This window comes from Tardiphaga sp. 709, assembly GCF_032401055.1.
Classification (GTDB): Bacteria; Pseudomonadota; Alphaproteobacteria; order Rhizobiales; family Xanthobacteraceae; genus Tardiphaga.
Genome location: NZ_CP135529.1, coordinates 6,054,023 through 6,111,143, shown reverse-complemented (window position 1 = coordinate 6,111,143; position 57,121 = coordinate 6,054,023). Strand labels below are relative to the sequence as shown.

51 protein-coding genes, 1 tRNA gene and 2 pseudogenes (1 of these 54 only partly in view) are annotated in these 57,121 nt (G+C 61.0%); 22 read left to right on the top strand and 32 right to left on the bottom strand.

Annotated features, from left to right (window positions below; translation table 11 throughout):
* Positions 1-7 precede the first annotated feature (7 nt).
* From eda to RSO67_RS29150, 9 genes are all read right to left on the bottom strand, one after another.
* Entirely contained in the window at positions 8-670 is a 663-nt protein-coding gene (gene eda / locus RSO67_RS29190) for a bifunctional 4-hydroxy-2-oxoglutarate aldolase/2-dehydro-3-deoxy-phosphogluconate aldolase (RefSeq protein ID WP_315841705.1), read from the bottom strand.
* A 13-nt stretch (positions 671-683) separates the two neighbouring features.
* A complete protein-coding gene (locus RSO67_RS29185; protein WP_315841704.1) occupies positions 684-1,607 on the bottom strand; it encodes a sugar kinase in 924 nt (307 codons plus the stop codon).
* Between the two features lie 17 nt (positions 1,608-1,624).
* Positions 1,625-2,848 carry a CaiB/BaiF CoA-transferase family protein gene (locus RSO67_RS29180; protein WP_315841703.1) on the bottom strand — a complete coding sequence of 408 codons (1,224 nt, stop codon included), beginning with the start codon at positions 2,846-2,848 and terminating at the stop codon, positions 1,625-1,627.
* Positions 2,849-3,065: 217 nt separating this feature from the next.
* Positions 3,066-4,052 (bottom strand): D-erythronate dehydrogenase, encoded by a 987-nt coding sequence (gene denD, locus RSO67_RS29175; protein WP_315841702.1) that lies wholly within the window; start codon positions 4,050-4,052, stop codon positions 3,066-3,068.
* A 176-nt stretch (positions 4,053-4,228) separates the two neighbouring features.
* The gene (locus RSO67_RS29170) at positions 4,229-5,146 is read right to left on the bottom strand and encodes a carbohydrate ABC transporter permease (RefSeq protein WP_315841701.1); all 918 of its coding nucleotides are present in this window, start codon (positions 5,144-5,146) and stop codon (positions 4,229-4,231) included.
* Positions 5,139-6,098, bottom strand: coding sequence for a sugar ABC transporter permease (locus RSO67_RS29165; RefSeq protein WP_315841700.1), 960 nt, complete (start codon positions 6,096-6,098; stop codon positions 5,139-5,141). Before RSO67_RS29165 ends, RSO67_RS29170 begins: the two co-directional genes overlap by 8 nt.
* A gap of 70 nt (positions 6,099-6,168) precedes the next feature.
* Positions 6,169-6,582, bottom strand: a complete 414-nt coding sequence (locus RSO67_RS29160; RefSeq protein WP_315841699.1) for a RidA family protein — start codon at positions 6,580-6,582, stop codon at positions 6,169-6,171.
* A gap of 98 nt (positions 6,583-6,680) precedes the next feature.
* Entirely contained in the window at positions 6,681-8,006 is a 1,326-nt protein-coding gene (locus RSO67_RS29155; protein ID WP_315841698.1) for an ABC transporter substrate-binding protein, read from the bottom strand.
* A 73-nt stretch (positions 8,007-8,079) separates the two neighbouring features.
* Complete coding sequence (locus RSO67_RS29150; RefSeq protein ID WP_089267200.1) at positions 8,080-9,147, bottom strand: ABC transporter ATP-binding protein; 1,068 nt, start codon at positions 9,145-9,147, stop codon at positions 8,080-8,082.
* A 247-nt stretch (positions 9,148-9,394) separates the two neighbouring features.
* Here RSO67_RS29150 and RSO67_RS29145 point away from each other — a divergent pair, with 247 nt between their 5' ends.
* The 3 genes from RSO67_RS29145 (at position 9,395) to RSO67_RS29135 (ending at position 12,885) form a co-directional block, all read left to right on the top strand.
* Positions 9,395-11,233 (top strand): IlvD/Edd family dehydratase, encoded by a 1,839-nt coding sequence (locus tag RSO67_RS29145; RefSeq protein WP_315841697.1) that lies wholly within the window; start codon positions 9,395-9,397, stop codon positions 11,231-11,233.
* A 154-nt stretch (positions 11,234-11,387) separates the two neighbouring features.
* Positions 11,388-12,122 (top strand): SDR family oxidoreductase, encoded by a 735-nt coding sequence (locus tag RSO67_RS29140; protein ID WP_068730627.1) that lies wholly within the window; start codon positions 11,388-11,390, stop codon positions 12,120-12,122.
* Between the two features lie 16 nt (positions 12,123-12,138).
* Complete coding sequence (locus tag RSO67_RS29135) at positions 12,139-12,885, top strand: SDR family NAD(P)-dependent oxidoreductase (RefSeq protein ID WP_315841696.1); 747 nt, start codon at positions 12,139-12,141, stop codon at positions 12,883-12,885.
* A 10-nt stretch (positions 12,886-12,895) separates the two neighbouring features.
* On the opposite strand, the gene RSO67_RS29130 is transcribed toward RSO67_RS29135, so the two are convergent.
* From RSO67_RS29130 to RSO67_RS29105, 6 genes are all read right to left on the bottom strand, one after another.
* Complete coding sequence (locus RSO67_RS29130; RefSeq protein WP_315841695.1) at positions 12,896-13,684, bottom strand: TonB family protein; 789 nt, start codon at positions 13,682-13,684, stop codon at positions 12,896-12,898.
* 15 nt (positions 13,685-13,699) lie between these two features.
* Positions 13,700-14,182, bottom strand: a complete 483-nt coding sequence (exbD, locus tag RSO67_RS29125; RefSeq protein WP_315841694.1) for a TonB system transport protein ExbD — start codon at positions 14,180-14,182, stop codon at positions 13,700-13,702.
* 2 nt (positions 14,183-14,184) lie between these two features.
* Complete coding sequence (gene exbB, locus RSO67_RS29120) at positions 14,185-15,114, bottom strand: tonB-system energizer ExbB (RefSeq protein WP_315841693.1); 930 nt, start codon at positions 15,112-15,114, stop codon at positions 14,185-14,187.
* Positions 15,115-15,116: 2 nt separating this feature from the next.
* Positions 15,117-15,806, bottom strand: a complete 690-nt coding sequence (locus RSO67_RS29115) for a Fe2+-dependent dioxygenase (RefSeq protein WP_315841692.1) — start codon at positions 15,804-15,806, stop codon at positions 15,117-15,119.
* A 12-nt stretch (positions 15,807-15,818) separates the two neighbouring features.
* Entirely contained in the window at positions 15,819-18,197 is a 2,379-nt protein-coding gene (locus tag RSO67_RS29110; RefSeq protein WP_315841691.1) for a TonB-dependent receptor, read from the bottom strand.
* Positions 18,198-18,430: 233 nt separating this feature from the next.
* Positions 18,431-18,670: a hypothetical protein gene (locus RSO67_RS29105; RefSeq protein ID WP_092151341.1), complete on the bottom strand. Its 240-nt coding sequence runs from the start codon at positions 18,668-18,670 to the stop codon at positions 18,431-18,433.
* Positions 18,671-19,008: 338 nt separating this feature from the next.
* Here RSO67_RS29105 and RSO67_RS29100 point away from each other — a divergent pair, with 338 nt between their 5' ends.
* Positions 19,009-20,175, top strand: coding sequence for an efflux RND transporter periplasmic adaptor subunit (locus RSO67_RS29100; protein WP_315841690.1), 1,167 nt, complete (start codon positions 19,009-19,011; stop codon positions 20,173-20,175).
* Between the two features lie 2 nt (positions 20,176-20,177).
* Positions 20,178-23,321, top strand: a complete 3,144-nt coding sequence (locus RSO67_RS29095) for a multidrug efflux RND transporter permease subunit (RefSeq protein ID WP_315841689.1) — start codon at positions 20,178-20,180, stop codon at positions 23,319-23,321.
* Between the two features lie 12 nt (positions 23,322-23,333).
* Here the strand turns inward: RSO67_RS29095 and RSO67_RS29090 are convergent, their stop codons facing one another.
* On the bottom strand, positions 23,334-24,059 hold the full coding sequence (locus RSO67_RS29090) for a spermidine synthase (RefSeq protein WP_315841688.1): 726 nt from the start codon (positions 24,057-24,059) through the stop codon (positions 23,334-23,336).
* A 188-nt stretch (positions 24,060-24,247) separates the two neighbouring features.
* On the opposite strand from RSO67_RS29090, the pseudogene RSO67_RS29085 reads away from it, so the two are divergent.
* Positions 24,248-24,645, top strand: a pseudogene (locus RSO67_RS29085) (response regulator).
* A gap of 10 nt (positions 24,646-24,655) precedes the next feature.
* Here the strand turns inward: RSO67_RS29085 and RSO67_RS29080 are convergent.
* From RSO67_RS29080 to RSO67_RS29070, 3 genes are all read right to left on the bottom strand, one after another.
* On the bottom strand, positions 24,656-24,982 hold the full coding sequence (locus RSO67_RS29080; protein ID WP_315841687.1) for a PilZ domain-containing protein: 327 nt from the start codon (positions 24,980-24,982) through the stop codon (positions 24,656-24,658).
* Positions 24,983-24,990: 8 nt separating this feature from the next.
* A complete protein-coding gene (locus RSO67_RS29075) occupies positions 24,991-25,872 on the bottom strand; it encodes a protein-glutamate O-methyltransferase CheR (protein ID WP_315841686.1) in 882 nt (293 codons plus the stop codon).
* A 311-nt stretch (positions 25,873-26,183) separates the two neighbouring features.
* The gene (locus tag RSO67_RS29070) at positions 26,184-27,875 is read right to left on the bottom strand and encodes a methyl-accepting chemotaxis protein (protein ID WP_315841685.1); all 1,692 of its coding nucleotides are present in this window, start codon (positions 27,873-27,875) and stop codon (positions 26,184-26,186) included.
* Between the two features lie 1,138 nt (positions 27,876-29,013).
* Between RSO67_RS29070 and RSO67_RS29065 the strand changes: the two genes are divergently transcribed.
* Genes RSO67_RS29065 through RSO67_RS29045 form a run of 5 tightly spaced genes read left to right on the top strand, consistent with a single transcriptional unit; the run spans position 29,014 to position 35,066 of the window.
* Positions 29,014-30,153, top strand: coding sequence for a thioesterase domain-containing protein (locus RSO67_RS29065; protein ID WP_315841684.1), 1,140 nt, complete (start codon positions 29,014-29,016; stop codon positions 30,151-30,153).
* Positions 30,150-31,157, top strand: coding sequence for an NAD(+) synthase (nadE, locus tag RSO67_RS29060; RefSeq protein WP_315841683.1), 1,008 nt, complete (start codon positions 30,150-30,152; stop codon positions 31,155-31,157). Before RSO67_RS29065 ends, nadE begins: the two co-directional genes overlap by 4 nt.
* Before the next feature lie 5 nt (positions 31,158-31,162).
* A complete protein-coding gene (gene asnB / locus RSO67_RS29055) occupies positions 31,163-33,193 on the top strand; it encodes an asparagine synthase (glutamine-hydrolyzing) (RefSeq protein WP_315841682.1) in 2,031 nt (676 codons plus the stop codon).
* Positions 33,193-34,761, top strand: a complete 1,569-nt coding sequence (locus tag RSO67_RS29050) for a class I adenylate-forming enzyme family protein (protein WP_315841681.1) — start codon at positions 33,193-33,195, stop codon at positions 34,759-34,761. The genes asnB and RSO67_RS29050 overlap by 1 nt, the downstream gene beginning before the upstream one ends.
* 38 nt (positions 34,762-34,799) lie before the next feature.
* On the top strand, positions 34,800-35,066 hold the full coding sequence (locus RSO67_RS29045; RefSeq protein WP_231080922.1) for an acyl carrier protein: 267 nt from the start codon (positions 34,800-34,802) through the stop codon (positions 35,064-35,066).
* Positions 35,067-35,114: 48 nt separating this feature from the next.
* Here RSO67_RS29045 and RSO67_RS29040 read toward each other — a convergent pair whose 3' ends face one another.
* Positions 35,115-35,810, bottom strand: a complete 696-nt coding sequence (locus tag RSO67_RS29040) for a class I SAM-dependent methyltransferase (protein WP_315841680.1) — start codon at positions 35,808-35,810, stop codon at positions 35,115-35,117.
* 392 nt (positions 35,811-36,202) lie between these two features.
* On the opposite strand from RSO67_RS29040, the gene RSO67_RS29035 reads away from it, so the two are divergent.
* The gene (locus RSO67_RS29035) at positions 36,203-37,003 is read left to right on the top strand and encodes a YdcF family protein (RefSeq protein ID WP_315841679.1); all 801 of its coding nucleotides are present in this window, start codon (positions 36,203-36,205) and stop codon (positions 37,001-37,003) included.
* A 194-nt stretch (positions 37,004-37,197) separates the two neighbouring features.
* Here the strand turns inward: RSO67_RS29035 and RSO67_RS29030 are convergent.
* From RSO67_RS29030 to RSO67_RS28990, 9 genes are all read right to left on the bottom strand, one after another.
* A tRNA-Gln gene (locus RSO67_RS29030) sits at positions 37,198-37,271 on the bottom strand.
* A gap of 186 nt (positions 37,272-37,457) precedes the next feature.
* The gene (locus RSO67_RS29025) at positions 37,458-38,879 is read right to left on the bottom strand and encodes a cytosine permease (RefSeq protein ID WP_315841678.1); all 1,422 of its coding nucleotides are present in this window, start codon (positions 38,877-38,879) and stop codon (positions 37,458-37,460) included.
* Positions 38,880-38,951: 72 nt separating this feature from the next.
* Entirely contained in the window at positions 38,952-39,911 is a 960-nt protein-coding gene (locus tag RSO67_RS29020; RefSeq protein ID WP_315841677.1) for a catechol 2,3-dioxygenase, read from the bottom strand.
* A gap of 143 nt (positions 39,912-40,054) precedes the next feature.
* Positions 40,055-40,903, bottom strand: a complete 849-nt coding sequence (locus tag RSO67_RS29015; RefSeq protein ID WP_315841676.1) for a hypothetical protein — start codon at positions 40,901-40,903, stop codon at positions 40,055-40,057.
* A gap of 17 nt (positions 40,904-40,920) precedes the next feature.
* Positions 40,921-41,613 (bottom strand): 4-carboxy-4-hydroxy-2-oxoadipate aldolase/oxaloacetate decarboxylase, encoded by a 693-nt coding sequence (locus tag RSO67_RS29010; RefSeq protein ID WP_315841675.1) that lies wholly within the window; start codon positions 41,611-41,613, stop codon positions 40,921-40,923.
* On the bottom strand, positions 41,610-42,332 hold the full coding sequence (locus RSO67_RS29005; protein WP_315841674.1) for a PIG-L deacetylase family protein: 723 nt from the start codon (positions 42,330-42,332) through the stop codon (positions 41,610-41,612). Before RSO67_RS29005 ends, RSO67_RS29010 begins: the two co-directional genes overlap by 4 nt.
* A gap of 28 nt (positions 42,333-42,360) precedes the next feature.
* Positions 42,361-43,230, bottom strand: a complete 870-nt coding sequence (locus RSO67_RS29000; protein ID WP_315841673.1) for an amidohydrolase family protein — start codon at positions 43,228-43,230, stop codon at positions 42,361-42,363.
* Positions 43,227-44,231, bottom strand: a complete 1,005-nt coding sequence (locus tag RSO67_RS28995; protein WP_315841672.1) for a tripartite tricarboxylate transporter substrate binding protein — start codon at positions 44,229-44,231, stop codon at positions 43,227-43,229. Before RSO67_RS28995 ends, RSO67_RS29000 begins: the two co-directional genes overlap by 4 nt.
* A gap of 182 nt (positions 44,232-44,413) precedes the next feature.
* The gene (locus tag RSO67_RS28990; protein ID WP_068730595.1) at positions 44,414-45,310 is read right to left on the bottom strand and encodes a LysR family transcriptional regulator; all 897 of its coding nucleotides are present in this window, start codon (positions 45,308-45,310) and stop codon (positions 44,414-44,416) included.
* A 305-nt stretch (positions 45,311-45,615) separates the two neighbouring features.
* Here RSO67_RS28990 and RSO67_RS28985 point away from each other — a divergent pair, with 305 nt between their 5' ends.
* From RSO67_RS28985 to RSO67_RS28975, 3 genes are all read left to right on the top strand, one after another.
* The gene (locus RSO67_RS28985) at positions 45,616-47,376 is read left to right on the top strand and encodes an ATP-binding protein (protein WP_089267173.1); all 1,761 of its coding nucleotides are present in this window, start codon (positions 45,616-45,618) and stop codon (positions 47,374-47,376) included.
* A gap of 88 nt (positions 47,377-47,464) precedes the next feature.
* Entirely contained in the window at positions 47,465-48,043 is a 579-nt protein-coding gene (locus RSO67_RS28980; RefSeq protein ID WP_315841671.1) for a peroxidase-related enzyme, read from the top strand.
* A gap of 26 nt (positions 48,044-48,069) precedes the next feature.
* Complete coding sequence (locus tag RSO67_RS28975) at positions 48,070-48,579, top strand: MgtC/SapB family protein (RefSeq protein WP_315841670.1); 510 nt, start codon at positions 48,070-48,072, stop codon at positions 48,577-48,579.
* Here RSO67_RS28975 and RSO67_RS28970 read toward each other — a convergent pair.
* Complete coding sequence (locus RSO67_RS28970) at positions 48,540-49,166, bottom strand: ParB-like protein (protein WP_315841669.1); 627 nt, start codon at positions 49,164-49,166, stop codon at positions 48,540-48,542. The two genes, RSO67_RS28975 and RSO67_RS28970, sit on opposite strands and share 40 nt — an antisense overlap.
* A 175-nt stretch (positions 49,167-49,341) precedes the next feature.
* On the opposite strand from RSO67_RS28970, the gene RSO67_RS28965 reads away from it, so the two are divergent.
* The 7 genes and pseudogenes from RSO67_RS28965 (at position 49,342) to RSO67_RS28935 (ending at position 55,295) form a co-directional block, all read left to right on the top strand.
* Positions 49,342-49,689, top strand: coding sequence for a hypothetical protein (locus RSO67_RS28965; protein ID WP_315841668.1), 348 nt, complete (start codon positions 49,342-49,344; stop codon positions 49,687-49,689).
* Between the two features lie 189 nt (positions 49,690-49,878).
* Positions 49,879-50,160 (top strand): acyl carrier protein, encoded by a 282-nt coding sequence (locus tag RSO67_RS28960; RefSeq protein WP_002711294.1) that lies wholly within the window; start codon positions 49,879-49,881, stop codon positions 50,158-50,160.
* A 9-nt stretch (positions 50,161-50,169) separates the two neighbouring features.
* Positions 50,170-50,643 carry a 3-hydroxyacyl-ACP dehydratase FabZ family protein gene (locus RSO67_RS28955; protein WP_068730591.1) on the top strand — a complete coding sequence of 158 codons (474 nt, stop codon included), beginning with the start codon at positions 50,170-50,172 and terminating at the stop codon, positions 50,641-50,643.
* Positions 50,636-51,838, top strand: coding sequence for a beta-ketoacyl-ACP synthase (locus RSO67_RS28950; RefSeq protein ID WP_315841667.1), 1,203 nt, complete (start codon positions 50,636-50,638; stop codon positions 51,836-51,838). Before RSO67_RS28955 ends, RSO67_RS28950 begins: the two co-directional genes overlap by 8 nt.
* A gap of 115 nt (positions 51,839-51,953) precedes the next feature.
* Positions 51,954-53,233, top strand: a pseudogene (locus tag RSO67_RS28945) (beta-ketoacyl-ACP synthase).
* A 104-nt stretch (positions 53,234-53,337) separates the two neighbouring features.
* A complete protein-coding gene (locus RSO67_RS28940; protein ID WP_089267166.1) occupies positions 53,338-54,360 on the top strand; it encodes a zinc-binding dehydrogenase in 1,023 nt (340 codons plus the stop codon).
* The gene (locus RSO67_RS28935) at positions 54,360-55,295 is read left to right on the top strand and encodes a lipid A biosynthesis lauroyl acyltransferase (protein WP_315841666.1); all 936 of its coding nucleotides are present in this window, start codon (positions 54,360-54,362) and stop codon (positions 55,293-55,295) included. The genes RSO67_RS28940 and RSO67_RS28935 overlap by 1 nt, the downstream gene beginning before the upstream one ends.
* Before the next feature lie 3 nt (positions 55,296-55,298).
* On the opposite strand, the gene RSO67_RS28930 is transcribed toward RSO67_RS28935, so the two are convergent.
* Positions 55,299-56,411 carry a polyamine ABC transporter substrate-binding protein gene (locus RSO67_RS28930; RefSeq protein ID WP_315841665.1) on the bottom strand — a complete coding sequence of 371 codons (1,113 nt, stop codon included), beginning with the start codon at positions 56,409-56,411 and terminating at the stop codon, positions 55,299-55,301.
* A gap of 9 nt (positions 56,412-56,420) precedes the next feature.
* Positions 56,421-57,121, bottom strand: partial view of an aminotransferase gene (locus RSO67_RS28925; RefSeq protein ID WP_315841664.1) — the 3' portion only. The gene runs 454 nt beyond the window's last position; only the last 701 of its 1,155 coding nucleotides appear in the window; the start codon falls outside the window, past its right edge; its stop codon occupies positions 56,421-56,423.

The window sequence follows — 57,121 nt, the reverse complement described above, 5'->3', positions numbered from 1 at the left end:
CCCGGCTTCATGGCGCTTGCAGGGTTTTCATGGTCCGCGCGCACATGGCGGTTATGCCTGCCCAATCGCCGGAACGTACCATCGACGACGGGCAGATCCAGGACCCGCCGACCGCCAGAACCATCGGCTCGTCGAGCCAGCTCGCCGCATTGGCCTCGCCGATTCCGCCCGTGGGGCAAAACCTGACATCCGGAAACGGTCCCGCCCAGGCGCGCAGCATCGCGATTCCACCGGCCTGTTCCGCGGGGAAGAACTTCAGCACATCAAAACCGCGCTCGCGCGCCTGCATCAGTTCCGAGGCCGTGGCGACGCCCGGCAGGAACGGCAGATCGCTGGACGCTGCGATGTCCAGCAATTCGCGCGTCGCGCCGGGACTGACCGTGAAGCGTGCCCCGATGGCATAGGCCTTCTGGAAATCCGCCGGCGTCAGCACCGTGCCGATGCCAACAATGGCCTCCGACACCTCGGCAATGACGGCCTTCGCCGCCTCCACTGCGGCCTCGGTGCGCAAGGTGATCTCCAGCGTGCGGATACCGCCTGCGACTAACGCACGCGCAAGCGGTATCGCGTCCGCGACGCGCTCGATGGTCAGCACGGGAACGACGAATGCTGCCTTGAGCAGCTTTCGCAGATGATCCTGACGCTGACCGGCATCGAGAGGCTTGTTCATGCGGATGGTCCTCTCATGAGGGGGTGTCGAACGCGATCATATCGGGCATCGCCTCGCGCGGGATGATCGCGCCGGGATGGCAGACGACCGTGCCGGCAAGATAGTGACCAGCCTTAGCGGCGGCGACGGGCTGAGTACCGCTCAGACGTGCGTGCAGATAGGCAGCGGCAAAACTGTCGCCGGCGGCAGTGGTATCGATCACCGCACCACTAACCGGCTCGGCCTCGATACGCCGCGACTGGCCGTTATGCCGTATGATGCTCGCGGGCGAATCGAGCTTGAGCACGACTTCATCTGCTTCAACGCGCGACAGCAGCTTCTCCTCAGCCTCGCCAGGATAGAGCGGCAGCAGGTCCTCGACCGACGCCAGCACGATATCGGAGACTGCAAAAGCCCCCTGAAACGCAGCGCGCGCCTGATCGAGATCGGGCCAGCCGCGGGCGCGGAAATTGGTATCGAAGGCGACACGGACGCCTGCAGCGCGCGCACGCTGGAGCGCCGCAATCAGGCGGCCGCGGCCAGCCATGTCGAACAGCGACAGCGTGATGGCGGACAGATAGATCAGATCATAGTCCGCGAGCGACGCCAGCAGCGCGTCGGTCTCGGGCAGACTTAGCAGGCTGCGGACAGCTGACGCATCGCGCCAGTGATAGAAGCGGCGCTCGCCCGCCTCATTGGTCTCGATCATATAGAGGCCGGGTAGCTTGCCCTTGAGGCGCAGCACCCGCTCAGTGCCGATGCCCTCATCCTGCCAGCCGGCGATCATCTCGTCGCTGAGCGGATCGTCGCCGAGCGCCGTCACATAATCGACGCTGGCACCAAGCCGCGCCAGATAGACGGCGGTGTTGAGCGTGTCGCCGCCGAACGACCGCGTCAGGTGCCCATCCGGCATCTGACGCAGCTCGATCATGCATTCGCCGATGCTGGCGATCCGCATCGTATCCTCTGACCGATCTAGACGATGCCCTTTTTCCTGAGCGCGCCGATCCGTTCGCTGTCGTAACCGATGGTAGCCAGGATTTCGTCCGTATTCGAGCCGAGAAGCGGCGGCGCGCGATATTCGGTGACCGGCGTACCCGAGAACATCAGCGGATTTCGCACAAGCGAAAGCGCCGGCTCGAAAGGATGCTCCGTGTGCACACGCATGCCGCGGGATTGGACATGAGGGTCCGCAAAAACCTGATCGAAATCGTTGATCGGGCCGGATGGTACACCGACGGCCTCCAGGCGTTCGAGCCAGTGGGCAACGGGCTGCTTCAGGAAGAGACCGGCAAAGATGGCCATGATCTCCTTGCCGTGCTGGACGCGATCGTTGTTCTTCAGGAAGCGTGGATCCTTGGCCAGGTCAGGCTCTCCGAGCACTTCGCAGGTCCGCTGAAACTGGCCGTCATTGCCATTGACGATCATCACCTCGCCGTCGGTGCAACGGAAGACGCCGGCAGGCATCCCGCCATTGCCCCAGGTGCCGCGGCGCGGCGGGACCTTACCACTCATGAGATAGGGTTGGAGCCAATGCGACAAAGAGGCGATCACCGTATCGAAGAGACAAGCATCGACATGCTGTCCCTCGCCACCGCCAGCGTCGCGGTGATAGAGCGCCGACATCACGCCGATGGAGGCGTTCAGGCCGGTCATATAGTCCACGATCGAGGGACCGACCTTCATGGGGCCTTCGCCAGGCTCGCCGTCGAGATGGCCGGTGACGCTCATGAGACCGCCCATCGCCTGCAGGATCGCATCGTAGCCGGCACGCGTGGCATAGGGACCTGTTTGTCCGAAGCCCGTCACGGAGCAGTAGATGATGCGCGGGTTGATGGCCTTGATCGCGTCGTAGTCGAGGCCATACCGCTTAAGGTCGCCTACTTTGTAGTTTTCCAACAACACGTCGGCCGTCTTGACGAGTTCGCGAATGATCTCCTGGCCTTCAGGCTTGGCCACATTGACCGTGACCGACTTCTTGTTCCGATTGGCGCAGAGATAGAACGAATTGTCGTGCCTGCCACCGTCCGGGTCGTTCAGATAAGGAGGGCCGAACGCGCGGGAATCGTCGCCGGTTCCAGGGCGTTCGATCTTGATGACCTCAGCGCCGAAATCGCCGAGCATCTGACCGGCGATCGGGCCGGCAAGCACCCGCGTCATGTCGATAACCTTGATGCCCGAAAGCGGCAGAGCCGGCATGCATTCCTCCTGCTATATTGTTCGTCGCGTCGGCCACGGTGAACGTGTGAGGCGAGCGCTTACAGGAAAATCAGCCCGCGTGCACTGCTTTGTGAGCATGAGGGCTATCCCGTTCCAGCGGGCGGAACGGTGGGCTTCGCAGCGGGCTTGGCGCGCGTGGCGAGCGCTCCCCGCCCGTCGAAGCCAAGCGTCGCGAGGCGGGAGAGCATTCAAGACTTCAATCGAAGAACTTGCCGCCGAGTTCATCCTCGATATGGATGCGGATGATGTCGTCGAAGGTTTTCTCGGCCGTAGTGAAGCCGAGCTTCAGCGCGCGCGCGGTGTCGAAATCGCGCGGCCAGCCAGACACGATACCAGTGATGACCGGATCAGTCTCACGCTTGATGCGGGCGACGACGTTCTTGCCGGCGACGCGATCCAGTGCGGCAATCTGCTCGCCGACGGTCACCGACATGCCGGGCATGCTGAGATTACGCCGCGGGCCCATGGCCTGAAGATCCATCGTGCCGGCGTGAACTAGGAAGCCCACGGCAGAGCGCGGCGACGCGTGCCAGTGGCGGACGTCCTCGGACACCGGCAGGATGGCTTCCTTGCCGGCCAGCGGCTCGCGGATGATGTTGGAGAAGAAGCCGGAGGCGGCCTTGTTCGGTGCGCCCGGACGGACGCAGATGGTCGGCAGGCGGATGCCGATGCCGTCCAGGAAGCCCTTTCGGGTATAGTCGGCGATCAGCATTTCGCAGATCGACTTCTGGGTGCCATAGGAGGTCAGCGGCGTGTGGATGAACTCGTCGCCAATCTTGTCGGGAAACGGCGCACCGAACACCGCAATGGACGAGGTGAAGACCAGCCGCGGCTTGTAACCGCCGCCGATGGCGCGGATAGCGTCGATCAGATAGCGGGTGCCGTCGAGATTGATGCGATAGCCCTTGTCGAAATCGGCCTCCGCCTCCCCCGACACGATGGCGGCGAGGTGAAAGATCACCTCCGGTTTGTGGGCGACCAGCGGCGCAGCCGTCTTTGGATCGGCGAAGTCCGACGTCACCAGTTCGATCGGGATCGACGCGCCCGCTGGCTTCGCCGGCGCCACCACATCCTGCAGGGTCATGCGGGTGATGTCGCGATTGCCGAGACGGCCGTCGCGAACCAGTTTCTCTGTGAGCTTGCGGCCAACCATGCCGGCGGCGCCGAGGATGAGGATGTGCAAGGGAGGTTTCCTTTTCTTGATTGTGTTCTGATCTACCGACGGCCTCTCAGTCGTCGTCCCCGCGAAGGCGGGGACCCATAACCACAGAAGCTAACGGCGGGAATGAAGGCCTCTCCTCCCCAGCCTAAGCTGAGAAGACTGAGGCTATGGGTCCCCGCCTTCGCGGGGACGACAGCCTACTCCTTCACCGCGCCCGTCATCGCCGATACGTAGTGCTCAACGAAGAACGCATACAGGATCACCAGCGGCAATGATCCGACCAGCGCGCCGGCCATCAGCGAGCCCCATTTATAGATGTCGCCGTCAACGAATTCGTTGACGATGGCGACCGGCACAGTCTTGTTCTGGGTCGATTGCAGGAAGGTCAGCGCATAGATGAACTCGTTCCAGCACAAAGTGAACGAGAAGATGAAGGCCGAGATCAGGCCGGGCACCGCCAGCGGGATGATGATCTTGACCAGGATCTGCCAGCGCGAGGCGCCGTCGATCAGGGCGCACTCTTCGAGCTCGAACGGGATGGTCTTGAAATACCCCATCAGCAGCCAGGTCGAGAACGGGATCAGCAGCGTCGGATAGACCAGGATCAGTGAGATCGGCGAGTCGAACAGGCCATAGGCCTGGATGACGGTCGCCAGCGGAATGAACAGGATCGACGGTGGCACGAGATAGGCCATGAAGATCAGCGCGCCGACCGTCTGCGCGCCGCGGAAGCGCAGCCGCACGATCGCATAGGCCGCGAGAACACTAGCGACGATCGACAGGAACGTCGCCGCCGCCGCGACATACATCGTGTTCCAGAGCCACTGCGGATAGTTGGTTTCGAACAGCAGCTTTTGAATGTGCTTGAAGGTCGGCTTGATCACCCAGAACGGATTGAACCGCTCCATGTCGATCAATTGCTCGTCGGGTTTGATCGAGGTCAGCGCCATCCAGTAGAACGGGAACAGCAGGATCACCACGATGATGAACAGCGGGATGTAGAGCGTGACGATGCGCCTCGGAAGCGACTCCAGATAGGCCATGCCCTCGCTGTGATCGTCTTTCTCGACGGTCGGCGCTACGGCTGTGCGGTGATCGACGGCGTGATCAGTCATTGTCAGTGCCTTGCTGCCACTTGCGGCGTTGCATGCCGAACCAGGAAATGGCGATGGCTGCCAGGAGGAACGGGATCATGGCGGTGGCGATAGCTGCGCCCTCGCCGAGCCGGCCCGAAAGAATGCCGCGCTGATAGCTCAGCGTCGCCATCAGATGCGTTGCATTCACCGGACCGCCGCGCGTCAGCGCCCAGATCAGCTGGAAGTCGGTAAACGTAAACAGCACCGAGAAGGTCATGACCACGGCGATGATCGGCGTCAGCAGCGGATAGGTGATGAAGCGGAAGCGCTGCCACGACGTGGCGCCGTCCAGCGTCGCCGCTTCATAGAGCGACGGCGACACGGTCTGCAGGCCCGCCAGCAACGTAATCGCGACGAACGGCACACCGCGCCAGATATTGGCGAAGATCACGCTCCCTCGTGCCCAGTTGCTGTCGCCCAAGAAATTGATGTTGTGGTCGATCAGGCCCATTTTGATCAGCGACCACGAGATGATCGAAAACTGCGAGTCGTAGATCCACCAGAAGGCGATGGCTGAAAGCACCGTCGGCACGATGAACGGGATCAGCACCGCCGCGCGGATAAGCGCCTTGAACGGCATGTGGCGGTTGAGCAGCAGCGCCAGATAGAGGCCGACAGCGAATTTGATGGCCGAGGCGACGATCGTATAGAGCAGCGTATTAAACACCGAGAGCCAGAAGATGCTGTCGTCCTTCAGCCACTCGTAATTCTCAAGCCCGACGAACACGCCGCCGCGGCCGATGCGGTCATCGGTGAAGCTCATCCAGACGCCGAGGAACAGCGGGTAAGCTAGAAACAGAATCAGGAACGCCGCTGCCGGCAACATGAACCACATGGCGAGCCAGTTGCGGTTGATCCGTAGTCGGTCCCAGGCCGAGGATCTGGGGATCACTTTCCCTGCCCCCGGCATCGATGTCTGGATCGTGGTCATTGCAAGATAGCTCCAGTCGGATGTCGGCTTCGGTCTGATGTCGTGCAGTCAGTCATGCGTCATGATCCGGTTACGGCAGGATCGCTTCGCCCTCGATCTCGACACGTGCGTGCGGATCGATCAGGGCGGAAACCTGAACCAGTGTCATTGCTGGAAAATGCTTGCCGAGGGTAGCGCCCCAGGCCTCGCCGACGGCGGCGCCGGACGTCTTGAATGCGTTGATGTCGGTGACATAGGCGCGCAGCATCACGATTTGCTTGGGTTCGCCGCCCGCAGCCTTCAGCACGGTGACGAGATTCTCCATTGCATAGCGCCACTGCGAACCGAAGTCGGATCCCTCGGCAACCTCGCCCTGCCCGTTCTGCTTGCCGAGCTGACCGGAGATGCGGACGCTCCGCGTGCCGCCGGCCACCACCGCATGCGCGAAACCGCGCGGCCGCGCCCAGCCTTCCGGCAGAACAGTCTTGTAATCGATCTCTGGCATTCCCATTCCCATCGTTCAGGCAGCCTTTTGCAAAACGCAATTCACGGCTGCTGCAGAGAGTTGCCGGCGCGGGTCGCTCCGCGCCGGCAAGGTCGTCCTCAACCGCGGAAAATCCGCTTCGCCGCGCGCTCGGCAGACGACATCGCGGTCTTCACGTCCTCGCGGCCCGTGCAGTAATTGGCGTACATGTCGACGACCACGAAGTCGGCAATCGCCGCGGCCGCGTTTTCGCTCATCTGCGCCTCACCGGCGGGGGTCGATGCCGTCGTGGCCACGTCGCGATACGGCGTGTTTTTAGGATCAACGGTCCAGATCGGATTCTTCTCGAAAGCGAGCTGGAACGGCGACAGATAGCCCTGGGCCGACTCGACCCACGGATTGAACTGCTCGGGCTCCATCATGAAGGCGGTGAATGCCTTGCACGCCTGCGGGAACTTGGTGAAGGAGAAGATCAGGATCGGAAAGCCGAGATGAAGCTCACGGCGCTTGCCATCCAGCCCCTTCGGCAGATGGGCGTGGTTCATGTCCTCAGCGATAGCCGGAGCTTCCTTCTTCGCCGTCACATAGACCGAGATGCCGTTTGTGGTCAGATGCAGCTGACCGGCCAGGAATGCCTTGTTGTTCGACGAGTCGTTCCAGGACGCCGTGCCGGGAATGAAGTTGTCATAGAGCGACTTCACATATTCCAGCGATTTGGCCGTTTCCGGCGAATTGATCGTGACCTTGTTGTCCTTGTCGATCAACTTGCCGCCATGGGCCCACAGCGCCCAGTGCACCCAGCCGTTGGCGTCGCCCGAGGCGTGACCGAGCGCCATGCCAGCCGGCGTGCCGTTCTTGTTCATGCCCTTCACGAGATCCTGGAAGCCGGCGAGATCTTCCGGGAACGTCTTGTGCCCGGCCTTCTCAGCTGCTGCGACGCGGTAGTTCACGAGGCCGCCGGTGGCCGCAACCGGAACGCCGATCCACTTGCCGTTATAGATGCCGTATTGCTTGCCGGATTCGGCCCAGCCGCCGTTCTTCTTGCCGAGATAGTCCGCGACGTCGGAGACGTCCATGCACTTGGTCGGGAACAGGAACGGCAGCGAGTACAGGCCCCAGACCATGTCGAGGCCCTGCCCGGTATTCGCCGCGACCGAAGCCTTTGGCTGAATGTCGTCATAGGATTCGTTGGAGACGGTGATGGTGACGCCGGTCGCCTTCTGGAAGGCGTCGACGATCTTCATGAAGGCCACATCTTCGGCTTCGACGAAGCGCTTCCAGCGCAGCAGGTTGATCTTGGCGCCGGCTTCCGGCTTCCACTGTGAGGCCTGCGCCCAAGCTTTTGCGTAGCCCAGCAATTGATCCGCGGACATGGTCGCCGCAGCAGCAAGCGTCATCGCGCCGCCCTTGAGCAGAGATCGGCGATCCGGTGTAAATCCAGTCATCTTTCGTCTTCTCCCTGTAATATTGGTTCGTTGATCGACCAATGTTTTGAAATTGATTTGGTGGAAAAGCGCGTCAGTTGACGCGCTTGCCGGTCTCCTTGTCGAACAGATGCGCCGAATTCGCGCGCGGCCTGAGATGAATCTTGTCGCCCGGCGCGACCGGACGACGATCACGGAAGATCGCGATGATATCCTGGGTGCCGATGCGTGCGACGACCTGAGTCTCCGACCCCATCGGCTCGACCACCACGACCTCGGCCTCGATGCCGTCATCGGCGAATTCGAGATGCTCGGGGCGAATGCCGTAAGTGACTGCCTTGTCGTTCCCTGCCGCAGGCGCTGCCGTAATCGGCAGCTTCGCGCCATTGGCAGTTTCCACCCAGGGCTGGCCACCATTCACCTTCAGCGTGCCTTCGAGAAAATTCATCGCAGGCGACCCGATGAAGCCGGCAACGAACTTGTTCTCGGGGCGATCGTAGAGTTCCAATGGTGCGCCCATCTGCTCGACGATGCCGTCCTGCATCACCACGATCTTGTCGGCCATGGTCATGGCTTCGATCTGGTCATGGGTCACATAGACCGTCGTCGTCTTCAGGCGCTGATGCAGTTCCTTGATCTCGGCGCGCATGGCGACGCGCAGCTTGGCATCGAGATTCGACAGTGGCTCGTCGAACAAAAACACCTGCGGGTCACGCACAATGGCGCGGCCCATGGCCACGCGCTGGCGCTGACCACCCGACAACTGCCGGGGGAAACGCTCGAGCAATCGCCTCAAATCCAAGATATCGGCAGCGCGATTGACCTTCTGATCGATCTCGCTTTTGTCGGCGCCACGCAGCTTGAGCGAAAAGCCCATATTCTGGGCAACCGTCATATGCGGATACAGCGCGTAATTCTGGAACACCATGGCGATGTCGCGCTCTTTCGGCTGGACATCGTTGACCACGCGATCGCCGATCGAGATCGTGCCGGAGGTGATCTTCTCCAGCCCCGCCAACATGCGCAGCAATGTGGATTTTCCGCAGCCGGACGGCCCAACCAGAACCACGAATTGGCCGTCCTCGATGGGGACCGATACGCCGTGGAGAACCTCAAAACCGCCAAAAGACTTACGAACGTCGTGAATCTGCACGGACGCCATACATTTCCCTCCCAAATGTCCCATTTTAGAGACTGCGTCCTCCGGGCCAGTTATTTGGTTGCCGGAGCCGCCTGTTCTTACTTGTCTGACATCCTACCAGATTTTCTGGCGGCGTGTCGTTGGATCATAGTCGTAGAAAAACTTCGCAGATGCAAACGTTGCGAAGCAGCCAGTGGCGTGCAAACATTCGTGACCAATCAAAAGAGACGACGCACCAGGATATAAAGTGTGCGCTGCGGGAGAAATGATGACCAAGTCGACTTCGTCCACGCCGACTGCGGGGACCTCGCCTGCAAAGGCAACCAAGCGCAAACTTCGTTCGAGCGAATGGTTCAACGATCCCCACAATCCCGGAATGACTGCACTCTATCTTGAGCGCTATCTGAACTACGGCCTGACGCGTCACGAATTGCAGTCCGGCAAGCCGATCATCGGCATTGCGCAGACCGGTAACGACCTGTCGCCCTGCAATCGCCATCATCTCGAACTCGCCAAGCGCGTGCGCGAAGGCATTACCGCCGCCGGCGGTCTGGTGATGGAATTCCCGGTACATCCGATTCAGGAGACCGGGAAACGGCCGACTGCGGCGCTTGATCGCAACCTCGCTTATCTCGGCCTTGTGGAAATCCTGTTCGGTTATCCGCTCGATGGCGTCGTCCTCACGACCGGCTGCGACAAGACGACTCCCGCCTGCCTGATGGCTGCGGCTACCGTGAATTTGCCCGCCATCGTCTTGTCGGGTGGACCGATGCTGAATGGTTGGCACGAAGGCCAGCGTACAGGCTCCGGCACCGTGGTGTGGAAATCACGTGAGCGACTTGCCGCTGGCGAGATCGACTACGAAGAATTCATGACGCTGGTGGCATCGTCCGCGCCGTCGGTCGGCCATTGCAACACAATGGGCACGGCCTCGACGATGAATTCGCTGGCCGAAGCATTGGGCATGTCCCTGCCCGGCTGCGCTGCCATCCCTGCTCCCTATCGCGAGCGCGGCCAGATTGCCTATGAGACGGGCATGCGGATCGTCGACATGGTGTGGGAGGACCTCAAGCCGTCCGACATTCTGACCCGCAAGGCGTTCGAGAACTGCATCGTGGTCAATTCCGCCATTGGTGGCTCGACCAACGCGCCGATCCATATCAATGCGCTGGCGCGTCATATCGGCGTCGAACTCGACATCGATGACTGGCAGAAATTCGGCCATGACGTACCGCTGCTGGTCAACATGCAGCCGGCCGGCTTCTATCTCGGCGAGGAATATCATCGCGCCGGTGGTGTGCCTTCGGTGGTCCGCGAGCTGATGAAGCACAAGCGCATCCATGAGGATGTGATCACGGTGAACGGCAAGACCATGGGGGAGAATTGCGCCGCCTCGCCCAAACCGGACAACGACGTCATCTGGTCCTATGACAAACCGCTTGTGGCTGATGCCGGCTTCCTCGTGTTGCGCGGCAATCTGTTCGATTCCGCGATCATGAAGACCTCGGTGATCTCCAAGGAATTTCGCGATCGCTATCTGATCAACCCGAAGGATCCCAACGCGTTCGAAGGCCGCGCCATCGTGTTCGAGGGGCCGGAGGATTATCACCATCGCATCGACGATGCCTCGCTCGATATTGACGAGCATTGCATCCTGTTCGTGCGCGGCACCGGACCGATCGGCTATCCCGGCGGCGCGGAAGTCGTGAACATGCAGCCGCCGGCAGCGCTGATCAAACGCGGCATTCTATCTCTGCCCTGTATCGGCGATGGCCGGCAGTCGGGCACATCCGGCTCGCCGTCGATCCTCAACGCGACGCCCGAAGCGGCAGCCAACGGCGGCCTCGCAATCCTGCAGACGGGCGACAAGGTGCGCATCGACCTCAACAAGGGCTCGGCGAATATCCTGATCTCCGACGAAGAGCTGAAGCGACGTCGCGCCGAACTGATGTCCAATGGCGGCTTCAAATATCCAGCCAACCAGACACCGTGGCAGGAGCTCTATCGCAACACCGTCGGCCAGCAGGCCACCGGCGCATGTCTCGAACTCGCAACGCGCTATCGCGATATCGCCGGCACGGTCGGGACGGCGCGGCATAATCACTAATCCCTCGGTCGTCATTGCGAGCGCAGCGAAGCAATCCAGTCTTTCTTCTTGGCTTCTGGATTGCTTCGTCGCTTCGCACAGGGAAAAGCCTTCGGCTTTTCCCGACCTCGCAATGACGGCGGAGAGTGAATGAAACATTTCAGGGAGATCTCACATGTCTGACCGCTTGAAAGGCAAACGCGCCTTCGTCACCGCGGGCGCCGTCGGTATCGGCCGCGCCTGCGCACTGGCATTTGCACGCGAAGGCGCAACGGTATTCGCCACCGATATCGACGACAAGGGCGTGGCGCTGCTGACCAAGGATGGTATCGCCGAGACTGCACGGCTCGACGTGCGCGACACAGCGGCCGTCGAAGCGATGGCGAAGAAGGTCGGCGATATCGACATCCTGCTCAACGCCGCCGGCTTCGTGCATCACGGCGCAGCACTGGAATGCTCCGATTCCGACTGGGATTTCTCGTTCGACCTGAACGTCAAATCGATGCACCGGACCATCCGTGCGTTCCTGCCCGGCATGCTTGCGCGCGGCAATGGTGCAATCGTCAACATTTCATCCGCCGCCGGTGTCTTTAAGGCAGCGCCGAACCGCTACGTCTATGGCGCAACCAAAGCTGCCGTCGCCGCCCTCACCCGTGCTGTGGCTGTCGACTACATCACCAAAGGCATTCGCTGCAACGCGATCTGCCCCGGCACGATCGAAACGCCGTCGATGCTCGACCGCGCCGCGGCCGCAGGCCCGAATGGCCGCGAGCTGTTCGTGAGCCGGCAGCCGATGGGTCGTCTCGGGACCGCCGAGGAAATCGCATCCCTCGCCGTCTATCTCGCCAGCGACGAAAGCGCCTTCACAACTGGCGTCGCGCACATCATCGACGGCGGCTGGACGCTGTAACCGAGGACATCGCATCATGAACAAGATCGATCTGAACGGCCGCTACGCCGTGGTCACGGGCGGCGCCCAGGGCTTTGGCCGCGCGATCACTGAACGCTTCGTTGCTTCCGGCGCCAAGGTGGCGATCTGGGATCAGGATATTGACCTGGCCGTAAAAACGGCGAGCGAAATCGGCGACGAAGTGATTGCCCTCAAAGTCGATGTCACCGACGTGGCTTCAATTGATGAAGCTCGCGCTGCGACGCTTCAGGAGTTTGGCAAGGTCGATATCCTGGTCAACAATGCCGGCATTACCGGATTCAACAAGCCGGTATGGGAGATCGATTACGACGATTGGCGCAAGGTGATGCGTATCAATCTCGACGGCCCGTTCCTGTGTTGCAAGGCTATCGTCCCCGTGATGCTGAAGCAGAATTACGGCCGCATCGTCAACATCGCCTCGATTGCCGGCAAGGAAGGCAACCCGAACGCCTCGCACTATTCGGCATCCAAGGCCGGTTTGATCGCGCTGACCAAGTCGCTCGGCAAGGAACTGGCCGGCCACGAGATCAACGTCAACGCCATCACGCCTGCTGCGGCGAAAACGGCGATTTTCGACCAGATGACGGAACAGCATATCAACTTCATGCTGTCGAAGATTCCGAAAGGACGTTTTGTGCTGGTGCAGGAACTGGCCGCGATGGCTGCCTGGCTGGCCTCGGAAGACTGCGCCTTCTCGACCGGCGCCGTGTTCGATATTTCGGGCGGACGGGCGACTTACTAGTCGCCCTTTCCTATCCCTTGCCCTTGACGCGGAAGATCACCGGCACGGTGAAGCTCAGGCCGTCGTCGGCGATCAACGGCGGCGGCGCCGGCAGCGGGTCTGAGCGGCGGACCATGGCAACCGCGGCCTCGTCGAATGCGGCGTCGCCGGAGCCCTTCACCACCCGCACAGCCAGGACCTTGCCGACGCGGTCGATCTCGAAATTCACCGTCACTTCGGCCGTCTTCTGCTGGCGATCCTGCGGATAGCGCTTGTTCTTTTCGAGATAGGCGCTGAGCTGCTTGGACCAGATTGTCGACAGGCGCTTCTTGTCGGTGCCGATGCCGCCCTGCTGCGCTTGCGCTTTCTCGCCGGTCTTGGAATCATCGAGCTTCTGCTGCGCGGCGGCTTCCGACGCGACGGATTCCTGCGACGCCTGCTGCTGCTTTTGCGCCTTTTCGGGTGTCTCTTCTTCCGGCTTGGTCGCCTTGCTCTCGGTCACGACCTGATCGGGTTCTTCGCTCTCGTGCGGCGTCTCCTTGGGGAGATCGCTCTGCTTCTCGACAGCCTTCTGCTCCTGAACGGCCGGAGATGCGGTCGAAGCCTCCGAATCCGGGCCCTGCGGAAGATCGGTCGGCTCGACGTCGGGCGACACCATTTCCATCCCGACTTCGATGGCATTGGCGCCAAGGCCGTCGTCGTCCTCTTCCTGCTGCATCTCGAACACAGCCGCAGCGATGCCGCCGACATGCAGCAGCACGGCGACAAGCGCCGCGATCAGCCACAGTCGCCAGGACGACTTTCTATCGAGCTCGGACATAGCGCTTCCGTAACGTCAGGGCTTCGGTGCATCAGATGCAGCGGTTGGCGTCGGCGATGCCGCAGCGGCATCCGGAACACCTTCCAGTGCAACAAGCTTGGTCTTCTGATAGCCACCGGCACGCAGCCGTTCCATCACATCGAAGAATTCGCCATAGGGCACCGCGCGATCGACGCGCAGAAAGATCGGCCGATCCTTGTTGCCATCGCCCATCGCATCGAGCTGACGCACCAGATCGACGCGCTTGACCATGTTCTCGCCGATCGCGACCGCGAGGTCGGGCTTGATGCTCACATAGGTCGGCTTGTCCGGCTTCTTTTGAGGCGTCACCGTGGAGGACGGCAGATTGATCGGCAGGTCCACCGTCGACAGCGGCGCTGCCACCATGAAGATGATCAGCAGAACCAGAATGACGTCGATGAAGGGTGTGACGTTGATTTCGTGATTTTCACCGAAATCATCATCGTCGTCTGCACCTTCGGAAAGCGACATACCCATGATTATTCAGCCGCTGCGCGAGCGTGTGAACTCGAATGCGTGCGATCAAGATCGCGTGACAGCAGACGACCGGCGGCGCCCTGCGCACGGCCGACGATTTCCATGTACGCCTTCGTCACGCGCGAGAAGTGATTATAGATGATGACCGCCGGGATCGCCGCAACGAGGCCGATGGCGGTGGCCAGCAGCGCTTCGGCGATACCGGGCGCGACGACGGCGAGATTCGTGGTCTGCGACTTCGAGATGCCGATGAAGCTGTTCATGATGCCCCACACGGTGCCGAACAGCCCGACGAAGGGTGACGTTGCACCAATGGTCGCCAGGATGCCCATACCGGTACGCACCTTGCGACCTTCAGCGCGAACGATTTCGCCGAAACTCGACGCGGCGCGCTCCTTGATGCCTTCATCGCTCGAAATGCCGGCGGACATCCGTCCTTCCCGCATCGCCGCCGCCAACAGGCGCGACAGGATCGTACCGCGCTCGCCGAGCGCCATCTGCGCTTCGGACAACGAACGCGATTCACCGATCTTGCGGAGCGCACCCTTCAGGCGACGCATGGCCCAGCTCAGTTCCATCATCTTGAAAATGCCGACCGTCCAGGTGACGACCGAGGCGAAAGCCAGACCCACCATCACCGCTTTGACGATGATGTCGGCGCCCATGAACATCTTCCAGGGCGACAGATCGTGCTCACCCGTCGCGACCATCGGCCGGGGCGCGGCCTCCGCCACCGGGCTAGCAAGAGCTGTGGAAGCGGCCGGGCTCGCCGCCGGACTGCTTGGCTGTGCAGCTACCGGCGCCGGCGCTGCCACGGGGGCTGCTTGAGTAACCACTGGCGCCGCGGGCTTTGCAGCCTGCTGCGCAATGATGGGCGAAGCAAACGCGACCACTGCCAGCACAGCCAGCGACTTAAGAACGGTTCTAAACAAGCTTATACCTCGGCCCAGTAGCGGATGAGATTATGATAGATGCCCGTCAATTTGACCGTTTCTGGGTCGTCTCTTCCGAGACGTTCAACTAGGCTCTGAATCGCGCTGTCGAGATCGAAGATCATGCTGCGCGCATGAGCATCACGTATCATGCTCTGTAGCCAGAAAAAAGACGCTACGCGCATACCTGCCCTTAGAGGCGTTACAAGGTGCAGACTGGAAGCAGGATAAAGTACGAGGTGGCCGGCCGGCAGCTTCACCTCGTGCGAGCCGTAATTGTCTTCAATGACAAGCTCCCCGCCCTCATATTCCTCGGGCTCGGAGAGAAACAATGTCACGGACAGATCAGTGCGGATACGCATGCCGGTCAGATGATCGCCACGCACTGCATTGTCGACGTGCACGCCGAAGTGATGTCCGTCCGACGAGACGTAGCGATTGAACAGCGGCGGGAAGATATGCAGCGGAATTGCTGCAGATAAGAACCGCGGGTTCGTCGTCAGTGCCGAGATGATGCGATTGCCGAGTGCACGAGCCACATCGCTGTCCGGTGGCAATTGCTCGTTCCTCTTGACCAGTGCCGACTGCGCGCCCGCAGTCGAGCGGCCGTCTTCCCAACCGGCCGCGTCCATGACGCGGCGGAACTCCGCCACATCACTTTTGCTCAGGACATCAGGGATGCAGATCAGCATAACGACAGACGATCACAGTGACCCCATCAGAGTAAACCAGACGGACCGCCCCGGCGCGATGAACGTGAACGGCGTATTGCTGCGATAGAATGCGTCGTAATAGACCGTATCGAAGATATTGTTGACCGATACTTTCGCCTTCAGGTGCTTGTCGAACCTGTACTCTGTAAAGGCGTCAAACCGCCAGTGCGACGGCAACACGTTTCCGTTAACCGCACCGAAAGTGCCACCGTAGATCTGCGAAGCATAGGTTGCTTGCCCGCCAATCTCCCATGGCTCGGTGATCTGATACTTGGTCAGCAAGTTGAAGGATTCGTGCGCGATATTGGCGAGTTGCGCGCCGACCTGCGTCGGATCGATTGACTTCAGTACCCTAGATTCCATGAACACGGCACCGGCGAACATGCTCCAGCGCGGGGTGATCTTGCCGCCCATACCAAGATCGACACCGCGCACGCGATATTGCGCACCAGCAATGATGTCATTTCCGCTTGTTTCGCGAGCATTGCTCTTGACGGTCTCGAACAGCGCCGCGGTGACCAACAGGTGGCGATCGAACAGCTCCCACTTGGTGCCCACTTCCGACGATCGGTTTTCTTCGGGAGCCAAGGCCTGGAAAGTTGTATTGTTGACTACAAGTCCGCCATACGCCGTGCCAGTCGCATCGAGTTCCGCACCGACCGGATTGGACGATGTGGCGAAGGCGCCATACAGGCTGCCATACGGCACCGGCTTCAGGACAGCGCCAAGGTTGTAATTGACCATGCCGGTCTTCACGCCCGTACTTGAAGTCCGGTTAGAGCCGTTGATCTCATAGTCGTCGTAGCGGATGCCCCCATTGAGGATCACAACGTCCTGGAAGTTCGCCGTATGAATGGCGTAAGCCGCCTTGGTGTCGACGTTAATGTTGGTCGGATTGTTGGCGCGCTGGGGCGCATTGTTGAATGGGAACAGGTTGGGCGGATTGGCGATCGGCACGATGAGCTGGGTACCGGTCAAAATGCCGTTCAGCTCCGACGTAAGCCCCGTATAGTTATCGCGCATAACGCTTTCCTGCGAAATCTCGACGCCGGTCACCAGCGTGTTCTTGATTCCGTAGGCGTCAAACTTGAACGTCGCGTCCGTGACGTTGGCGACCACATCCGTAACCTGGTAGCGGCTCTGCGCGGAGAGCGTCGCAGTAGTTGCCGTGGCGTTGCTCGGCAGTGTTCCAACGTAGTCGAGGATCGAGCGCTCCAGTCGGGTCTTGTTGGTGAGCGTGATATCGGGCGTGATCTTCAATTCGCCGATCACTGTACCGAAATCCTGCCGGGCCTTCTGAAAGTCACGGTTGACGAAGCCGTAATAGGTTTCCCGCGGCACGTTAATGTCGGTAACGGGCGCACGCGCCGTGCGGTTATAGGGTACGCCGAAATCCGGCAGGCCGCTGAGATCTGTGTGGACGTAGTTGGCTGTGACCTTGAAGGCGTCCGTCGGCGTCCATTTCAGAGCGCCGAATGCGCCCCAGCGATCGTCCGTCACGTAGTTCCGGCCAGCCACTTCGGCATCCTGATAAAGTCCGCCGCTACGCAGGCTCAAGGTCGGGCTGACGACCTGATTGACGTCAAAGGTAATCCGCTTGGTCTGATCGGTGCCATAGGTCGTTTCGACCTTCTGGAAATTACGGTCACCGGCCTGTTTGGTCACGATATTGATGGCGCCACCTGCCGTGCCACGACCAGCAAAGGACGACGCCGGGCCACGTAGAATCTCGACCTGCTCAGTGAAGAAATTTTCACGAATGCTGATGGCCGGATCGCGCACACCGTCAATAAAGATGTCGTTTCGTGCATCGAATCCGCGGATAAAAAAGCGATCGCCGAAAGCGTTGCCGCCCTCCCCCGTACCGAGCGTGACACCAGCCGTGGTACGCGCGACTTCCTTCAGGCTCGTTGCATTCTTGTCTTCGAGGATTTCCTTGGTCAGCACCGTGACCGTGCGCGGCGTGTCGATCAGCTTTTCGGAGAATTTGGTTCCCGCAAGCCGGTCGCCTTTATAAGGCGCTGCAGCGTCGGCATAGGGATTGGCGTCTGCCGCGAGACCGCCTGCATTCGGATAGGGCACCGGCGCCACTTGCACTGGCTGGCTGCGGCGTGCGGCACGTCGCAGTGCAGTTCGCGCGCGTATCTGATCGGGTGTCGGGCGCACCGCGGGACGCGGCCGCGCGACCGGTGCATCGACCGTCACCGGTGGGAGTACCGATTGCTGGGCTTCCGCGCCGCCGAACGAGGCGACGGCAATCATCCCGGCAACAGCAGAGGTCTTGCGGGCAGAGTGATTGCTATCGGATCGCTCGTTGGTGGTCGCCGTGACGCTCGAACGCAACGACGATGGAATCTTCGCAAAACCCATAAAACCTGCCCCTGCCGTCTCATACGCAGCTAATTCTGCGCCAATTCGACGCAGCGGTAGCTTGGCACTCGCTGGAGCGTCAACACATTCGGGCGGAATCAAGACGATTACACGCTTGAATACATCCAGATAAAAACGATTCTAAACTGGTGTTAAAACCATTCTAATCTTTGACCGCGACCGAGGAGGCGGCGCCACAGATCTGCGGGAAATGCGGCCAATATTGAAATCTTTCAATCCGAGCTCGGCGGCTTCATCAGCGAGAACATCTCGTCGACGGTCTGAAGCGCCGACTGCCTTACCCGATCCGTATTCTCCATCCCGGCGATGTTGATGCCACGCACGACGGCTTTGATCTCGTCCCGATAGTCGGTCAGGAAGCGCAGCGGATCCGGCGAGTCATTGGCGACCCGCGCGATCAATCCGGTAATCAAAATCTGACACGCGATCATCCGCCCATTCAACTCGTCCATGTCCCGCTCCGGATCGATTACATTTGCAAGCCGCGATGTCGGCTTCGACGAGCCTATGGCGGATACGACGCGCAGTTACAACACCAGGCGCTTCGCACTGCGCAGATGGATTGTCCAAGACACCGCACAAAATGGAGCGCAGTGTCTCCTCGGAACGATGCGAGAGATCAGGCGTCACTAATTGCGAACATGAAGATTTGGCAATGAAGCACGCGTTCAAGCGGTCGTGTGTTTACAGCATTTGAGTCGAGACCTAGCTGATCAGGAGCCGCCCAAGCGGGCGTGCATTGGATGCGCATGTCCGCGTCAGTGGCTGCCAAGAGATTGATGAGATCACCATGACAACGCTTACCCGTTTTCGATGGACTGGGCTGATCGTTCTGGCGCTGCTTGCGGCCGGCGGAATTACCGCATGGCGCCATTACGAGACTACCGGAGCACAGCAGGCGAATGCCGACAAACCGCGCGGCCCTGCTCCCGTCCCGGTGAAGATTGCGTCTGTCGAAAAAGCTGATTTCCCCGTTTATCTCGGCGGTTTGGGCACCGTGCAGGGTTTCAATACCGTCGTCGTGCGGACCCGTGTCGATGGTCAGATCGACACCATCGCTTTCACCGAGGGACAGATCGTCAAGGAAGGTGACCTGCTCGCGCAGATCGATCCGCGGCCGTTCCAGGCGGCGTTCGATCAGGCCAAGGCCAAGAAGGCGCAGGACGAAGCCAATCTCGCCAATGCCAACCTGGATCTGCAGCGCTTCACCAAACTCGGCGAATTCGCGACACGGCAACAGACAGACACACAACGCTCCACCGTGCAGCAACTGACTGCGCAGATCGCTGCCGATGATGCCGCGATCTCGAACGCGCAGACCCAGCTCGCTTACACCACGATCAAGGCGCCGATCTCCGGCCGCGTCGGCTTTCGTCAGGTCGACCAGGGCAACATCGTCAATGCCGCGACCCAGACCGGTATCGTCACCATCGCGCAGATCGAACCGATTGCGGTGATCTTCACTGCGCCTGAACAGAATCTCGTCGACATCAACCAGTCACTCGCTGCACGTCCGCTCAAGGTGATCGCACTGACGACTGACGGAAAGCGAGTGCTATCGGAAGGCACGCTCTCGGTCGTCAATAATCAGGTGGACACGACCAGCGGCACCATCCGGCTGAAGGCGGTATTCGACAACAAGGACCACGTGCTGTGGCCCGGCCTGTCAGTCTCGACGCGGCTGCTGGTGACCACGCTGAAGGATTCGACCGTCATTCCCGACGACGCCGTTCAGCATGGCGCCGACGGGCTCTACGCCTTTGCGGTTGGCGCCGACAACAAGGCCAAGCTGAAGAAAATCAAGGTCGGCCCTTCCATGGACGGCCGCACCGTGGTCGAGGACGGGTTGAGCGCCGGCGAGCGTGTGATCGTCGCCGGGCAATATAAAGTGCAGCCGGGCGTGCTGGTGGCGACATCGGTCGCAACATCCGCAGCCAGCCCGGCGAAAGGCGAATAGCCATGAACGGAGGAATTTCAGCACCGTTCATTCGCTTTCCCATTGCGACCTCATTGCTGATGGCCGGCATCCTGTTCGTCGGCCTGGTCTCCTATCCCCTGCTGCCCGTCGCGCCTTTGCCGCAGGTCGACTTTCCGACCATCCAGGTAGCCGCCAGCCTGCCCGGCGCCAGTCCCGAGACCATGGCATCCTCGGTGGCGCAGCCGCTGGAGCGACAGCTCGCGCAGATCCCCGGCGTGGCGCAGATGACCTCCACGAGTTCGCTCGGCACATCCGCGGTCACGATCCAGTTCGATCTCAACCGCTCGATCGACGGCGCCGCCAATGACGTGCAAGCCGCGATCAATGCCGCTGGCGGACAATTGCCGAAGACGCTTCCGAGCCCGCCCACCTATCGCAAGGTCAACCCGGCCGACTCGCCGATCATGCTGCTGTCGGCGACATCGGACACGCTGCCCATTACGACGGTCAGCGATAGTGTCGATGCGCAACTGGCGCAGCAGATCAGCCAGATCTCCGGTGTCGCCCAGGTTACGATCGGCGGCCAGCAAAAGCCGGCGATCCGCATCCAGATCGATCCCGCCAAGCTGGTTGCCAAGGGGCTGCAACTCGAGGACATCCGCAGCCAGATCGCGATCACCACTGTCGACAGTCCGAAAGGCAATATTGACGGTGCGACCCGCAGCTACACGATCTACGCCAACGACCAGTTGCCGGAATCGAAAGACTGGAACGACGTCATCATCGCCTATCGCAATGGCGGCCCGCTGCGCATCAAGGATATCGGCACGGCGGTGACAGGCCCGGAAGACGCCAAGCAGGCGGCCTGGGCCAATGGCAAGCGCGGCGTGTTTCTGGTGATCTTCAAGCAGCCCGGCGCCAACGTCATCGACACCGTCGACAAGATCAAGGCCGAGCTGCCGCGCCTGGTGGCCGCGATCCCGCCGACCGTGAAGATCGAGGTCCTCAGCGATCGCACGCAGACCATCCGCGCCGCCGTGCAGGATGTCCAATTCACACTGCTGCTGACCATTGCCCTCGTCGTGATGGTGATCTTCGTCTTCCTGCGCAGCGTCTGGGCCACCGTCATTCCCAGCGTGACCGTACCGCTCGCATTGCTCGGCGCCTGCGCGCTGATGTGGGTGTTCGGCTATACACTCGACAATCTGTCGCTGATGGCGCTGACCATCTCGGTCGGCTTCGTGGTCGACGACGCCATCGTGATGCTGGAAAATATCACTAGGTATATCGAGGAGGGCGAAACACCGATGGCTGCCGCGCTGAAGGGCGCCGGTGAAATCGGCTTCACCATTGTCTCGATATCAGTCTCGCTGGTCGCGGTGCTGATCCCGCTGCTGCTGATGGGTGGCATTATCGGCCGCCTGTTCCGCGAATTCGCTGTGACACTGACCATGACGATTTTCGTCTCGCTGGTGGTGTCGCTGACGCTGACGCCAATGATGGCCTCGCGCTTCCTGCGCGAGGAGAAACACGCCAAGCATGGCCGGCTCTATCAGCTCAGCGAGAATGCCTTCGACGCTCTGCTGCGCGCCTATGAGCGTGGCCTCGACCTCGTGCTGCGCTGGCGCCTGACGACGCTGATGGTGTTCTTCGCTACGCTCGTCCTGTCGGTCTATCTGTTCATGATTATCCCGAAGGGCTTCTTCCCGCAGCAGGACACCGGCCTGATCACGGCATCCTCCGAAGCGTCGCAGGATATTTCCTTCGCCGACATGAAGGTCCATCAGGAAGAACTCGGCAAGATCGTGCAGGCCGATCCCGACGTCGCCAGCGTCGCCATGTCGATCGGCGGCAGCGGCGGCGCGCTCAATACCGGGCGCATGTTCATCACGCTGAAGCCGCGCGACGAACGCTCGGCCAGCGCGCAACAGATCATCACGCGGCTGCGGCCGCAGCTGGAGAAGGTCCAGGGTGCACGGCTATTCATGCAGGCGGCACAGGATATCCGGCTCGGCGGCCGGGCCACCCGCACCCAGTTCGAATACACCCTGCAGGATGCAAACCTGTCCGAACTGAACGAATGGGCGCCGAAGATTCTGGCCAAGATGCAGACGCTGCCAGGTCTACGCGACGTCGCCACCGACCAGCAGACCAAGGGCACGACACTGACGCTGACCATCGATCGCGACAACGCCTCGCGCTACGGCATCCAGCCGCAATTGATCGATGACACGCTGTATGATGCGTTCGGCCAGCGTCAGGTCGCCCAGTATTTCACGCAGTTGAACAGCTACCACGTCATTCTCGAGATATTGCCCGAGATGCAGGGCAAGCTCGATTCACTCGACAAGATCTATATCAAGTCGCCGACGACAAGCGACATGGTGCCACTGTCGGCCTTTGCCAAATGGACGACGGTGCCGGTGCGGCCGCTGTCGATCAGCCATCAGGGACAATTTCCGGCGATCACGATCAGCTTCAATCTGGCGCAGGGTGTTGCGCTCGGACAGGCGACAGATGCTGTGCAAAATGCCATGCAGGATATCGGCGCGCCGTCGACCCTGCGCGGCACCTTCCAGGGCACGGCGCAGGCATTCCAGCAATCGCTCTCGACGGTGCCGCTGCTGATCCTCGCTGCACTGGTGGTGGTCTATCTGATCCTCGGCATTCTCTATGAGAGCTACATCCACCCTCTGACGATCCTGTCCACCCTGCCCTCTGCCGGCGTCGGTGCGCTGGCGATCCTGATGGCGTTCGGTTTCGATTTCAGTCTGATCGCGCTGATCGGCATCGTGCTGCTGATCGGCATCGTGAAGAAGAACGGCATCATGCTGGTAGACTTCGCAATTGCTGCCGAGCGCGACGAGCATCTCGAGCCAGAGGAAGCCATCCGCAAGGCAGCTCTCCTACGTTTTCGCCCGATCATGATGACGACCATGGCGGCGCTGCTCGGTGGTGTGCCGTTGATGCTCGGCACTGGTACCGGTTCGGAAATCCGCCAGCCGCTCGGCTATGCGATGGTCGGCGGCCTGATCGTCAGCCAGGCACTGACGCTGTTCACCACGCCGGTGGTCTATGTCTATCTCGACAAGCTTTCCAACATGATGTCGGGCTGGGGACGATCGAAGCGCGACAACGATAACCGGTCGGACAAGCAGATGGTAGCGAAACAGGCCGCCGAATAGCGCAACGGCGCGCTATGCGGCCTCTTCGATCCTGGTGCCGATATAGACGGTGTTGGACACTTCCTCGTCGGCGTTCAGATTGTCGAAGGCCACGACATGCGCGGTGACGGCGCCAAAGACACTCTCCATTACGGCCGTGAATGCAGCCTCTGGTGGGTCGTTCGACCACAGCGCAAACACGCCGCCGGGCTTGAGATGCTCCGACAGACGCTGCAGTCCGGCCGCCGTATAGAGCACAGCATGGCTCGGATGCAGCAGGTTGTCCGGCGCGTGGTCGATATCGACCAGTATCGCATCGAAGCGACGACCGGGTTCGTCGGGATCGAGATGACCACCCATCGAGGTCGCCATCTCAAAGAAATCGCCATGGACGAGACGGCAGCGCCCGTCCGCCGACAATTCACGGCCGATCGGGATCAGGCCGGCCTGGTGCCATTCGATCACTTCAGGCAATGCATCGACGACAATGAGCGAGCCCACCTTCTCATGCGCGAGAACCGCCTGCGCGGTGTAGCCCAGACCGAGACCGCCAACGACGACATCCAGCCCGCCGCCGCTTAGTGACGCCAGACCAATATCCGCCAGCGCGATCTCAGCAGCCGTGAATGCGCTCGACATCAGAAATTCGTCGCCGAGCTTGATCTCAAAGATATCGATGTCCGTGCCCGGCTTCCGCCGACGTCGCAGGGTCAGGACACCCATCGGCGTCGGGCGATAATCCAGTTCTTCGAACATCATGCTCATATCCGACCATGTACACGGCGCGTGCGATGCGGCAACAACGAAATGCCCTCAGTGTGCAAATCTGGACAGACACCTCCGGCGAAATGGCTAAACACTTGGCGTCGTCGGCGATTCGTTGCGTCACGGTTGCGTGTTGCGTGGAGGGTGACTGCAGGCTCACTCCAGCGCGCGGGGGCGCCGCCATGAAACGCATTCTGGTCGTCGACGACGACCCGCTCGTGTCCATGTCATTAGGCTGACACTGGAACGCGAGGGCTTCGAAACCGTCTTGGCCGATGGTGGCCAGATCGGTCTATTGGCGTTGGAAGATACAAGCTTCGATGTGATGATCGTCGATATCTTCACGCCGCAAATGCGCGGGTTCGAATCCGTGCGCGCGTTTCATCAGCGTAGGCCACGCGCGCCGCTGATCGCGATCTCCGGCTACACTTTCGCGCAATTCACTGCACCGGCATCCGATTTCCTGCGCATGGTGACTGAGCTTGGCGCCACAAGCTGCCTGCGCAAACCCTTCTCCGCCGCGGCCCTGATCGCAGCCGTCCGCGAGTGCCTTGCGACACACAAGCGTCGGAGACGCTGATGACCGATGATCAGGCGTCAGCCATATCGCCGTGATCGCTTTTCGCCGGCGATTTCTTCTTGCTACCTTTGGTGTTCAGGAAGCGAATATCGATCTGCGCACCGTTCACCTTGACCAGTTCGCAGCGGCGATAGGCGAGTCCGGTCGATGACAGCAGCAGGAAGAACTCTTTCAGATTGAGGCCCTCGATGGAGGTCTCGAGTATCAACTCAGCATCATGACTCGACACAGCCTTCAGCACGCAACTGCGCCGCCATGTGCCGTCGATGGCCATGATCCAAACATTGTAGCCACGCCCGAAAATGACGCGCCCGTTCGTTACAGCTTCTTCTGCCATGACCGCTCCTACGCCCGCATACTGGCGGGAGACGTCTTCAGTCCGGCACCCATGTCGGGCACGATCGATGGCGACGCTTGCGCACTCACCGGCAGATAGACACCGCGACGATTGGAGCAAACCCGATAGCGGTCGGTGAGACCGACCACGGTCTCGGCTGCGCCCAGGAACAGATAGCCGTCAGGTTCGCTGGCTTTTGCAAGCCTGCCGAAGATCTCGGTCTTGGTGGCCTGATCGAAATAGATCAGCACATTGCGGCAGAAGATCACGTCGAACTTGCCGAGATGCGCGTAGTCCTGCAGCAGGTTGAACTGCTTGAACTGAACCATCGCGCGGATGTCGGCATTGAGCTGCCATGTCGTGCCGGTCTGCTTGAAGTGTTTCACCAGCAACTGGATCGGCAGGCCGCGCTGCACCTCGAACTGGGTATAGATGCCGGTGCGCGATTTCTCGAGCACTTCGGGCGAGAGATCCGTGGCCACGATCTCGACGCGCCACCCCGTCAGCACGGCGCCGAGTTCCTTCATGATCATGGCGAGCGAATATGGTTCCTGCCCAGTCGAGCCAGCCGCGCACCAGATCCGCAGGCTGCGCTTGCCTGCGCGCGCCTTGATCAGGTCGGGAATGACCGTGTTCTGAAAATGTTCGAACGGGGTCTTGTCGCGAAAGAAGAAGGTCTCGTTGGTGGTCATGGCTTCGACCACATCCGAGATCATCGACTCGGAACCGGCTTTCATCTTCTGGACGAGTTCGCTGATCCGGGCGACACCGGCCTTACGCGCCAGCGGCATCAATCTGCTTTCGAGCAGGTACTTCTTGTCGGCCGATAGCATCAGTCCGGAACGATCTTTCAGGATCTTCTGCAAATACTCATATTCGATAGGGGTCATGGTCTCTTTCTAAGACGCAACGCCGGTCCAAATAACTTGCAGCGACGACTGTATGCCGCTCCGTGCAAAAAGCGCGTACTACAACGATTGCAGCAAATGACTAAGAGATCGCCAAGACGCCGCGGGACGTTACGCGAGATTTGCTGCCTCGGGCACAAAGTCGACAAGCGCGGCAACATAACCGCCGCCCCGCGGTAGCCAGTAACCTGCACAAACAGAGTACACCCAGCGAATGGACGACAGGCGGCGCAACTAACATGAAAAAAGCCGGCGCTTTCGCGCCGGCTTCAATGTCTCGATATCTCGAAGCGTCAGGCCGCGCGTACGGCGTTGAGGAACTTGCTGACCTCGACCTTCAGACGCGTGCTATCCGAAGACAGCGATTGCGCGGCGGAAAGTACCTGCGTGGAGGCCGAGCCGGTCTCGCTGGCGCCACGCTGCACGTCGGTGATGTTCGACGAGACTTGCATCGTGCCCTGCGCTGCCTGCTGAACGTTGCGGGAGATTTCCTGGGTCGCAGCGCCCTGCTCTTCCACCGCCGACGCAATCGTCGAAGCGATCTCGGACATCCGGCCGATGGTGTCCCCGATCTCCTTGATCGCACCGACCGATTCCTGCGTCGCCGCCTGAATTCCGGAGATCTGCGTCGAGATCTCACCGGTGGCCTTCGCCGTCTGCTCGGCCAGCGCCTTCACTTCCGATGCCACCACCGCGAAGCCACGACCGGCCTCGCCGGCGCGCGCTGCTTCGATAGTTGCGTTGAGCGCCAGAAGATTGGTCTGGCCGGCGATGTTGTTGATCAGCTCGACAACGTCACCGATGCGAGCGGCCGCACTGGCAAGCGCGCTGACGCGATCGTTAGTCAGGCGTGCCTGATCGACGGCCTGGTTGGCGATGCTGGCCGATTCCTGCACTTGACGGCTGATTTCGTTCACCGACGAGGCCATCTCCTCGGTCGCCGAAGCAACCGACTGCACATTGGTCGAGGCTTCCTCCGAAGCGGCTGCTACGGTCGTTGTCAGCTCCTGCGCACGTTCGGCAGTCGCGGTCAGCGTGCTGGCAGAGGCTTCCAGTTCGGTTGAAGCCGACGATACCGTCTCGACGATCTCGCCGATCATCGTTTCGAATTCGCGGGTGATGCTATCGACGCGGCGACCGCGCTCGATCTTGGCTTCCGCATCGGCTGCTGCTGCTTCGTCCGCCGCACGCTTGTCGATCAGCGCCTGCTTGAAGATCTGCAGCGCGTCTCCCATCGTGCCGATCTCAGTCTTCATGCCCTGATGCGGCACGATGGCGGTCAGATCGCCCTGGCCCAATGCCTGCATCGGCTTGACGATCGATGCGATGCCGCTGGAGACGTCCCGCACAAGATAGATGCCAATGCCAATACCAAGCATGGCCGAGACCACGAGGATTGCGACAACCATCATGAAAGCAGCGTCGTAATTGGCGAGAGCGTCTGCACCGGCAGTGTCGGAGCCCCTGAGATTGAGCTCGATGTCCTTGTTCAGAAGTTCGTCAGCTTTCAGGCCAATCGGATTCACAGTCTTGGTGTTCAACGTATTGGCTTCCTGTGGCATCTTGCCAGCGCTCTTGCGCGACAGATCCATCACATCGAGCGTGCCCTTCTTGTAGCTATCCCAGAGCTTGCTCCATTCCTCGTAGAGCGCGCGTTCTTCCGGCGAGGTGATCAGCTTCTCATACTTCGCACGGATGCCGTTGTTGCTCGTGACCACCGTCTCCAAGGTCTTCTCATTGGCCAGCTTTTCTTCGAGCGTCTCGGACAGCATGTGCTGACGGATCACATTGCGATAGGTGATCGTGCCCGAGCGCAAATCACCGAGCAGACGAACGCTCGGCAGCCAGCTGGTCTGGATATCCACCGCATTGGCGTTGATCGCCTGCATCTTGCGAACCGCGATAAGGCCGAGACCCGTCATCGCCAGCAGCAAAAATGAAAGAACAATGGTGATCTTGGCGCGAATAGACAGGCTGGCGAGCATGACGAAGGGTCCCTCGGTTTTCGACCGTTGGTCCGCAATGTGCGGGGTGTCGTGGAAATGAAGCAGTCAGCAGAAGTGCAATGGCAGAGCGACGAACACGGGGTTCGATGACTTTCTTGTTATCAAGTCCCGCTCCTGCAATTTGTAGGTATTATGTAAACCGTTGGTAAAGGTGCGACATTCTGACTGGACAAAAATGAACCGAAGCTCTCTTTTTCGATGGCCTGCAATATCAGCCAGTTAAGAGCGATCATCTGAGGTTGATAGCCACAATTTCACTACTTATGGACGCGCGCCTGCGTAGTGCGGCGACGACGTACGACCTCCGGGCAAAGCAGCGAATCAAAATCGCACTTTTGGTTCCAGCAGCCCACATACCTACCTGAAGTTTATCCGTCGCTCGACGCGGAGAGGACGCAGCGAGCACGACTGAGCGTGCCGGCTGGAGATCAGGAACAATCTGGTCCGGATATTTTCCAGTCAGATCATAGTCGCCCAATTGCATCTCAATCTGAAGATAGTAGCTGCGCCCCGTGCCGGTTGATTTGGTAGGTCTGGGACGACATGCAGCTGGGACACCGGAACGTCCTACGATCGCCGGGCAGACTGGCTCTAGGCTGCGCCACAATCTTGATAAGAGTGCGTGCCCCCCGCAACGGCGGCACAGCAACAGATCGACTGCTGGTAGTTTCGTTGCTCTCACATCGATACCTCCGCGGGATGAAGTCATCGACTCAAGTCTGGTTGTCCCGTTCCGTTCCACAACTTTTACTACGCGGTACCACGCTGCAGCGCTCTTGATGATCGCCCGACAGCTTTCAGAGAGTTCCTTCGCCTCAGCTTGGAGCGGGCCGGTCATGGTGAAGGTGCGGCCCTCAAGCACCTTTCTGAACATGTCCCGGACGACATACTGCACCCAGTCGTCATCACAGCGCTGGGCATTCATATCGAGCTGGTGTTCAGCGCAGCGCCTAGCTTGCTACTTTCCAGCAATCGCGGAAATCAATGAAGCTCAGCGGCAGTGCCGCCGCGACATAATGGCACATCGTTGCCCCATCTGTCGGCGGCGTCCTTCAAACGCAGGATGTCGAAATTTCCATGGCCGGCGATAACAAGTCTTGGGCTCGGCAGGTGACCAATGGCTCGGACTTATCTCCAACCGGAAGTAGCGGAACGACCGGCCGATCCGTTCGTCAACCAGAGGCTGCGGCCGTCGAGGGCGCAGGGACGCGAGCCGACGATCTATCAAATCGTGCGGGATGCCCAGTCCACAAGTTTCAACACTCCCAACATGCCTGGAACCTCGGAGGAAGCCGACGATTTATCAAGGCTGCAGCGGTGCATTCAGGAGATAGAGAGCGCCACCGGGCTGGAGCTCTCGATCGCACACTTCGCGCTCGATATGACAGCCGCAGAGATGGTCAAGGCGATTGTGTCCGGGAAGGCAACCGCCAAAGCCGTGGGCGTGCAAGCCGATCTGCGTCCCATCCTGTTCCTGTTGCCGGGGTCCCTCGGTTACGGTCCGAGCATGGCCGCTTTTGCGGCGGGGCTCGGCAAGATCGCCCGGGTCGTCCCGATCAAATACCCCGACCTGGGGAGCATCCTCGCCGGAAACAACACGGTCGCCTCGATGGCAGATGCCGCGGTGGAGCAAATCCGCCGGAGCCAACCCGTCGGACATGTTCGCCTTCTCGGCCATTCCCTTGGTGGTGTGGTGGCATTCGAAGTTGCGGCGCGGCTGCTGGAAGCACGGCGGTCCATCAAGTTCCTGGGGATTCTCGATACAGCGATCATCAACGAGGGCCGCGATTACCGGGAGACGCTCGCCCGAACGTTGCGGCGGCTCCGCGCCAATCGTGTGAATATTTCGAGGATAGCCTGCCGAGCACTCGCAAAGGTCACGGCGGCAATCGGTGGCGAGGTCCCCCTTACCTGGATGCTTCATCGCTATGCGCGAGGGAAGTTCAACGCCACCTGCTTCCGCATCAGGCTTGAGCTGCAAGAGGTGTTGCGGTCACGAGCTTTCTACCAATGGCTGGCGTCGCCCAGGCCGTCTTTGCCGATCGGAGCTACACTGTTTCGCTGCAACCGAGATGGAGCGCCGCAATCGCTCGGCTGGGATTGCTCACTCGCAAGCCTGGACGTGATCCCCGTCGCAGGCACGCATATCGAGCTCGTCGTCGAGCCCTACCTCGCCACCAACCTCCCCTTGGTCGAGAGTGCGGTCGTGCAAACCTACACGCCGGCCGAATTTTGCAAGCGGAAAGCGCTGTCATGACCCTTGCTGCGCACATTCCGACTGCGCGGGAGTTTGGCAATAACGTATTGGCGCTCGATCCCGCTGCCGAAGTCGAGAGGATTGTCGAGACGCTACGTCAACAGGTCTTGGGCGTGTTAGGGCGCCGCGGCGCTGTCGTTGGTCTTTCCGGCGGCATCGACAGCTCCGTCGTCGCGGCGTTGTGCGTGCGTGCATTCGGCAACGACAAGGTCTTGGGCATCTTCATGCCCGAGCACCATTCTTCGGACGATTCGCTGAGGCTCGGCCGCAGCTGGGCGGCGCAGCTTGGCATCGACACCGCGTTGGAAGACATATCGCCCGCCCTCGAGGGGCTCGGCGCCTATCGCCGGCAGATCGAGGCAATCCGGACCGTCGTTCCCGAATATGACGACGGCTGGAAATGCAAGCTGGTACTACCGTCGGTTTTCGCGAGCAACGGATTGAATATCACCCGTCTCACGGTCCAGAGCCGCGACGGCAGCACCCGCACCGTTCGTCTTTCGTCAAACGCCTATCTCCAGATCGTCGCCGCGACCAATTTCAAGCAGCGCGTCCGCAAGATGACGGAGTACTACCACGCCGACCGCCTCCGATACGCGGTCGCCGGCACACCGAACCGTCTCGAGCACGACCTGGGCTTTTTCGTCAAGCAGGGCGACGGAATTGCTGACGTCATGCCGATCGCCCATCTCTACAAGACGCAGGTCTATCAGCTCGCGGAATATCTCGAGGTCGAGGAGGAGATCCAGCGCAGGCCACCGACCACGGATACGTTCTCGATGCCGCAGAGCCAGGAGGAGTTCTATTTTGCGCTGCCTTATCACCAGATGGATCTGTGCCTTTACGCGGTGAATCACGGGATTCCGTCAGACGAGGTCGCAGAGGCTATCGGACTGACAGCAGCCCAGGTCGATTTGGTATTCAGGGATATTGACGCCAAGCGTCGTGTCACGCGCTATCTCCACGCACGCCCCCTTCTCGTCACTCAAGTATTCGAGGACTGACCTGCATGTGCGGTGTCGCGGGCATAGTGTCAGTAAGCGCCGCCGCAGGGCCCCCCTCCCGCGAAGCCTTGATGCGCATGCTCGGCGCGCTGGCCCATCGCGGCCCGGACGAGCGCGGCCTATACCGGGACGAACGCGCGGGATTGGCACATGCCCGCTTGTCCATCATCGACATTTCGAGTGGTCAGCAGCCTCTCGCGGACGCGAGCGGCACGACGTGGATCGTGTTCAACGGCGAAATCTTCAACTACGTTGAGTTGCGTGAGAAGCTGATCAGGCTTGGCTACAGGTTCCGGACCCGCAGCGACACGGAGGTCATCGTCAACGCCTATCGGGCCTGGGGCGAGGACGCCTTCGAGCGGATGACCGGACAGTGGGCGCTCGCGATCTGGGACTCGGTAGACCGTCGTCTGGTGTTGGCGCGCGATCGCACCGGCATTTGCCCTTTGCATTTCTGCGAGCGCGAAGGTCGACTGTATTTCGCCAGCGAAGTGAAGGCCATCTTCGCGGCGGATGCAGCGATTCCCCGCACCTTCGATCCAGTCGGCATCGATCAGACATTCACTCTCTGGACCGTTGTGCCGCCGCAGAGCGTGTTTCAAGGGATCAAGGAGCTCGTCCCGGGACATTTCCGCATTTATGAAAACGGAAACGTTCGCGAGAAAGCGTTCTGGAAGCCACGATATCCCCAATTGTCCAGTTCGCGCGACGGCCAGTTTTCCGGTTCGCTCGACGATGCCGTGAAGCAGGTGCGCAGCGCTTTGGAATCCGCGACGTCGCTTCGAATGGTGCGCTCCGACGTAAGCGTCGGCAGCTATTTATCCGGCGGGCTCGACAGTTCGCTTATTGCGGCGATGGGATGCCACTTTGCCGGCGAACGCTTCCAGACTTTCTCACTGCGTTTTGCTGACGCCGAATACGATGAGACCGAGTTCCAGCGATTGGTCGCCCGTGTCACCGGGAGTGAGCACCATGAAGTGGTGGTTTCGCGCAGCGACATCGCCGAGATCTTTCCGCAGGTCATCTACCACACCGAGCGCCCGATCTTGAGAACGGCGCCGGCGCCGTTGTTCCTGCTGTCGCGCCTAGTCCGCGCGTGCGGCGTCAAGGTTGTGCTGTCCGGCGAAGGCGCCGACGAAATGTTTGCCGGCTACGATCTCTTTCGCGAAGGCAAGGTCCGCCGTTTCTGGGGCCGGCAACCCGCTTCGACACGCCGCGCGCGACTGCTTGAGCGTCTCTATCCTTATCTCACACGCTCGCCGGTACGGCAGCAGGCAATGGCCCGGCAGTTTTTTGGGCGCAATCTGTCGGAGCACGCCGCGCCGGGCTTCGCGCATGACACCCGCTGGCGAACGACCAGCGGCATCAAACGACTGTTCTCCAGCGACATGTGCGCGGAGTCGGCGAGGCACGATGCGGTTTCCGAGTTGATCGCCAGTCTTCCTCCGGAATTCACGCAATGGAGCTCCCTTGCGCAGGATGAATATCTTGAAGTCCAGACACTGCTGTCGGGATATCTCCTGTCTTCTCAGGGCGACCGAATGCTCATGGCTCATTCGGTTGAAGGACGCTTTCCTTTCCTTGACGAGGACGTGGTCGCGCTGGCGAATTCACTGCCGCCCGCCTACAAGCTCCGCGTCCTTGACGAGAAGCACGTTCTGAAGCGCGTCGCAGCGCCGATCGTGCCGTCGGACATCATCGCCCGCAAGAAGCAGCCGTTCCGCGCGCCCGACGCTCTATGTTTCGTTGGCCGCGATACGCCTGCCTATATCGACGACGCGCTTTCGGAAACGGCTATTCGCGAAGCAAACGTCTTCGATCCTGACGCGGTCGCGCGCCTGCGGAGCAAGTGCCGGACACAGGCCACAACTGGCAACGGCGATCTCTCGAACTCCGACAACATGGCGATGGTCGGCGTGCTATCGACCCAGCTCCTGCACCAACAATTTGTCGCAAGCCGTCCTGGCGGGCGCCACGCTCTGGAACTGACCGTCGATATCGATCGCGAGCACCGGGTTGAGGGGGCCCTTTCCTGATGCATGGTCCTGTACCGCTCCTGCACGATTACCTCATCCACTCCGCCCGTCATCTCGGTGAAAAGGTGGCGCTGGTGTGTGGCAAGCATCGCGTCAGTTATGGTGAGCTCGAGGCGCGCTCCAACGCGATCGCACATCACCTGGTCGCGAGCGGGGTCGGACGTGGCGATCGGGTGATTATCTTCGCCGACAACACTGTCGAGACCGTCGTCAGTTTCTGGGCCGTGCTGAAGGTGAATGCCGTGGTGTGCATCGTCAATCCGCTCACCAAGCGCGACAAGCTTGGCTACCTGCTTCATGATTGCCAGCCGTCGGCACTTATCACTGACAAGCATCTCTTGGCTATATTCAAGGAGCCCGCGCAGGAATGCCCGTCGTTACGCCGGGTGATCGTTTCCGGCCCCATCGACGATGCCGAGCTGACGGAGCTGCCCCATGCAGTACGCTGGGGCGAGGCAGGCGCCGCCAGCCACGACGCACCGCCGGCGCGCCGCTGCATCGATATCGATCTCGCGGCCATCGTGTACACCTCCGGATCGACCGGCGACCCCAAGGGCGTGATGCTGACGCACCGGAACATGCTGAGCGCGTGCACGTCGATCGCCTCATATCTCGCGCTATGCGAAGACGAGGTCATTTTGAACGTCCTGCCGCTCGCCTTCGATTACGGCCTGTATCAGATGATCATGGCGTTTCGCATGGGAGCGCGGCTGGTCCTCGAACGGTCGTTCGCTTTTCCGGCACAGATTCTCGGGGTTATCGCCGAGGAGCGGGTGACCGGCCTGCCCGGCGTGCCGACGATCTTCTCGACGCTATCGGGGCTCAAGTCGATAAGGGAGCACGATCTCTCGAGTATCCGCTATGTCACGAACACCGGAGCTGCGCTGCCGATGAAGCACATTCGTCTGCTGCAGGATCTATTCCCGGAAGCGCGCATTTATTCCATGTACGGCCTCACTGAATGCAAGCGCTGCACCTTTCTGCCCCCGGAGGATATCGATCGAAAGCCGCTGAGCGTAGGGATCGCCATCCCGAATACCGAGATGTGGATTGTCGACGAGCGTGACAGACGCGTGGGCCCCGATGTGGTCGGGCAGCTTGTCATTCGCGGCGCGACGGTGATGCGAGGCTATTGGGGCAAGCCAGAGGCCACAGCCAGGAAACTCAAGCCTGGTCCACTGCCAGGCGAGCAGGTCCTGTACACCGGTGACTACTGCCGGATGGACGCGGAAGGCTACCTCTACTTCGTTGGCCGCAGCGACGAGATCATCAAGTCCCGAGGCGAGAAGATCGCTCCCAAGGAAGTGGAGAACGTGCTGATGGATATTCCGGGCGTGAGGGAAGCCGCCGTCATTGGTGTTCCCGACGAACTCCTCGGGCAGGCGGTTAAAGCGTTTGTCGTTATCGAACAGGGAACAACACTGAGCGAGAAGCAGATTCAGAAAGAGTGCCAGCGACGCCTCGAAAGCTTCATGGTGCCGAAGTGTATTGTGATCGTGCCCAGCCTGCCGCGAACAAATACAGAGAAACTCAACAAGAGAGCACTGCAGGAGTCGATTTCCGAATGATCCGATCGTGACTTTTCTTTACGCATTGGAGTTGAATCATGTTGCTAGTCAGGGAACCGCTCGAGACCTATCGAAGGCAAGTTCGTGATTTCTTGCTGTCGAACTTCTACATTGCTGAAGCGAACTCGCTTGAGGTCGACACATCGCTGCTCGACCAGGGCATCATCGACTCGACGGGAGTGCTCGAGGTCATCGGATTCATCGAGGAGACCTTCGGCATCACAGTCGAAGACAGCGAGCTCTTGCCTGAGAATCTCGATTCCATCGAGGGAATTGCGCGCTTCGTCATGAGCAAGAAGAGCTGATGTTTGTCTGCAGCGTCCAAACCGCGCCGCGAACGCCACCGCAGCGGTTCAGGTTCCTGTGCCCTTGCGGTATCCCATAACGACGCGGCCTTCGCCCGTTTCGTTCGTCACCACGCTGATGCTCTCGTAGCTCTTGTTGCGCTCAAGAAGGGTTGTCACCTGCCGCTCTTGACCGGAGCCGACCTCGAACAAGAGGATGCCACCCGGCCGCAAATATCGGACTGCGTCCTTCGTCACCCGCATATGGATACTAAGTCCGTAAGGACCGGCTGCGAATGCCTCACGCGGTTCGAGTTCGAGCAAGGGGGCACGGTCGCCCCTGAGCCGCGTTTCCGAAATATAGGGTGGGTTGCAGACGATCAAGTCGATGGTCCCATCCAGCGGCAGACCTGAAAAAGCGTTGAACAGATCGCCCTGAAACACCGACATGCGCTGCGTGAGTCCGTGATAGGCGACATTGCGACGTGCGACAGTGACACATCCATCGGTTAGATCGCTCGCCCAGACGCGCGCGCCGGGGATCTTGAGAGCGATGGCGCATGCCAGATTGCCTGCGCCGCAGCACATGTCGATCACCCGCGGCTCCGCCACGTTCAACTGAAGCAGAGCATCGACAGCGCTCGCGCAAAGCAATTCGGTTTCCGGCCGGGGCACGAGCGCACCGGGTGCGACCAGCAGCTCTATTCCCATAAATAGAGTGCGTCCCTCATCGTAAGCTTTGGCGACATTGATCACTTCGCTCATTGCGGTCACCCTGCCTGGACGTTGCGCGACAACTGTTGCATGCGGCCTAATCATGCATCGGACAGAACCATGCCCTGTCCATGTGGCAATGGCGGTAGTCACAACGGGGTAGACGGGCCAATAGCGACAATGCAGTTGTTTTCGGCAGCGCTCCTTACGCATTTGTCGATGCGGCAACCTACCGGCTGCATGGTCATCCGACGACGCAGACCTCGCTCTGACTTCGGCCACTTAGAGGCTGAGTGGTATTTGTCTGTTCCGCTTTCGAGTTCTTATGAACGGGGCCGCGGCGATCCGGCACACTGTCCGGCGAGCTAACGATTCGTGGCGATGGCTTCGTGGGCCGTTTGCTGCTATGGCGCTCTTGGTATCAACGGGGCTGAGGCCTTAAGTTGTTTTTCGTATTGTCCAAGACTCTTGGCAACGCGCTTGCACCGGTCAATTTCCTGATCGGCCTCGGTGTGCTCGGCGCGGTCCTTTCGGCAACACGACTTTCTTCGCTTGGCCGCGGGCTTATGATCACAGCCGCCGTGCTGCTTGTGGTGGCCGCGTTTTCGCCGGCTGGAAGATTGCTGCTCTCTCCGCTTGAATCGCGCTTCCCGCCCTGGGATCCCGGACAGCGTGCGCCTGACGGCATCATCGTGCTCGGCGGCTCGATCGATGCCGATGTTTCACTTGCGCGCGACACGCCGGTCGTCCGTCGCTCGCCCGACCGCATGATCGCAGCCGCAGCACTGGCGCGACAGTATCCGAATGCACGCGTGGTGTTCACCGGCGGCAGTCCGAGACTGGTATCGGATGCCAGGGAGGCTGATTACGCCGCCGCGCTCTTCGAAAGCCTTGGAGTTGACAGATCGCGGTTGATCATGGAGCGGCAATCGCGCAACACGCATGAGAACGCCGAGTTCACCAAGGCGCTCGTGGCGCCGAAGCCGGGCGAGCGCTGGGTTCTGGTAACATCGGCGTTCCATATGCCGCGATCGATTGGCTTGTTTCGCAAAGCGGGATTTCCGGTCGAGGCTTATCCGGTCGACTGGTTGGTCGGCGGTCGGCGCGACGCACTTTCCTTCAACACCCTCGCCCTTGACGGGCTGTCGCGGACCGACATCGCGGTGCGCGAATGGTTCGGGCTCATTGCTTATCGAGCCACGGGGCGGATCGACGACTTGCTGCCCGGCGCCGATAAACATTGATTCTCTGGGCCCGAGATATGGCAAGCGGCAAGCGCCGCAGGCCGTCGGAAGCCAAAAGCCATATATGGCCACGCCGCCGCAGGTACCGACCGGACGCCATTCGAGCCTCGTGTGGGCCATTGTTGTGGGCCACCGAATTTTCTCGAAAAGGCTGCGGGTTAGAAGTCTTTGATCTGCGAAGGGAAATTCGAGTGTGGCTGGGGAACTAGGATTCGAACCTAGACAAACAGAGTCAGAGTCTGTTGTGCTACCGTTACACCATTCCCCAAACGATTCAGAGACTTACGGAAAATCCGGTCTGGAATCGGTCGGAACAGAGATGCTCATCTCGTTCGGGCGCGTTCTAGCCCGTCCGCCGGACAAAGCGCAAGGGCTCTGGACGGAAATGACGGCTCATTGACACCACTGGCAATGGACAGGCCACACAAGGCGCGGCCTGCCCGGTCGCCTCGCCCTATTCGCCCGGCCCACCGACCGGGATAGCCATCGGCTCCGGCGCCAGGCGCCTGCTGACCGCCAGATAGACACCGCCGCCGACGGCGATGCCCGCCAGCCAGCTCAGATCCGCGCCGCCGAGAAGGTTGATCGAAATCGGCCCCTGCAACGCAGGCACCAGGCCATCCTGGAACAGCCAGGTGGCGATCAGGCCCGCGAAGAATGCGATCATCCCGCTCCAGTTGATGTCGCCATAGATGCTGGTCTCCGGCGACTTGTAGAGCTCGGCGATATCGATCTGGCTTTTCCGCCTGATGAAGAAGTCGGCCAGCACCACGCCGGCATAGGGGCTCATCCACATCAGCAGGCTGATCAGCCAGTTATCGAACGCCTTGGCGAAAGACGGCGCGAAGATGAAATACACCGTCACCGCATAGCCCGCGATGCCGACGATCAGCGCCAGTGCTGTGCGCGAGAAGCGCACGCCCATGCTGAGCGCCGCCAGCGCCGACGAATAGACATTGAGGATGTTGGTGGCGATCGGCCCGTGCAGCACCAGCAGCAGCACGAGAATGCTGGCGATGCCACCGAACACCGCCGACACCATCTTGGCAGGATCGGTGTCGAGCGTCACCGACGCGATGGTGGCGCCGAGAATGGCCAGCCACACCGACGGCACGAACATGCCGAGATAGCTGTACCAGAACACGGCCTTCGACGATGTCGAACGCGGCACGAAGCGCGAATAGTCCGATGCCCAGGTCACCCATGAAATGCCCCAACCGACGCCGACGGCGGTCATCAGCAGCGACAGCATCGCCAGATGCGGTCCCGGCGGCAGCGACGTGGTGTGGTTCCAGTTGACGACGCCGGGCTGGCTCCAGGCCAGCACGCTCATCAGCACCATGATCACCACCGTGACCGGCACGGTGTATTTCTCGAAGGTGCGGATCGCATAGAAGCCGTAAGTGCCGATTACGACCTGCGTGACCATCACGATGGTGATGACCACGAGGTTGGCGAACCAGCTATCGGCGATCCCGAACTGGCCGAGAATGGCCATCGAGATCTTGACCGGAAAATACGTATTCACGCCGATCCAGCCGAGCGTCATCAGGAACATCAACAGGCTCGGCAGATAGGCGCCGCGGCGCCCAAAGGCCGAGCGCGCGAGGACCATCTGGTTGACGCCGGTCTTGTGGCCCATGACCGTGAAAGCCGCGAAGATCGCGGAGCCCGCCGCGTTGCCGATGACGATGACCGCGATCGTCTCCCACAGACCGAGCTTGAGAATGATACCAAGCGCGCCGAGCGCCCAATTCACCGGGGCGATATTGGCGCCGGCCCAGATCCACATCTGCTGCGGCCCGGTGGAATCCCGGTCGGCATCGGGGATCGGTTCGATACTGTGGATGTCTGCCCGCAACTCAGAGTTAGTCATGCTCGCCCCCACGTCAGAAACAACCTGGGGTCAACAAAGCAAGACGCGTACCAATCCCGGCAGTGCGGCTTGCTACTTGTGGGGCACCGGCGGCGTGCCGTGGGTGTGGAACGACTCGATGGTCTTGAGGCCCCAGGCCTGGCCCTTCTTGCGCTCCTCCTCGGTCCAGACGATGGGCTTCCAGTCCGGGGCCAGGATCAGCCGTGCGCCGGCATTGGCGACTTCGACGCGGTTGCCGCCGGGCTCATAGACATAGAGGAAGAAGGTCTGCTGGATCGCATGTTTGTGCGGTCCGGTCTCGATGAAGACGCCGTTTTCCAGAAAGATATCAGCTGCGCGCAGAATGTCTTCGCGGCTGTCCAGCGCGTAGGTGACATGGTGAAAGCGCCCTTTGGTGCCGGAGTGATCGCGCGAATAGGCGAAGTCGTAGCTCTTGTTCGACATGGTCATCCACATCGCGGCTTCCGTGCCGTCATTGAGCACGATCTGCTCGGTCAGGCGGAGCCCCATATAGTGCTCGAAAAACTCGCGGTTGGCCTTGATGTCCACCGCAAGGCAATTGAGGTGATCGAGCCGCCGCACATTGATGCCGCGCGCCGGATAGCGCTGCGCCTGATTTTTAAGCGCCGGCTTGAGTTCCGGCGGCGCCTCGTACCATTCGGTCTCGTAATAGAGTTCGACGATATGGCCGTCGGGATCACGGCAGCGAAATGCCGGCCCATGGCCGAGATCGCCGTCGGTCCAGCCGATATCGTAACCAGAGCCCTTCAGTGCCGCCACGCGGCGCTCAAGCGCCTGCGGGCTGCGCGCCCGTAGCGCCATATGCTCCATACCCGACGTGTTCGACGCCGTCAGCTTCAGCGAATAGCGCTCATAGTCGTCCCAGCCGCGCAGATAGACCGACTCGCCCTGCCGGCCCGACACGGTCATGCCCATCACGTCGACGAAGAATTTCAGGCTCTCGTCCGGCTTCGGCGTCAGCAGTTCGAGATGGCCGAGATGGGCGAGATCGAAGATGGGTTCGGGAAGCATGGCCATATCCTCTTAGAAACCTCACGGCCTATCCCCGTCATTGCGAGGAGCCCTTGCGACGAAGCAATCCAGTCTTGCTTCACTTGCGGCTCACTGGATTGCCGCGTCGCTTCGCTCCTCGCAATGACGGCTGAGAGGCCAATTCATCTCAGCTTTCTGGTCACGTCGTCGAACAGTTCATCAACGCTGAACCTGCGCGGGATCAGTCTCTGCTGTGCGGAATAGTCCGTGATCAGTTCCAGCGATCGCGTCATGTCATCCTTGCTGAAGGCCGGCACCTTGCCCGTTGCAGCCGCCCTGCTCGCCTCCAGCATGCGCTGCAGCTCGCGCACCACGTCGGGCCGCGTATCGGACAATTGCTTGCTGACGACTACCATATGGTTGATCGGCACCACGCCATGCCTGGCCAGCCAGGCTTTCTCTTCAGCGGCCACGTCGGGGAATAGGTGCGCCACCCGTGGATCGTCACTCTTCTCGCCGAGCACGGCGTCCAGTTCGCCATCGAACAGCATCTGCATGATCGCCTTGCCGGCAGGCGCCTTGGTTGTGCTGTCGACATATTCGGCGACGTGGGGTTCCTCGAAGGTGACCCATTCGATCGCATCGAGATTGACGCCGTAGTCATTGGCGAGCATGCCGCGCAGCCACGCGCCCGTCGTCGTCGTAAAGGAGCGGATGCCCACACGTTTGCCCTCGAGGCATTTCGGCCCGATGATGCGAGCTGCCGGGTTGGTGACCGCAAAACCAAACTGATGCCGCGCCATCATCACGCTTGGCATCAACACCATCGGTTTGTCGTAACTCCTGGCCATCAGATAGGTGACGATGGCCATTTCGGCGACGTCGAAAGCGCCGTCGCGCACCATGGGCTTGAAGCCCTTGTTGGTCGGCGTGTACGTGGCAAAGTCCAGTTCGACGAGATCAGACGTGATCGCGCGGGATTTCAATGCAGTCGTATGCGGATGATCGCCGAGCAGAATACGAAGCCGCATGCCAGCCTCCTTCCCGATCAAGCCTGATCGGGATCGTCGACGTAAACCAGACCCGCTTTCGCCAGCGGCTCGCGCATATTGTACATGTCGAGACCGAGAATGCCGGATGCCAGCTTCTGGCGCTTGGCGTCTTCTTCGGCAAAACGCTTCTCGCCCTTCACCGCAACCTCAGTGGCATCTTTACGGGGGATCACCACGACACCGTCTTCATCGGCAACGATGACGTCACCCGGCATCACCTGCGCGCCGGCGCAGACCACAGGCACGTTCACCGCGCCGAGCGTCGCCTTGACAGTCCCCTTGGCCGAGATCGCGCGTGACCACACCGGAAAGCCCATCTCACGCAGCGTCTTGATATCGCGGCATCCGGCATCGATGATCAGGCCAACGCCACCGCGTGCCTTCAGTGACGTCGCGAGCAGATCGCCGAACATGCCGTCGGTGTTGTCAGTCGTGCAGGCCACCACCAGCATGTCGCCGGGTTTGCACTGCTCGATGGCCACATGCAGCATCCAGTTGTCGCCGGGCTGTGCCAGCACCGTGACCGCCGTGCCTGCGGCCTCCGCGCCGGACCACACCGGGCGCATATAGGTCTTCATCAGGCCAAAGCGGCCATAGGCCTCGTGCACCGTGGAGACGCCGAGCGCGCCGAGCCGCTGCACGACGTCGGCATCCGCGCGTTGAATATTCCTGACGACGACGGGTTTCATGCCAGTGTCTCCACGGTCATCGGGAACAGGCGCTGATAGGCTTCCCCATAAGTCATGGCCGCGCCGGTGTTGCGGCCACCCTGCATGCCGCGCTGCAAGGCTACCCGCTCATAATAGGCCCAGAGGTGCTTTTGCGCCGCGAGGATTTCAAACGTCTTGCGCTTGATGTCCCAGACCTCATCGATGTTGAGGATCACCTGCGGCTTGAAATTGCACATCTCCGGCTGATGCGGCTCGAACAGGAACACCGGCGGCGCGGAATAGCTGTATTCCGCTTCAGGTTTATGCCCCATCGCCTGCGCGATGATGCGGGCCTCCTGCGCGGCGGCGGTCGCCGCGGGATGATCGACATTGTAGGGATCTTCGAGCGAATGCGTCAGCACGAATGACGGATTGAGCTCGCGATAGACATCGATCAGCCGTTCTTTATGCGCTTCGGTCAGATGCAACGGATAGTCGCCGGCATCGAAAAATTCGATCTCGGCGCCCAGCGAGGCCGCCGCACGCTCGGCTTCGTCTTTCCGCCCAGCCTTGACCTTGTCGAGCGTCATGCCCGCCTGCTTCCAGGCAAATTGCGACTCGCCGCGCTCGCCGTAAGCGAGGCAGACGATCTTGACGCGGTAGCCCTTCTTCGCATGAAGCGCGATGGCGCCGCCGGCGCGCCAGACGAAATCGCCGGGATGGGCTGAGACCACGAGGCCGGTCTTGGCTTTGGACATCGGATGTTCCTTCGGATTTTCGCGTCGCTTAAGTGTCGAATTCAAACAATCGTGCGGGATTGTCGACGAGGATCTTCTGCTGGATCACCGGATCCGGCGCGAAGAGCGGGATCAGATCGACGAGATCACCGTCGTTCGGCATCGCCTTGACGTTGGGGTGCGGCCAGTCGGTCCCCCAGATCACGCGATCCGGCGCAGTCTCGCAGATTTTCTTCGCGAATGGCACCGCATCGGTGAATGGCGGCCCCATCGAGGTGACGCGCTCGCAGCCGGAGACTTTCACCCAGCATTTCTCGTCGCGCTGCATCAAGTCGATCAGCGTCTGGAACGGCTTCTGTTCGAGGCCATCCGCAGCCTTCACGCGCCCCATGTGATCGATGGTGTAGATCACCGGCAGTTTTGCCAGCAGATCAGCATAGTCGGGGAGATCGATCGCATCGAAATGCAAATCAACGTGCCAGCCCATCGGCGCGATCATGTCGATGATGCGATGGAACACCTTCATGTCAGGCGTGCCGCCGAGATGCCGTACGAAGTTGAAGCGGCAGCCACGGAAGCCACCTTCGTGGAGTTCGCGCAGCCCCTGCTCCGTGATCGTGCCGTCGATATTGGCCACCGCGCGGTAACGTCCGCCGCTCACCGCAATGGCGTCGAGCGCCACGCGGTTGTCGGTGCCGTGCACGCTGGCATTGACGATCACCGCGCGGCCGATGCCGAGCTTCTTGTGCAGCGCCTGGAAGTCTTCTAGCGGCGCGTCCGGCGGAATGTAGGAGCCGACATATGGGTACTTGGCGCCAGGCCCGAAGATATGCGTATGCGCGTCGCAGGCCAGCGGCGGCAGCTTGAACTTCGGCACCTTAGTATGCGGATCGGGACCGGGAACGGTTGGTTTCGTCATTGTTTCGGAATTCCTGCCTTGTCGATCACGGCGGTCCATTTCGCGATGTCGTCGACCAACCGGGCCTTCAATTCCTCGGGTGAACTGGCTTTCGCCTCGATGCCGAGATCGAGCAGCTTCTGCTTCACATCGGACATCGCCAATACTTCGCGGAGGCCCGCATTCAACCGCGCAATCGCTTCCGGTGGCGTACCCGATGGCGCGAACAGCGCATTCCATGACACGACGTCATAGCCCTTCACGCCGCCTTCGATCATCGTCGGCACGTCTTTCAGGATCACCGAACGGGATTCGCCCGTGGTCCCGACGGGACGCATCTTGCCATCCTGCAGCGCGGATTTCATCCCGACATAATTGTCGATCATCACATCGATGTCTTCGCGCAGCAGCCCGACAATGACTTCCGGCGTTCCGCGATAGGGCACGATCTGGAAGTTGATCCCGGCCGTGGATTTGAGCAATTCGGCCGACAGGTTCTGGGTGCTGCCAACACTGATGGTGCCGACATTCAGTTTGCCCGGATTGTCGCGCGCGAACTTGATGACGTCAGCCAGCGTCTTGTGTTGCGAATTCGTATTGGTGCCGACGATGAAATCGAAGAAGCCGATGCTGGAGATCGGCGCAAAGTTCTTCACGGGATCGAATGGCAGGCTCTTGAACAGCGGCACGCTGACGGCGGTGCCATTGCTGAGCAGCGCCAGCGTATAGCCATCCGGCTGCGACGACAGCACTGCGCGCGCCGCAACGACGCCGCCAGCGCCCGGCATGTTCTCGATCACCAGACGCTGGCCGAGATTGTCGCCGAGTTTCTCGGCCACGATGCGGATGGTGATGTCGGCGACGCCACCGGCTGCGAACGGCACAATCACGCGAATGGGCTTGGTCGGATAGCCGGACTGGGCCTGTGCCACAGGTACCGCGGTCGTGAGGAATATCGCACCGAGTGCCAAATGCGCGGCGCTCAGCAGATGCTTGAGCCTGGTCGGGAAGCGGAGCGTCATGATGGATTGAAGACGCTTGATGCGTCCACCCTTGCCGTTTTTATGTCGGTACCCATGGCCGTCACGTCATCGCGACAGGGCCATGGACCGTTCTGCTCCCGCAGTAGCCAATTCCGATATATGAAACAAATGAGAAATCTGGGATAATCGTGCAGTTTCCTGCATATATCCTACCGAGCGGATTATCCCGCAGCCTGGAAGTATTTGCGGGTCAGGTCGATCAGCGCCTGCGCCGGCTTGCTCACCGGTTGTCCGCGCTTAACGATGATGCCCACCGTGCGGCTGACGCTGGGATTACGCAGCGGCACAGCGACCAGTCCGGCAGTTCCCTGCGTCGCCACTGCGATACTGGGGACCACGGCGATGCCGAGCTTCTCGAACACCATGCCCACCGCCGTCTGCAGATGCTGCACCTCGTAGCGCCAGTTCAGCTTGTCGCGGCGATGGCCGAGCGCGTCGTCGATCAGGGCCCTATTGCCAGCCTGCGGGCTGATACGGATCAGCGGCATATCCTCGAGATGCGACCAGGCCACGAACTTGCGCTGCGCAAAGGCATGGTCCTTGGTGCACAGCAAAACAAAGCGTTCCTTGATCAGCGGGGTCACAGCCAGATCCCATATATTGGTCGCCGTGATCGTGATGCCGAACTCTGCCTGCCCGGACTGCACCAAGGTGGCAATCTCGCTGGCTGAATTGTCGTGGATCTTGATCGAAATCCCCGGATGCACCGCATTGAACTGCTTCAGCACCCGCGGCAGGTGATAGGCGGCGATGGTCGGCAGGCAGCCGAGCGCGATGTGTTCCTGCCGCTTGCGGCCCCGTGCCCGCAGCAGATCGATGGAATCGGACAACTCCCCGATCATCCGCCGCGCGGTCGGCAGCAGTTCCAGCCCGGCCGGGGTCAGTGCCACCTGCCGCGTGGTCCGGGCCAGCAGCTGAAAGCCGAGATCCTCTTCCAGTTTCTTGATCCGGTGGCTCAGCGCCGTCTGCGACAGATTGAGGTGCGCGGCCGCGCGCGAAAAGCTGCCCCGCTCCGCGATGCTCAGAAACGCCTGCAGGCCGGGAAAATCGATGCGCATGAGAGGTCCGTACACGGGCCGAAGGCGACCGCGCTGAGATAACGCGGCGACGACGACCCATGCAAGGTCAGGACGCCAGCCTGTGCCGACCTCGCGGGCTGGTTAAAACCGCGTAAAGCCGGATCGCCAGCCGTGAGCGACAAGGTATCCAGTGCCGGAGTTTCCGCGTTCCAGTGCGGAGCTAATTCCGCAATGCAAGTTTGACGAGCAGAGCCCGCCGATAGCCCGCGGACGCGCCTTAACAATTTGTCCAGTCCCTGACCCGCATAGTCGGCCCAACCGGGGCGTGAGACGCGAATTCATCAATGACCAGTTTAAACGCAGCGGCGTCGTTCGGGCGCATTATCTCAGTTCGCGGCTCGCTGGCCCGGGTCGGCCTGCTCGCCGTGAACCCGATGACGCCTTCGGAGATGCGCGGCACGGTCGGCCGCTTCGTCAGCATCCGTTGCGCCTCCTCGACCATCATCGCCATGATCACGGAAGTGTCCGCCGAGAACATGCATGCATCGGACATGTATATCGCGAGCGCCTCGGTCGATCTGCTCGGCGAGATCATGGGGCATGGAGACAAGGCCAAATTCCAGCGCGGCGTCACCAACTATCCCACGATCGACGACATCGTCGATCTGATCAGCAATCACGATCTGCGCACGGTCTATGCGCCGTCCGGCTCCGAGCAGATCAACGTGGGCACGCTGCAGCAGGACAAGTCGGTCGCCGCTTATGTCGACGTCGAGGAAATGCTGAGCAAGCACTTCGCGGTGCTCGGCTCCACCGGTGTCGGTAAATCCACCGGCGTGTCACTGCTGCTCAACGAGATCCTGAAGTCACGCCCACATCTGCGCATCTTCTTGCTCGACGTGCATAACGAATATGGCCGCTGCTTCGGCGACAAGTCGCTGGTGCTGAACCCGCGCAATCTGAAACTGCCGTTCTGGCTGTTCAATTTCGAGGAAATCGTCGACGTGCTGTTCGCCGGCCGCCCCGGCGTGCCCGAAGAGCTCGAAATCCTCTCGGAAGTCATCCCGATCGCCAAGGGCGTCTACACGCAATACCAGAACGCCGACCGCATTGGCCTCAAGCGCATCGATCCCAAGACCATCGGCTACACCGTCGATACGCCGGTGCCTTATCGCCTGGTCGATTTGATCTCGCTGATCGACGAGCGCATGGGCAAGCTCGAGAACCGCTCGTCGCGCATCCAGTATCACAAGCTGATCTCGCGCATCGAAGCGGTGAAGAACGATCCGCGCTACGCCTTCATGTTCGACAACGCCAATGTCGGCGGCGACACCATGGCGGAAGTGATCAGCCATCTGTTCCGCCTGCCCGCCAACGGCAAGCCGATGACCATCATGCAGCTCGCCGGCTTCCCCGCGGAAGTCGTCGATAGCGTGGTGTCGGTGCTGTGCCGGATGGCATTCGATTTCGGCCTGTGGAGCGACGGCGCCTCGCCACTGCTGTTCGTCTGCGAGGAAGCGCATCGCTACGCCTCCGCCGACCGCAATATCGGCTTTGGCCCGACCCGCAAGGCAGTGTCCCGCATCGCCAAGGAAGGCCGCAAATACGGCGTCTATCTCGGCCTCGTGACGCAGCGTCCGGCAGAACTCGACGCCACGATCATTTCCCAGTGCAACACACTGTTCGCCATGCGCCTTGCCAACGAGCGTGACCAGGCCCTCCTGCGCTCCGCGGTGTCGGATGCCGCTGCCAACCTGCTATCCTTTGTGCCTTCACTCGGCACGCGCGAAGTGCTCGCCTTCGGTGAAGGCGTCGCATTGCCGACCCGCCTTCGCTTCAAGGAAGTGCCACCGCATCAGCTGCCGCGCTCCGAAGCCACCATCGCGACAGTGCCCTCGGTCGCCGCCGGTCACGACATGCAGTTCGTCAGCGCGGTGCTGGAACGCTGGCGCGGCGCCACATCGCATCGCGAGGTGCCGAACGATCCCGGCTTCATCGAGCGGCCGCTGGCGACGCCGAGCCGCAGCGTCGAAGCCCCGATGCTGCAACCCTCGCTCGGCCTCGATCCGGATCGCTTCTCGCTGCTCAAGAAACCGCTGCGCTGATCGCACTGCTGGCGCGCCGCTAGCGCTTTGCCGTGGCGGCTTGATCGCCTATGGTCTCGTGAAACAGAAACGTTCACGGGAATGCCAGATGACCCAGCCGATTGCGAAACGCTTTCCGACACCCGCCCTCGACAAACTGCCCGAGGACATCCGCACGCGCATTATGGGCGTGCAGGAAAAGTCCGGCTTCGTGCCGAACGTGTTCCTGTCGCTGGCCTATCGCCCTGACGAATTCCGCGCGTTCTTCGCCTATCACGACGCGTTGATGGAAAAGGACAGCGGGCTGACCAAGGCCGAGCGTGAGATGATCGTGGTCGCTACGTCAGCCGCCAACCAGTGCCATTATTGCGTCATCGCGCATGGTGCGATCCTGCGCATTCGCGCCAAGAACCCGACCATCGCCGACCAGATCGCCGTCAACTACCGCAAGGCCGACATCACGCCGAAGCAACGTGCGATGCTGGATTTCGCCATGAAAGTGAGCCGGTCTGCCGAGACCATTGGCGAGCAGGATTTTGCCGAAGTCTCCTGCCACGGCTTCAGCGACGACGACATCTGGGACATCACCGCGATCTCGGCCTTCTTTGCGCTGTCGAACCGGATGGCCAATGTCACCAACATGAAACCGAATGACGAGTTCTATATGATGGGCCGGCTGCCGAAGTAATGGCACGGGTTTAGAAGGATTTCGTAGTGCTCGACTGGTCGGACATCATCTTGCGTCTGGGCGTCGCCGCCCTCGTCGGCGGCGCCATCGGCCTCAACCGCGATCTGCACGGCAAGCCTGTCGGCGTACGCACGCTGGGGCTCGTCAGCCTGGCCACGGCCATGATCGTGGTGCTGGCCGATCCGCTCGGCAAAGGCGGCTTCACGGATGCCGGGAGCCGGGTGATTCAGGGCATCCTCACAGGCGTCGGCTTTCTCGGTGCCGGCGTGATCTTTCATGCCGAGCGGCATTTCCGCGTCCGCGGTCTGACCAGCGCCGCCTGCGTCTGGCTGACCGCCTGTGTCGGCATCATGTGCGGCGCCGGCCACTGGCGCATCGTCACCGTCTCGGTGGTGATCGCCTTCCTTGTGCTGCTGCTCGGCGGAAGGATCGAACGCGCCCTGCATCGCGTGCTCGGCGGCAAAGGCGATCCCGCGGCGATTCCGATGGATGCGCCTCAGTCGTCCGACGCCGGTCCGCACCAGCCGGGCAAATAGATCGCATCCTTGCTTTTGGCGATCGCCAGCGCCTTCTCCAATGCCTTGGCGAAATCCGCATCGACCTCCTTGGTGGAGAGCCGGCTGCGAAACAGGTCCGCCCAGAGGAATTCGCTGAACGGCGTGGTGTCCTTGGCATAGCCGCCGGCGCGGCGAATTTCGCCGGCCAGGCTGCGGAACGGATCGTCCTTCAGGCCCGTCACCGATTTCGGAATATCCTTGAAGTGCCGTCGCTCGCCCTTGGCGTCATAGGGATAGGCCCAGCGGCGGTGATCGAGCACGCCCCAGAAGGCTTTCATATCGACCATCGTGAGATCCGCGATCACGGTGACGAGCACATCCTTCACGCCTTCGTCATGCAGCGCACGTGCGAGATGATGGTGATCGACCACGTAGTGGCGCTGATCCGGCCCCAGCACTACGGGGATCATGTGCTGGCCGAGCAGCTCGGCCTGTTTGCGCTTCGATTTATGCGCACGCCATCGTTTGCGCTTCTCCTTCACCTCGCGCATGCCCACCGTCATCTGCGTTGGCCGCAGCGACAGGATCGGGACCGGATGCAGCAACGGTTCGCGTGTATTCGGCATGTGGCCTCCCATATCTGACGCCTGTTCAGAACAAACTATGGCATGGCGGTCGCGCCGATGCCGATCAGTTCCACGTCATCTCTGCCGATCGCCGCATCCGTGCCATGCGGACTTTATCTGCGCGAAGCGGCCTCCTCGTGTTAGACTGCGACATCGCATGCGCAGACCCACGACCATGAAGACCCAGCAGCCAATTATCGGAGAAGATGACGAGCACCGCGTGCTTCGCTTCGTGCCCCGCACCTCGGCTACGCTGCCACACCATCCCACCGCTCCTGCCGACCAACCCCGCCGCCGCCAAACCACCGGCGCCAGCGACCTGTCCCGCTATCAACAGGCACAGGACGACCCCGACGACTTCCGTCACCGGATGCTGGCCAATAGCGCGGCCTTTGGCTTTACGGTGATCCTTGTGGGTGTCGGGATCTGGCTGGCGGTCAGCATCGCCGATCTCCGCAAAACCCAGGATTGCGTGTTGATGGGCCGCCGCGACTGCGCCCATATTGTTGCGCCGCACGGCTGAGGCGCGCCAAACCCTCTTTCCACAGCCTACCGGGGCTGGTGAGCGGGCGCTCAACTGCATTGAACTGCCGCCCCCGCTCCGATATACGGGCAATCGACTCTATACGGCGGACCGGGACTACCCCGGGGCGGAGCCCTGTCTTTGCGCGCGCCGATCGAACATTATCTTCAATATATCAAAGGCTTAGTAATGTCCTCCACATTCGATCAGGTCGCCACAATCATCGCCGAGACTTGCGACATTCCCCGCGACACGATCACGCCGGAAAGCCACGCCATCGACGATCTGGGGATCGACAGCCTCGACTTCCTGGATATCGCTTTCGCGATCGACAAGGCGTTCGGGATCAAGCTGCCGCTCGAAAAGTGGACCCAGGAGGTCAACGACGGCAAGGCGACCACCGAGCAGTATTTCGTCCTGAAGAACCTCAGCGCGCGCATCGACGAATTGGTCGCGGCCAAGGGCGCGTAACGCCCCGCCATGAACCTCGAATATTTTCACCTGATCGACCGCATCACCGACCTCAATGTCGGCGAACGGACGATCACGGTTGAAGCGAACGTCCCCGAGACCAGCACCATCTTCGAAGGCCACTTCCCGGGCTACCCGCTGATGCCCGGCGTGCTGCTGATCGAGTCGATGGCGCAGACTTCGGGCTGGCTGCTGATCGCGCTGATGAAGTTCAAGCGCATGCCGTTCCTGGCCGCGGTGAAGGAGGCCAAGATGCGCACCTTCATCACGCCGGGTACGAAGCTGGACATCAACGCCAGCGTGCTGCACGAAGGCGACGGCTTCTACATGACCACTGTCAAAATCAAGGTCGACGGCAAGCTGACCTGCAACGCGCAGCTCACCTTCAAGACCGTCCCGTTCCCTCATCCGGATTTGCGCGGGCACATGGACATCGTGGCCGAGCGCATCGGATTTCCCCTACAGGCGATCACCAATGGCTGAAACCCGACCGATGACATCCGAGCCGGTGGAAGCGTGGATCACCGGCATTGGCCTCGCCACGTCATTGGGCGAAGGCCCTGACGCGCATTGGGATGCGTTGAACAACAAGCGCATCAACGTCGATGAAACCGGCTTCGCTCCGAACATCGTCCACCCCCTCGCGCCGGTCTCTTACGACGCGCAGATCCCCAAGAAGGGCGATCAGCGGCAGATGGAAGCCTGGCAGCGGATCGGCACTTATGCCGCCGGCCTTGCGCTGGATTCGGCTGGCGTCAAAGGCAACAAGGACATCCTGTCGAGGATGGACATGATCGTCGCCGCCGGTGGCGGTGAGCGTGATCTCGCCGTCGATTCCGGTATCCTGAATTCTGAAGGCTATGGCGCAGCATCGCCGGGCCTGCTGAACGAAAAGCTCCTGAACGATCTTCGTCCGACCCTGTTTCTGGCGCAGCTCTCGAACCTGCTGGCCGGCAACATCGCCATCGTGCACGGCGTCACCGGCTCGTCGCGTACCTTCATGGGCGAGGAAGCCGCCGGCGTCGATGCTGCGCGCATTGCGCTGGCACGCATCGCCTCGGGCCAGAGCGACATCGCACTGATCGGCGCCGCGCATAACGGCGAGCGCAAGGATCTGCTGCTGCTATACGAATTCGACGACTTCAACCTGAAGAACAAATTCGAGACCGTGTGGGCACGCGAGGCGAATTCGGGCTTCGCGCTCGGCTCCGCCGGTGCATTCCTCGTCATCGAATCCAGGTCGCATGCTGAAGCGCGCGGCGCCAAGCCGCTGGCACGGTTGAAGAGCGTCGTTGCCGATCAAGCCCGTCGCAAAACGCCCGGCGAAGTCACGACGTCGCTGCAAAAACTGTGGTCGCAGCTCGGCGCCAGGAGTGACGCAGCGATCATCACCGGCGCGACCGGCGCGGAGCCTGTCACCTCCGAAGAGCGCACCTTCCTGAAGGATCATGCCGATGTCGCCATCCGCGGCACCGGCACTCTCTTCGGACATACGCTCGAAACCCAATTCCCGCTCGGCCTCGGCCTTGCGGCCCTCGCGATCTCGCGCGGTGCGATGTTTCCGCCGAACGATTCAACCGGCCTCGAGATTGAAAAGTCCGGCAAGCCCACCCAGATTGTCGTGATCGGCGCCGGCCATTGGCGCGGCGAAGGCATGGCGCTGGTTGAAGCCATCTAGAGCCGATTGGGCTCTAGATTTTTCTTATGTTTGAGCAAGATCTTATCCGAAAACCGGCATCCACTTTTCGGGATCATGCTCAAGTTAAGCGGTCGACGCGGCCGACGGAGAGAGCATGACTGCAACGCGCGATAATTTCGGCCGACCGATTGTTGTTGTCACAGGCATGGGTGTCGTGACATCGCTCGGCGCCGGCAAAGAGGACAACTGGGCCAAGCTCACCGCTGGCGAGTCCGGCATTCGCACCATCACCCGCTTTCCCATCGACGGCATGAAGACGACGATGGCCGGCACGATCGATTTCGTGCCGGTCGAGCCGTTCTCCTCCACTGACCTCTCCGAGAAGCTCGGCGAACTGGTCACCGAGGAAGCGATCGCGCAGGCCAATATCGGCAGCAAGGGCGACTTCCCCGGCCCTCTGTTCCTCGCGGTTGCGCCCGTCGAAGTCGAGTGGCCGCAGCGCCAGGTGCTGGCGAAGGCCGCCGGCGCCAATAGCGATATCAATTACGACACGCTGCTGCGCGTCGCCGGCGGCGGCAAGTTCGTTCAGTATCACCGCCGCTTCCTGTTCGGCTCGGTCGCCGACCATCTCGCGGACACGTTCGGAACCAAGGGCTCACCGATCTCGCTGTCGACCGCTTGTGCCTCCGGCGCTACTGCGATCCAGCTCGGCGTCGAAGCGATCCGCCGCGGCGAAGCCGATGCGGCGCTGTGCGTGGCCACCGACGGTTCGGTGAACCCGGAAGCGCTGATCCGCTTCTCGCTGCTATCGGCACTCTCGACCCATAACGACCCGCCGCAGAAAGCTGTCCGTCCCTTCGCCAAGAACCGCGATGGTTTCGTGATGGCCGAAGGCGCCGGCGCGCTGGTCCTGGAAAGCCTGGAAGCCGCCACTGCGCGCGGCGCCAAGATCCTCGGCATTGTCGCCGGTTGCGGCGAGCTCGCGGACTCCTTCCACCGCACCCGTTCCAGCCCGGACGGCAAGCCGATCATCGGCTGCGTGAACAATGCGCTGGTGGATGCCGGTCTGACGTCGGACCAGATCGACTACATCAACGCCCACGGCACCGGCACGCCGGAAAACGACAAGATGGAGTATCTCGGCATTTCCAGCGTGTTCGGTGAGCGCGCCAAGGAAATTCCGGTTTCGTCGAACAAGTCCATGGTCGGCCACACTCTCCCGCCGCCGGCGCAGTCGAGGCGGTGTTCTCGCTGCTCACCCTGGAACACCAGCGGATCCCGCCGACGATCAATTACGATGTTCCCGATCCGGCCATTCCGTTCGACGTGGTTCCCAATACCGCCCGCGATGCACGCGTGACGGCCGTGATGTCGAATTCCTTCGGCTTTGGCGGCCAGAATGCCTCGCTGATCCTCACCGGCGAGCCCGTTTAAGGCTCCCCGGCCCTGTTGGCCGCCCCTCGCCGGTTGACGTCATGACGTGAACCGGCGATACGCAGGCCATCCAGAATCAACCTTTCTTGCCGGAGACGCGGTTCATGCGTGCGCTCAATCTTGTTGCCGATCGTGAGCTCGTCGTCGTCGACGTGCCGCCGCCCCCGCCGCCTGGTGCCGGCGAAGTGCAGATCCGCGTCAAGGCTGTCGGCCTGAACCATATCGACGTCTGGGGCTTTCGCGGCATGGCCTTCGCCAAGCGCAAGCTGCCGCTGTCGATCGGCGCCGAAGCTTCCGGCGAGGTCGCTGCCGTCGGTGAGGGCGTCACCCATGTGAAGCCCGGCCAGAAGGTCGTGATGTATGGCGCTCTGACCTGTGGCCACTGCAAGGCCTGCCAGGAAGGCCGTGACAATTTCTGCGAGAACGTCGGCGGCCTCTATGGCTTTCACATCGACGGCTTCTCGCGTGAGCTGATGAACATGCCGGCGCGCCTCGTGATCCCCGTCCCTGACGGCATCAGCTTCCGCGACGCCGCCTGCGCGCCAATCGCCTTCTCCACCGTGCAGCACATGCTGTTCGACAATGCCAAGCTGCAGCCCGGCGAGACCATTCTTGTCCATGCCGGCGGCTCCGGCATCGGCACCGTCGCCATCATGATGGCGAAGAAGATCGGCTGCACCGTCATCACGACCGTGGGCGACGATTCCAAAATCGAGGGCGTGAAGGCCCTCGGCGCCGACCACGTCATCAACTATCGCAAGGATCGCTTCGAGGGCGAGACGCGCAAGATCACCAAGAAGAAGGGCGTCGATGTCGTGTTCGAACACGTCGGCGCCGATACCTTCAATGGTTCGCTGCTGGTGATGAAGCGCGGCGGCCGTCTCGTCACCTGCGGCTCGACCTCGGGCCCGACCACGACGATCAACCTGATGCAGCTGTTCCAGCAGCAATACCGCATCTTCGGATCGTTCGGCGCCACCATGAAGAACATTGCCGAGAGCCTCGACAAGATGGCCGACGGCATGCTGCCGGTGATCGATACCGAAGTGCCGATCAGCGATGTCGAGACCGCGCTGAAGCGGATGGAAACCCGCCAGGTGTTCGGCAAGATCATCGTTCACTTCTGATGCTCCGCCTGCTGCTTCGCACCAAGGCCCGCATTCGCGATGCCCTGAAGCCTGCAGGCGACGCCGCTGTCGGTGCGCTGACGATCGGCATCCTGCGCACCACGCGCTATTTCGATCCGGTCAAGACCGCCAATCGGTTCGGCAAGATCACCCAGCGCATCGGCCCGCTGTTTCGCGAAGACAAGATCGGCCGCGCCAATCTCACTGCCGCCTTCCCCGAGAAATCACCGGAAGAGATCGACAAGATCCTCGCGGGTGTCTGGGACAATATGGGGCGCATCGGTGCGGAATTCGCCCATCTCGACAAGATCTGGGACTATGACCCGGCCAATCCGACCAAGCCGAGCAATGTCGAATTCTCGGCGCGCACCGGCGAGATTTTCGATCAGTTGCGCGACGACGGCAAGCCGGCACTGATTTTCGCCAGCCATCTCGGCAACTGGGAAATTCCTGCGCTCGCCGCCGTGGCCCACGGCCTTGACGCAGCCGTGCTCTATCGTCGGCCGAACAGCGCCGCCGCAGACCGCGCCATTCATCAGACGCGCGCGATCAACATGGGCAATCTCATCCCGGCCAGCCATGACGCACCGCTCAAGCTCGCGCACGCGCTGAACGAGGGCAAGCACGTCGCCATGCTGGTGGATCAGTGGTTCACCAACGGCGTCCCGGTGGATTTCTTCGGCCGCAAGACCAATGCCAATCCGATGCTGGCGCGGCTGTTGCGCCAGGTCGATTGCCCGATCCACGGTGTTCGTATCATCCGCCTCCCCGATCATCGCTTCCGCATCGAAGTCTCCGAAGAGGTGAAACCGGTGCGCGATGCCAATGGCAAGGTCGACGTTCAAGGCACCATGCAGGCGGTGACGTCCGTGCTGGAAGGCTGGATCCGGGAATATCCCGAGCAGTGGCTGTGGCTGCACCGGCGCTGGCGATAACGCTTAGCGCCCCGTCTTCACTTTCGTCCACAGCCGGTTGATCACGCGCTGCGTCGCCGGATCGCGCGCCGTAATGACGAACAGCTTCTGCAGCATCGCCTCATCCGGATAGATCGTCTTGTCATTGAGGATTTTCGGATCGATCAGCTTCTGGCTGGCGAGATTGCCATTGGCATAACCGAGGAAATCCGAATTCTTCGCGGCGACGTCCGGGCGGTAGAGATAGTTGATGAGCGCATAGGCCTCATTGACGTTCTTCGCATCGGCGGGGATCGCCAGATTATCGAAGAACATCTGCGCGCCCTCCTTCGGCACCGCATAACCGATCTCGACGCCGTTCTTCGCTTCATCCGCCCGCGCACGCGCCTGGATGATGTCGCCGGACCAGCCGACCACCAGACAGATCTCGCCGGTCGCAAGCGCGCTCAGATATTCAGACGAGTGAAACTTGCGAACATTGCCTCTGATCTTGCCGACGAGATCGGCGGCCTTTTCGAGGTCCGGCTGTTTGATCGAGTTCGGATCAAGGCCCAGCGCATTGAGCGCCGCCGGCAGAATGTCGTCGGCGGAATCCAGCATATGGACACCGCAATCCTTGAACTTCGCAAGGTTCTCCGGCTTGAAGATGACGTCCCAGCTATCAATCTCCGCGTCAGGCCCGAGGATTTTCGCGACCTGCTTGACGTTGTAGCCGATGCCCGTCGTGCCCCACATGTAGTTCGCGGCGAATGTATTACCGGGATCGTAGATCGCGAGGCGCTTGGTCACCTCCGGCCACGCGTTGGCAAGGTTCGGCAGCTTCGCCTTGTCGAGCTTCTGGAACACCTTTGCGGTGATCTGGCGCTGCAGGAAATACGCCGTCGGCACCACGACGTCGTAACCGGACTTGCCGGCCAAGAGACGCGTCTCCAGCGTCTCGTTGGCGTCGAAGGTGTCGTAGACAACCTTGATGCCGGTCTCCCTGGTGAACGCCTCCAGCACGCCGGGCGCCATATAGTTCGACCAGTTGTAGAAGTTGACGACGCGCTCTGCCTTCTGGTCTTGCGCCTGCACCGGCAAGGACCACAGCAGCGCCGCTCCGACGACCCACGCGATCCCGTACTTGCCTATGCGCATCAACTTCCCCTAGCGGCGATGAACGGCGTTGTGCAGACGCTCCAGCGCCGTATCGAGCGTCGCGTCGTTCTTGGCGAAACAGAAACGCACCACCGACGTCACCTTGTCCTGCTCATAGAAGGCCGACACAGGAATCGCGGCGACCTTGTAGTCGTAGACAAGCCGCCGGCAGAATTCCTCGTCGGTCTCGTTCAGCCCCAGCGGCGACAGATCGACAGTGAGGAAGTACGTGCCCTGCGACTTGATGACGGGAAAGCCGATGCTCTCCAGACCGGCAGCCAAACGATCGCGGCTGCGCGCGAGATCGGCGCGCATGGTCTTGAAGTACTCGTCGGACTTGCCGAGACCATAGGCCACCGCGACCTGCAGGTTGGGTGCGGTCGTGAAGGTCAGGAACTGATGCACCTTCGCGCAGACACGCAAGAGATGCGGCGGGGCACAAACGAAACCGATCTTCCAGCCTGTCAGCGAGAAGATCTTGCCGGCCGAGCCGACCTTGATAGTGCGGTCGCGCATACCGGGAATGGTGATCAGCGGGATATGGTCGTGGCCGTCAAAGGTCACGTGTTCCCACACTTCGTCACAGATCGCGATCGTATCGAATTCCTGGCAGAACTTCGCCAGCAATTCGAGATCCTCGCGCGGCGACACCACCGCGGCGGGATTAAGCGGGCTGTTGAACAGCACGGCCTTGGTCTTGTGATTGAAGA

Excerpts from the sequence above, each read along its gene's own strand:
- eda (WP_315841705.1), bottom strand. The coding sequence starts at position 670 with ATGAACAAGCCTCTCGATGCCGGTCAGCGTCAGGATCATCTGCGAAAG.
- RSO67_RS29185 (WP_315841704.1), bottom strand. The coding sequence starts at position 1,607 with ATGCGGATCGCCAGCATCGGCGAATGCATGATCGAGCTGCGTCAGATG.
- RSO67_RS29180 (WP_315841703.1), bottom strand. The coding sequence starts at position 2,848 with ATGCCGGCTCTGCCGCTTTCGGGCATCAAGGTTATCGACATGACGCGG.
- RSO67_RS29170 (WP_315841701.1), bottom strand. The coding sequence starts at position 5,146 with ATGACTGATCACGCCGTCGATCACCGCACAGCCGTAGCGCCGACCGTC.
- RSO67_RS29165 (WP_315841700.1), bottom strand. The coding sequence starts at position 6,098 with ATGACCACGATCCAGACATCGATGCCGGGGGCAGGGAAAGTGATCCCC.
- RSO67_RS29160 (WP_315841699.1), bottom strand. The coding sequence starts at position 6,582 with ATGCCAGAGATCGATTACAAGACTGTTCTGCCGGAAGGCTGGGCGCGG.
- RSO67_RS29155 (WP_315841698.1), bottom strand. The coding sequence starts at position 8,006 with ATGACTGGATTTACACCGGATCGCCGATCTCTGCTCAAGGGCGGCGCG.
- RSO67_RS29150 (WP_089267200.1), bottom strand. The coding sequence starts at position 9,147 with ATGGCGTCCGTGCAGATTCACGACGTTCGTAAGTCTTTTGGCGGTTTT.
- RSO67_RS29145 (WP_315841697.1), top strand. The coding sequence starts at position 9,395 with ATGACCAAGTCGACTTCGTCCACGCCGACTGCGGGGACCTCGCCTGCA.
- RSO67_RS29140 (WP_068730627.1), top strand. The coding sequence starts at position 11,388 with ATGTCTGACCGCTTGAAAGGCAAACGCGCCTTCGTCACCGCGGGCGCC.
- RSO67_RS29135 (WP_315841696.1), top strand. The coding sequence starts at position 12,139 with ATGAACAAGATCGATCTGAACGGCCGCTACGCCGTGGTCACGGGCGGC.
- RSO67_RS29130 (WP_315841695.1), bottom strand. The coding sequence starts at position 13,684 with ATGTCCGAGCTCGATAGAAAGTCGTCCTGGCGACTGTGGCTGATCGCG.
- exbD (WP_315841694.1), bottom strand. The coding sequence starts at position 14,182 with ATGGGTATGTCGCTTTCCGAAGGTGCAGACGACGATGATGATTTCGGT.
- RSO67_RS29115 (WP_315841692.1), bottom strand. The coding sequence starts at position 15,806 with ATGCTGATCTGCATCCCTGATGTCCTGAGCAAAAGTGATGTGGCGGAG.
- RSO67_RS29110 (WP_315841691.1), bottom strand. The coding sequence starts at position 18,197 with ATGGGTTTTGCGAAGATTCCATCGTCGTTGCGTTCGAGCGTCACGGCG.
- RSO67_RS29105 (WP_092151341.1), bottom strand. The coding sequence starts at position 18,670 with ATGGACGAGTTGAATGGGCGGATGATCGCGTGTCAGATTTTGATTACC.
- RSO67_RS29100 (WP_315841690.1), top strand. The coding sequence starts at position 19,009 with ATGACAACGCTTACCCGTTTTCGATGGACTGGGCTGATCGTTCTGGCG.
- RSO67_RS29095 (WP_315841689.1), top strand. The coding sequence starts at position 20,178 with ATGAACGGAGGAATTTCAGCACCGTTCATTCGCTTTCCCATTGCGACC.
- RSO67_RS29090 (WP_315841688.1), bottom strand. The coding sequence starts at position 24,059 with ATGATGTTCGAAGAACTGGATTATCGCCCGACGCCGATGGGTGTCCTG.
- RSO67_RS29080 (WP_315841687.1), bottom strand. The coding sequence starts at position 24,982 with ATGGCAGAAGAAGCTGTAACGAACGGGCGCGTCATTTTCGGGCGTGGC.
- RSO67_RS29075 (WP_315841686.1), bottom strand. The coding sequence starts at position 25,872 with ATGACCCCTATCGAATATGAGTATTTGCAGAAGATCCTGAAAGATCGT.
- RSO67_RS29070 (WP_315841685.1), bottom strand. The coding sequence starts at position 27,875 with ATGCTCGCCAGCCTGTCTATTCGCGCCAAGATCACCATTGTTCTTTCA.
- RSO67_RS29065 (WP_315841684.1), top strand. The coding sequence starts at position 29,014 with ATGGCTCGGACTTATCTCCAACCGGAAGTAGCGGAACGACCGGCCGAT.
- nadE (WP_315841683.1), top strand. The coding sequence starts at position 30,150 with ATGACCCTTGCTGCGCACATTCCGACTGCGCGGGAGTTTGGCAATAAC.
- asnB (WP_315841682.1), top strand. The coding sequence starts at position 31,163 with ATGTGCGGTGTCGCGGGCATAGTGTCAGTAAGCGCCGCCGCAGGGCCC.
- RSO67_RS29050 (WP_315841681.1), top strand. The coding sequence starts at position 33,193 with ATGCATGGTCCTGTACCGCTCCTGCACGATTACCTCATCCACTCCGCC.
- RSO67_RS29045 (WP_231080922.1), top strand. The coding sequence starts at position 34,800 with ATGTTGCTAGTCAGGGAACCGCTCGAGACCTATCGAAGGCAAGTTCGT.
- RSO67_RS29040 (WP_315841680.1), bottom strand. The coding sequence starts at position 35,810 with ATGAGCGAAGTGATCAATGTCGCCAAAGCTTACGATGAGGGACGCACT.
- RSO67_RS29025 (WP_315841678.1), bottom strand. The coding sequence starts at position 38,879 with ATGACTAACTCTGAGTTGCGGGCAGACATCCACAGTATCGAACCGATC.
- RSO67_RS29020 (WP_315841677.1), bottom strand. The coding sequence starts at position 39,911 with ATGCTTCCCGAACCCATCTTCGATCTCGCCCATCTCGGCCATCTCGAA.
- RSO67_RS29015 (WP_315841676.1), bottom strand. The coding sequence starts at position 40,903 with ATGCGGCTTCGTATTCTGCTCGGCGATCATCCGCATACGACTGCATTG.
- RSO67_RS29010 (WP_315841675.1), bottom strand. The coding sequence starts at position 41,613 with ATGAAACCCGTCGTCGTCAGGAATATTCAACGCGCGGATGCCGACGTC.
- RSO67_RS29005 (WP_315841674.1), bottom strand. The coding sequence starts at position 42,332 with ATGTCCAAAGCCAAGACCGGCCTCGTGGTCTCAGCCCATCCCGGCGAT.
- RSO67_RS29000 (WP_315841673.1), bottom strand. The coding sequence starts at position 43,230 with ATGACGAAACCAACCGTTCCCGGTCCCGATCCGCATACTAAGGTGCCG.
- RSO67_RS28995 (WP_315841672.1), bottom strand. The coding sequence starts at position 44,231 with ATGACGCTCCGCTTCCCGACCAGGCTCAAGCATCTGCTGAGCGCCGCG.
- RSO67_RS28990 (WP_068730595.1), bottom strand. The coding sequence starts at position 45,310 with ATGCGCATCGATTTTCCCGGCCTGCAGGCGTTTCTGAGCATCGCGGAG.
- RSO67_RS28985 (WP_089267173.1), top strand. The coding sequence starts at position 45,616 with ATGACCAGTTTAAACGCAGCGGCGTCGTTCGGGCGCATTATCTCAGTT.
- RSO67_RS28980 (WP_315841671.1), top strand. The coding sequence starts at position 47,465 with ATGACCCAGCCGATTGCGAAACGCTTTCCGACACCCGCCCTCGACAAA.
- RSO67_RS28970 (WP_315841669.1), bottom strand. The coding sequence starts at position 49,166 with ATGCCGAATACACGCGAACCGTTGCTGCATCCGGTCCCGATCCTGTCG.
- RSO67_RS28965 (WP_315841668.1), top strand. The coding sequence starts at position 49,342 with ATGAAGACCCAGCAGCCAATTATCGGAGAAGATGACGAGCACCGCGTG.
- RSO67_RS28960 (WP_002711294.1), top strand. The coding sequence starts at position 49,879 with ATGTCCTCCACATTCGATCAGGTCGCCACAATCATCGCCGAGACTTGC.
- RSO67_RS28955 (WP_068730591.1), top strand. The coding sequence starts at position 50,170 with ATGAACCTCGAATATTTTCACCTGATCGACCGCATCACCGACCTCAAT.
- RSO67_RS28950 (WP_315841667.1), top strand. The coding sequence starts at position 50,636 with ATGGCTGAAACCCGACCGATGACATCCGAGCCGGTGGAAGCGTGGATC.
- RSO67_RS28940 (WP_089267166.1), top strand. The coding sequence starts at position 53,338 with ATGCGTGCGCTCAATCTTGTTGCCGATCGTGAGCTCGTCGTCGTCGAC.
- RSO67_RS28935 (WP_315841666.1), top strand. The coding sequence starts at position 54,360 with ATGCTCCGCCTGCTGCTTCGCACCAAGGCCCGCATTCGCGATGCCCTG.
- RSO67_RS28930 (WP_315841665.1), bottom strand. The coding sequence starts at position 56,411 with ATGCGCATAGGCAAGTACGGGATCGCGTGGGTCGTCGGAGCGGCGCTG.